Source organism: Bacillus sp. X1(2014), from assembly GCF_007678255.1.
Window position 1 is genome coordinate 57,672 of record NZ_VEED01000017.1, and the last position, 57,671, is coordinate 115,342.

The following is a 57,671-nucleotide window of genomic DNA, read 5'->3' on the forward strand; positions in this document are numbered from 1 at the left end:
AACAAATTAATGTGACAAAACAGAAAGGAATTAAGCTAAATACGTCCCTTTGTACGGATGTTTTTCTGATGAAGTTGCACCCGGGGATAAAACCAGAATTTTTTGACTCTTTAAAGAACTTATATCAAGGTATTGTGATTGAGAGTTATGGAAGCGGTGGCATTCCATTTCAAGGAAGAGACATTTTGGCTAAATTGAACAAAATGACAGAATGCGGAATCTCAGTCGTGATTACTACCCAATGCTTAGAGGAAGGGGAAGATATGAGTATATATGAAGTAGGGCGAAAAGTGGACCAAAGTATAATCATTCGCTCTAGAAATATGAATACAGAAGCTATCGTCCCTAAATTAATGTGGGTTTTAGGCCAGACAAAGAACCCTCAAGAAGTCAAAAAAATGATGGAAACACCGATTGCAGATGATATAACACTTCAGAACGATGAGGAAGCAGGTAAAATATGTTGAAAAATACAGTGGCATACCGACTTGAAAAGGACTTTCTCGGAGAAAAGGAACTCCCGGAAGATGTGTACTACGGCATCCAAACATTACGAGCTGTAGAGAATTTTCCTATTACCGGATACAGAGTGCACGTAGAGATGATTAGAGCGTTGGCGATGGTGAAAAAAGCGGCTGCACTTGCAAATATGGACGTTAAACGTCTGTATGAAGGGTTAGGAGAGGCGATTGTCCAAGCAGCGGATGAAATTATTGAAGGCAAATGGCATGATTATTTTATCGTTGATCCCATTCAAGGCGGGGCAGGTACCTCGATGAACATGAATGCGAATGAAGTCATCGCGAATCGTGCACTTGAGTTGCTTGGCCATAACAAAGGTGATTATGCTGAGTTAAGCCCAAATAGTCATGTGAACATGTCGCAATCAACCAATGATGTATTCCCGACAGCCATTCATATCTCAACGCTTAATCTGTTAGAGAAGTTGTTAAATACCATGCAAAGCATGCTTGATACCTTTAAAGAAAAATCCCGGCAGTTTGATCATGTTATTAAGATGGGACGCACACACCTTCAAGATGCCGTGCCCATTCGCCTTGGACAAGAATTTGAAGCCTACAGCCGTGTATTAGAACGTGATATTAAGCGTATTGGGCAAACGCGCCAACATTTATATGAAGTAAACATGGGTGCAACGGCAGTGGGAACAGGATTAAATGCAGACCCCCGCTATATCGAAAATGTTGTTGCACATCTTGCAGATATTAGTGGTTTGCCGCTTGTCGGAGCGGACCATCTTGTGGATGCGACACAAAATACGGATGCCTATACAGAAGTGTCAGCGGCATTAAAAGTATGTATGATAAACATGTCAAAAATTGCAAATGACTTGCGTTTAATGGCATCTGGTCCACGCACGGGACTTAGTGAAATTACATTACCCGCACGTCAGCCGGGTTCTTCCATTATGCCCGGAAAAGTCAACCCTGTAATGGCGGAGCTCATCAATCAGGTTGCATTTCAGGTAATCGGAAACGATCATACGATCTGCCTGGCATCGGAAGCAGGACAGCTTGAATTAAATGTTATGGAACCTGTACTTGTCTTTAATTTACTTCAGTCCCTCAGCATTATGAATAATGCTTTCCGAAGCTTTACAGATTATTGTTTAGCAGGTATTGAAGCAAATGAAGATAGGTTAAAAGAATATGTAGAAAAAAGTGTGGGTATTATCACGGCTGTTAACCCGCATCTTGGATATGAAGTAGTGTCGCGCATTGCACGCGAAGCTATTTTAAAAGGTAAATCGGTACGGGAGCTTTGTTTGCAATATGATGTGTTAACAGAAGAAGAGCTAGATTTAATTTTAAATCCTTATGAAATGACGAATCCTGGTATTTCCGGTAGTGCTCTTTTCAATAGGAGCTAAATTTATAGAGATAAGTCGAGTTTGGCTTAAAAGAGTAGTGATAGGCCTATCAAAACAGAAACCCTTGATAGGCTTATAGGTACATATTATTATTCCGCTCGATGAAAAAGAGTAGTTTGAGTGTTTACTATAATCTTAAATAAGGCAATTTTCTATAGGTTAATAAAGGGAGAAATACGGTCTGTTTTTGTATCAATGATTTGAAAACGTTTTTTTTTGTCTATTTCAAGGGGGAATTAGGGTGAAAAGTGTACGATTACCATCCATGTTAGAAATTATTTGTGTCCTCGGTTTGTTTCTAGCTGTTGTCTTTTCTTTTACGGCGATTTTTAACTTGCCAATACAGCTTGCGCTATTTATTTCATGGTTTTTTGTTATTTTGCTTGGAATACGATTAGGTTATCGTTATCAAGAGCTTCAAGAGATGATCACAAAGGGGATTTCAAAAGGCCTTGAGGCCATATTAATTCTAGTCGCGGTTGGTGCCCTTATTGGGACATGGATTGCCGGCGGGGTTGTGCCAACACTTATTTATTATGGTTTAGAGTTTATTCATCCAAGCATTTTCTTACTTGCAACTCTTGTTATCTGCTCTATTACGTCTGTGGCAACTGGTACGTCATGGGGAACGGTTGGAACGTCGGGAATAGCGATGATGGCAATCGGGGAAGGTCTTGGAATTCCGCTTCCGCTTGTAGCGGGAGCAGTTCTTTCCGGTGCTTATTTCGGAGATAAACTATCGCCATTATCTGACAGTACCGTGCTCGCAGCATCAATGTCGAAAGTGGATGTGATTGCGCATGTACGCGCTATGTTGTATTTATCTCTACCAGCCTTTATTATTACCGGAATTCTTTTCACCATCGCAGGATTTATGTACGGTGGAAAAAATGTCGATTTGGACAAGGTCGATTTTCTAAAGACTTCATTACTTGAAATGTTTGATATTCAAATTTGGATGTTGGTTCCGGCTGTTTTTGTCATCATTCTACTTGCGCTAAAAAAGCCTTCTTTGCCGACTATTACCGCTGGTGCTCTCCTTGGTGCCATTTGGGCTTCTGTGTTCCAGGGGATGAGTTTTGATGATGCAATTGGTACCGCCTACGTTGGCTTTTCTGCTGATACGGGCATCGATTTTATGGACAAGCTCTTGAATCGCGGTGGAATTGAAGGAATGCTCGGGTCTGTCGTTGTCATTATTTTCGGTCTGGGATTTGGTGGACTACTAGAGCAATTAGGTGTTTTAAAAGTGATCGTTTCCAAGTTCCAGCACAAGCTAACATCCGCGGGAAATGTGACCTTTTCAACACTAATTGTGGCTTTTTTAGCAAACGTATTTGGTTGTGCGATGTATGTATCATTAATTTTAACACCTAAAATCATGGAAGAGAGCTACGACACATTACGAATTGACCGAAGAGTGCTGTCTCGCAACTCAGAGGTCGGTGGTACGATGACATCGGGGATGGTTCCCTGGTCCGACAACGGTATTTTTATGGCCGGAATTCTAGGTGTATCTACATTATCTTATTTGCCATTCATGTGGTTAAGTTTTGTTTCACTTGCCATTGCTTTAATTTATGGATACACAGGAAAGTTTATTTGGTATACCGAAAAGATTAATATGGATGGACAAGCATTGCATAAGCGTGCTAATTAATCACCAACAATATCATCCACAAAAAACAACTAATTTTCTTAAACCTTTAATGCTAGATTTCAGATAATCAATATTTTGGGGCGAAGGACTTCTTCCTTCGCTCTAATCCTTTATCCCGTTTTAACGGGGAGTAAGACCATCAGCGAGGTTCAGGATGTGCTAGGGAAGACGTGGAGGTTAATCTTTCGACGTACAGGAGGTACTAGTAAAGGCGTTGTTGCAACAGGACGTTGCGGTTGTAGCCTTTATTCTTTACCCCCCCCTGATGGATGTTTCCTTTATTTGAATGTATTTGGAGGTATTCCGTTATGATTAATAAAAACATGATTCGCACTTTACTTGTACAAACCCCGTCCACTCCCGGAAATCTTGGGAAGGTAGCGACGGCAATCGGGCTTGCCGGGGGTGATATCGGAAACATTGAAACAGTACATGTAGGAGCGAACTATACGAAGCGCAATATTACGGTTCAAGTGGAGAATGACGCGAAGCTCGAATCATTATTGGAGGCAGTTCGCCAACTCGGAGAGGGCATCCGTCTTCATACCGTTTCAGATGATGTTCTTCGTGCGCATGAAGGCGGCAAAATTCAGATGAAAAGCAAGATGCCGATTCAATCGCTTGCTGACTTAAGACGTGTATACACGCCAGGTGTGGCAAACGTTTGCCGGGTGATCGAGAAGGAGCCGGAGAAAGCGAAGATTTATACGAATATCGGCAATACAGTAGCCATCGTCACTGACGGGACGGCGATTCTCGGCCTTGGGGACATTGGCCCGGTTGCGGGGATGCCTGTGATGGAGGGGAAAGCTGCCCTTTTCGATCAGTTGGCCGGCATCAATGGCATTCCAATCCTTTTAAATACGAAAGATCCAGATGAAATTGTACAGACGGTGAAACATATTTCACCTGGCTTTGGCGGGATCCTTTTGGAGGATATCGGCTCTCCGCATTGCTTTGAGGTAGAAGAACGCCTTAAGAGGGATCTGGACATTCCGGTTATGCATGATGACCAGCATGGTACGGCGGTTGTGACACTAGCCGCAGCTATTTCCGCTTGTAAAAGTGCCGGCGTCGACCTGGAAAAAGCACAAGTAGGGCAAATTGGTCTTGGGGCAGCAGGCCTGGCTATCTGTCGAATGTTTATGGCCTACGGAGTAAAAAATGTTTTCGGAGCGGATAAGTCTTCCGAAGCGAAGGAGAGACTGAAGGGCTACGGAGGGAATCCTGTTGAGAGCCTTGAAGAGTTGATGGAAAAATCTGATATTATCATCGCAACTACCGGCGTTCCTGGACTCATTAAAAAGGAGTGGGTGCATCAAGGGCAAATCATTCTCGCGTTGTCTAACCCGAAACCAGAAATTGAACCGGAAGAGGCTCTGCAAGCCGGGGCTGCCTATGCGGCGGACGGCCGCTCTGTTAATAATGTCCTTGGCTTTCCTGGTATCTTCCGCGGTGCGCTTAATGCCCGTTCCGCCGTAATCACCCATCAGATGTTAGTCGCTGCGGCGGAAGCAATTGCAGCAGGCACCAAACCAGGAGATTTGGTACCCCATCCGCTGGATTTAAAAGTCCATGAAATGGTAGCCGATGCGGTAGAGAGGGCCGCTTTTAAGTCTGATAAAGCCGAACAAAGGGTGCTGGTAACTTACTAAGGCGTAAAAACTGCAGGGGTTATTAAATTGCGAAACTACAAACATTAGTGGTGATTTCCCTTGTAACGAGCCTCCCAATTGGCAGAAACATCCTCCTGTAAGCCTGATATCACAATATGGGGTTAATGTGGCCATTGGAAATGATAATATTTTTGATTCGTTCAAACCGGAAGGCTGTCTTTTACCAAGGTAACTTGGTTTGTGGTTCTATTAATTAGATATACATTTTAAAGGGGATGAAAATATCATCCCCCTTTTGTCATATTTGCCAAATCCTTTTCAGTTCTATTGGAATGTAATCGTTTGCTCCAATAGATAAATAGTACATATAGGATGACTGAAACAATGATCCCTGTAAACCATGATATATTATAAATAGGTTCGAGGAAATCAATAAATCTACCAATTAAGCTAATACACCCAGCGAATAGAGTGGCAAATAGTGCAGGCCAGTTAACTCCGTTTGAGAAACGGCTCATACTTTTGGGGAAATACAAATCTTGTAAAATGATTTCTCTTTTTTTAATAAGAAAATAGTCAGCAAGAATCACACCTATTACAGGACTTAACATTCCACCGACCATATTTAAAAAAGTAAATATGGTAGTAGGACTCTCCATTAGCTTCCATGGCATAATTAGTAATCCACTAACGGTACCAATGAAGGCACCTGATTTAAAGTTTAATTTTTTCGGTAATAATGAGGCTAATTGATACCCTGTTGGAATAATGTTACCTAAAATGTTTACAGATAAGGTCGTTAAACAAATGGTTAGTAGAGAAAGAACAGTGGCAAATTTACTATCAAATCGATTAATTACTTCAAGTACATTCCAGATAGGAACTCCAAAAGCAATTTCAGACCCAATGACGATGGTAATGCTTGCAACAGCAAACAATAAATAAGTAATTACAAGCCCTGCAATTTGTCCGCATGATTGGCCTTTATTGGTGCGTGAATACCTTGTAACATCAGAAACGCTTAGTATTTGTGCCCCCCATGTTGCTAATATCGCTGAAATACAGCTTAAGATAACCAAAATACTATTTCCTTCTACACCTTTCTCGCTGTAGTGTAAGATGGGGTTGATTCCACCTGCTAAATTTATTGCCCAAATGGACATTCCACCAAAAACGACAAATACCATTGGAGATAGGAACTTAGTTAACTTTCCTAACGCATCTACCCCTGCAAAAATAAAACAGACATGAATCAACCAAAAGAGGAGAAGGGATATAAGATTGGCCAAATTTAATCCTAAAAAATTCCAATCTGCACCTAACGTTGGATAAGGCGCCCAAAATTCTGCAATTAAAATAGTTACTGCAAGGCTTCCAGCATATGTTTGTAGACCAAACCACATAATTGCGGCGATGATCCCCCTTAATACCCCTGGAATAATTGCTCCTTTGTTACCAAAAATGATCCGGAGCAAGATGGAGAAAGGGATTCCATATTTTCCCCCTGCATGGCCATTCAATGCCATCATTCCTGAGAGTATGATAGATGAAATCATAATGATAAAAAATACCTGCCATATTGACAACCCTAACGCAAAGAAACCACCAATGGTTATATAAGATGGAACATTATGAACCGAACCCATCCAAATGGAGAAGTAATGGCTAAACTTCCATGTTCTAGCTTCCGGTTTCGTTGGTAATAAATCTGTATTTTCCGAGAATGAATCATCATAAATGACTTGCTTTTCTCCCATAGTGGCTTCCCTCCAATCTTCCATTAATCCTTGATCCTAGCGATTACTGTTTGGAAAATATAAACTAATAGACAAATAACTCCAGAAATAATGAAGCTAATCCAGACGATAGTTAAATTATTATTAAGCGGAATAAAAATATAGCTTCCCAAGGCACCAATCAACGAGGAAAAGGGAATGATTAATGGAATTGATTTGTTACTAAGAATAATAAATAATATCGGGACAATGAGGGCAGCGTAAATATTCCCAGAGAAAAACAATAATTGCAGCGGTGCAGGGTTAAAAATACTCACGATAATTAGTAAACAAACACAAATACTTCCTGAAAAAATATAAGTGAATTTAAATCTTTCACGGTCAGTTAAAGGGCGAAATAGTTCAATAATATTCTTTACAACCAAGGTAGTCGTAGCATGTAGTTCCGCACTGATTGCTGACGAAATCGTACTAAAGCAAAAAAGCACGAATAAAACAATGAGCATGGTTGATTGTATTTTATCTACAAGTTCAAATAGCAACGAATAGATATCTTTATAGCTTCTGCCAAACATAATAATCATTAGCAGGGAGGTTAGGGCAAGCGGAATTGTGGCCCAAATTACTCCTGCAAGAGTAAAAGTGATTCGAACCTTTTCTTTTTTGATGATAAAAACTCGCTGCCATGTGGCTCGATCAATCAAAACCTGCCCAAAGCCAATCAAAATGGCCGTGAAAATAAACAAAATTGAATCTGTATTTTTATAGAATAAAATATAAGGATGAAATAGCTTGATTCCTTCATAAACAGGATGGACACCTTCCTGAATATAAAAATAGACAGGAATGATCAAAACAGCTCCGAAGATCAATGAGACATTAACACCTGATAACTGATGGAGCCGCTGCATTCCACCAACACCGCCTAGAAAAAAACAAAAGCCTAAAAACAATAACATTCCTATAAAAACCGGCATTGGGAATAGGATATGTATGAGGATTCCAGCACCCATTGCTTGGATAAACAGGGATTGCATGCTGGTAATGAGAAGTATAATAATGACATACCAATACCCACTTGGTGATAACTTTTTCCTCAGTACATCTCCAATCGTTTGCGCATCGGGGAATTTTTCTTTAATGATTTTTGCTAAAAATCCAAACAATATGAGGGCTAACGCTCCCATTAAAGAATAGCCTATTCCACCAGTTAATCCGTATTTAATTAAGGTTTCTGGAGAAGAAAGGATCGTATTTCCTGTTATCCACCTCGCTAATAGACTAACGACCCCAAAGCTTACCCCCAATTTAATCGTACCGCTTATATATAATTGATAAGAACTTCTATTCAACGGTAGGTCTCCTTTAAGCGATAGTCACTCGGTGATTGTCCAGTTATTTTCCGAAAGATTTGACTAAAGTAATGTTGGCTATTAAAACCACATCTTTCTGAGATCGTGCTTATACTTAAATCAGGATGATTAATTAACATTTTTTGAGCTTCCTTTAACCGATATTCATTTAAATATTCAGAGAAACCCATACCTACTTCTTCGTGGAATTTTCTGCTTAAATAGGCAGGGTTAATGTGTATCTTTGAAGCTAAATAATTTAATGTTAATTTTTCACTATATTCCTGATGTATAATTTGTAAAGCGTTTACGATTTGATCTGTATACCGTCCCAATCGCTCATACCTTCTTAATACGTTCAAAAGTTCTTCTTCAATGACAGGTTTGGTAATGTAATCAACCACACCAATTCTTATCGAAAGCTGAGCATATTCAAAATTTTGAAAAGCAGTAACCATGATAATATCCATTGAATATGAGCGTGTGAGTTCCATCGCTAATTCCAAACCAGATTTACCCGGAAGCTGGATATCAAGAAATGCAAGAAAGATGTCATGTTTTTTGACTATTTGTATGGCTTGTGAAGCATCTAGAGCCTTAAAAAATTTCCAGTTTGGAAACTCTTTTTGAATTAAATATTCAAGCAGTTCCAATTCCAGTGGTTCATCATCTACTAAAAGGATATTCATTTCGATGCCCCCTATCCTAGTACAAGTGGGAAAACGGCTAGCACACTGGTACCATCTTCTGATGTTATTAATTTTACTGAAGTATGTTTTCCTTGAAAGAGCAGATCAAGCCTTTTTGCAATATTATCTAAACCCAGCCCATCTTTATGTGAATGAACTTCCTGTCCATCTAAGGCATTGTTCCATACAGTAACATAAACTTCCGTCTGGTTCTTTTCAATAATAATCTTTAAAAAAGCCTCACCTATATGCTTGTCAAATGAATGCTTAAAAGCGTTTTCAACAAGAGTTTGAATTAAAAAAGGGATGATAACTGCCTTTTCGACCGTTGAATCCATTGATATTTCATAATGAAGTCTGTCTCGGAACCTTATTTTTTGTATTTCCAAATAATAATTAATATAGGATAATTCCTCATTAATTGTTATTAAAGGTGTATTTGTTTTATATTTAAACTTAAGCAATCTTGAAAGAGATTCAATCGAGTGAATTAATTCTGTTTTTCTGTCTAATCTTGCGAGGCTTAATATGGAATTTAATGTATTAAAGAGGAAATGTGGTTGGATTTCCTGATTTAATTGATTATATAGGGCAGTTTGCAGTTCTTTCTCAAGAGCAATTTCCCTTGTTTGTTTTTCTAAAAGATCAATTCGTTTTTCAAATATAAATAAGAACAGCAAAGTAAATGCACCAATTAAAGGGGCTAAGACACATAACATAATGTAGATGGAGAAAGCTTCAATATTAAGCATTATACGAGATTCTCCTTTAGATGTAGAAAAAGGGAGTTTAAAAATACTCCCTATTTTAATATTATAAAGTTTTTTATTTCTAATATAACAGTTATTGCGAAAGTTGTTCTGCGAAATGGCAGCTGACAAAATGATTCTCAGCTAACTCTCTTAAGGCAGATTCTTCGAATTTACACTTCTCCGTTGCAAACGGACAGCGAGTATGGAAACGACATCCGCTCGGAGGGTCAATGGGGGAAGGGACATCTCCTTTTAAGATGACACGTTCTCTTTTAAAGACTGGATTTGGTACAGGAATGGATGATAATAATGCCTTTGTATATGGATGAAGCGGTGAATCAAATAGATCCTTTTTGTCAGCAACTTCAACGACCTTACCTAAATACATAACCATTACTCGGTCAGAGATATGCCTAACTACACTTAAATCGTGTGAAATGAATAAAAAGGTAAGATGAAACTGATTTTGCAGTTTTTTTAATAGATTTAGGATTTGGGCTTGGATAGAAACATCCAAAGCAGAAACTGCTTCGTCACAAATAATTAATTTAGGATCGACTGCCAGTGCGCGGGCAATCCCAATTCGTTGACGCTGCCCACCACTAAATTCATGGGGATAGCGCTCAAGTGCTTCTTGTGGAAGACCGACATACCCCAATAACTCAATCATTCTTTCCAACCTTTTCGATTTTTCAACGACATTTTGAATGGCCATTGCTTCATTTAATATATGCTTTACCGTTTGACGGGGGTTAAGTGAGGCAAAAGGATCTTGAAAAATTACTTGCAAGTCTCCTCTAAGCTTTCTCATCTCTTTATTATTGAGCTTTAAAATGTCTATATCATCATAATATACAGTTCCATCTGTTGGTTCGTCGAGACGTAATATCGCGCGTCCTGTTGTCGATTTACCACAGCCAGATTCCCCAACTATGCTTAATGTTTCTCCTTCGTATAGGTGAAAAGAAATGTCATCAACTGCTTTTACATATGCCTTCGGTTTAAAAATGGAATCAGATTTAACAGGGAAATATTGTTTCAAATGGTCCACTTTTAATAATACTTTTTTCTTTGTAGCAGTCACCATTATTTAACAGCTCCCTCTTTTTCTTCATGTTTCGTCCATTCGTCCGTGTACATCCAACAGCGTATTTTAACTCCATCATCTAGTTCCATTAATTCAGGTTTCTTCAAGTGGCACAAAGGTTTCTGATGTGGGCACCTTGAAGCAAAACGGCAGCCTGCCGGCAAATTATATGGACTTGGGACACTCCCTTCGATCGTTTGTAATTCTTCTTGGTCCTCATGGATCTTCGGTAAAGAATTTAACAGTCCTTGTGTATAAGGATGCCTTGGATTTGTAAAAATCTTTTCAGTTGGCGCATGTTCAATGATATTTCCGGCATACATAACGGCAACTTTATCACATGTTTCAGAAACAACTCCTAAATCATGCGTAATCATAATAACGCCCATACCTATCTTTTTTTGTAAATTTTTAATGAGCTCTAATATTTGAGCTTGAATGGTTACATCTAAGGCTGTTGTTGGTTCATCGGCAATTAACACTTCTGGAGTACAGGCAAGTGCCATCGCGATCATTACACGCTGGCGCATACCGCCGCTTAATTGAAATGGTTCTTGTTTTGCCCTTTTTTCAGGAGAAGGTATTCCCACAAGCTTAAGCATTTCAACTGCCTTATTCCACGCTTCCTTTTTTCTCATCGATTGATGCAATCTTAATGCTTCAGCAATTTGTTCTCCAACAGGAATGACAGGATTTAATGATGTCATCGGCTCTTGGAAAATCATCGAGATTTCGTTTCCACGGATTTTCCTCATTTCGTCTTCTGAAAGTGTGACTAAATCTTTCCCTTTATAAAGAACCTGCCCACCGGCAATTTTCCCCGGAGGAGAGGGGATTAGTCGTAATATGGAAAGCGATGTCATACTTTTTCCACAGCCCGATTCTCCGACAATCCCTAATGTTTCTCCCTTTCGAAGGGTAAAGTCAATCCCGTCAACAGCTTTACTAACGCCATGTTTTGTAAAAAAATGTGTTTTTAATCCCTTAACCTCTAAAATTGGATTATTTTTCTCACTCATCATTATTCACCACCCGTTAATTTAGTTCAATTCGTTTATTAAAGAACCGATAGAATACGTCCACAAATAAGTTCACGATCACAAAGATTAGTGAGGCAGCTAAAACTCCCCCTTGAACCACGGGTAAATCCCTCATTCGGATTGCATCAACAATCATTCGGCCAAGCCCGTTAATCGCAAAGATGGATTCAACTAAAACAGTTCCGCCAAGCAGAGCACCAAACTGTAAACCAACAACCGTTATTACTGGAATTAAGGCATTTCGTAATGCGTGCTTATAAATAATGACATGTTCGCGCAGTCCTTTTGCTCGAGCTGTACGGATATAATCTTGCCTAATGACTTCAAGCATACTGGAACGAGTCATCCGTGCAACTATGGCTGCACCGCCTGCCCCTAATGTAAGAGCAGGGAGGATGACATGAAGGATACTATCCCATCCTGCTACCGGAAGAATTTGCAGTTTGACGGAGAAAAAATACATCATCATTAAACCAAACCAAAAGCTCGGTAAGGAAATTCCCAGTAGGGCAACTAACATCACACTTGTATCTGTCAGTGAATAAGGTTTAACCGCTGAAATAATTCCTGCAGCCATACCTAAAACGATGGTGATAAGGATACTAAAAAATGCTAACTCCATTGTGATCGGTAGTCTCACCATTATTTCATCGAGGACTGGTTGGCTATTCTTAAGTGAAGTGCCAAAGTCTCCTTGAAAAACATTCAAAAGGTAGTCAAAATATTGAACTAATAATGGCCGGTTTAACCCCAATTGCTCACGAATGGCATTAACTGTTTCTTTTGATGCTCCTTCACCTGCAAGCAAAACAGCAGGATCACCGGGGACTAGTTGCATGATAAAAAATACGACAAAAGTTACCCCAATTACGACGGGGATCGTTTGGATTAAACGGCGTAAAATAAACATCAACATTGTCTACTTACCTCCTTAAATTTTACTTTTTCATTCTAGGGTCAAAGGCATCGCGTAATCCATCACCAAAGATATTAAAACCCAAAACGAGGATAGAAATCGCTAAACCTGGGAAAATCGCAATGTACGGCGCGGAGAATAAGAAATCTCTTCCATTACTTAGCATCGTTCCCCATTCCGGAGAAGGAGGCTGTGCGCCCAGACCTAGGAACGATAAGCCAGCAGCTGATAAAATCGCCGTCGCAAGACGTAAGGTTCCTTGGACAATAATTGGAGAAAGAATATTCGGTAAAATATGTTTGAAAATAATGGTAAAATCATTTGCGCCAAGTGACCGAATGGCGTCAATATACTCGAGACGTCTCACTTCTAATGTAGAACCACGGACAATTCGAGCAAATAAAGGAACGGAAAAAGCTCCAACCGCAATCGTTACATTTATTAGACCAGGTCCTAGAGCACTAATGATGGCTAAAGCTAGTAAGATTCCAGGGAAAGCGAGCATGACGTCCATCATTCTCATAATGAACGAATCAATCCATTTTCCATAATAACCAGCAACTAGTCCAAAAAGGATTCCGAAGAATGCGCCAAAGGCTACAGCAGCAAAACCGACTCCCATCGAAAGTCTCGAGCCATACAGAATACGACTTAATATATCTCTCCCTTTATCATCGGTTCCCATCCAGTGATCACTCGATGGAGGCAGTAATTTATCTTCTAATATAATTTTATATGGATCATAGGGGGCTAAGAGCGGTGCAAATAATCCGATTAAAATGTAAAAGAGGATAATAATTGCACCGACCATTGCTGCTTTATTAACGATTAAAATAGAAAGGAAGTCTTTAAATTTAGATTGTTTCGGTAGATTCATTGTTTGTTTGATTACTATTGGTGTTTCTGTGTTTACTTCAACTGACATGTAAAACCCTCCTTATTTTAATTTTTGGAAAGACAAGGTGTAATTAACCGTTGCTCTGGACCCCCTTCTAAACCTTCAGACTTTTTATTGGGTTATGTACAAATTATCAAAATTGGGTGAAAAGTAAATATTTTTTAAATAATATGTCAAAATAGTTAAAATTTAAGTAAATATTCTGTAAATATTATTGTTGATTGTCTTTTATAATGCAGATAAGCACCAGCGGAAGGATGGTGGATAACCGATTGAAAGGTCAGAATTTACAAAATAACATAATAGGGGAGCATGTAAAAATGGAGAGAAAAGCACGCAGTATTAATAAGAGTCTACTATTTATTCTAATCGGCTTAATGATGATATTTGCTCAAGCTTGTTCAACAAAATCAACTTCTTCAAATGATTCAGCAAGCAAAAATGAAGCAACCAAACAAGGCGGCACATTAACCGTTGTAAGACTTTCTGATGCTACGAAACTTGATCCAGCTTTTATTACGGATATTCCTTCAGCGAATATCGTTTATCAAAAAGTTTATCAGACACTAATTGCGCCAGATAAGGACTTCAAAATTCAGCCACAGCTAGCGAAAGAATGGAATGTCTTAAATGACACAACATGGGAATTTAAATTACAAGAAGGCGTTAAATTTCATGATGGAGCACCATTCAATGCTGAAGCTGTTAAAACCACATTTGATCGTATATTAGATCCGAAAACGGAATCACCGCAACGTGAGAAGTTCTCAATGATTAAAGAAATAAAAGTTGTCGATGATTATACCGTTCAATTATTACTTGAGTATCCTTATGCTCCACTGCTTTCTATTTTGGCCAGCCAAGAAGGTAGTATTATTAGTCCAAAAGCACTTAAAGAAAACCCGGAATCTTTATCACAACATCCAGTTGGTACAGGTCCATTCGTGTTTGAATCATGGAAGACTGGACAAGAAATTTCATTGAAGAGAAATGAAAACTACTGGGGGAAGAAACCTAATATTGATAGAGTAGTATTCAAAGTCGTTCCTGAAGATGCAACCCGGCTAGCGATGATTGAAACAGGTGAGGCGCATATTAATGACCAAGTTCCTGTAACTGAGATTGAGCGTATTGAAGCTTCCGATAAAATGGGGCTCTATCGTACAGAAGGACTAGCTGTTGAATATCTTGGATTTAACACAAAGAAAAAACCGTTTGATGATGTAAGAGTCCGTAAGGCAATCAGCCACGGCATTGAAAGAGAAGCCATTATTAAAGGTGTTTATAATAACGTTGGAACTATTGCTAATGTAGCGATGAGTCCAAAGGTGCTTGGATACAGTGATAAGGTTAAAGCCTATGATTATGATTTAAATGAAGCAAAGAAATTGTTAAAAGAAGCTGGCTATGAAAAAGGATTAAATGTCACTTTATTAACCAGTGACCGAAAAGAACGTATTAACATGGCTGAAGTGATGCAATCACAATTAAAAGGGATTGGAATAAATGTGAAAATCCAGGTAATGGAATATGGTGCGTACATTGACATGATTGAAAAAGGTGAGCACGATATGGCTATTGGTGGATGGGGAAATGCAACAGGCGACGGAGATTACAACCAGTATAACTTATTCCATTCAGCATCACAGGGAGCTGCAGGGAACCATTTCTACTATAGTAATCCAGATGTAGACAAAATGATTGAATCAGCACGAAAAGAAACGGATGAGCAAAAACGATTAAAGCTATATGAAGAAGTAATGCAAAAAGAGATTGACGATGCCGTATATGTTCCCATTCGAAATTATGAACATTTGGCTGCCTATAGTAAAAATGTAAGTGGTTTTTGGTTAAATGCTGCCAACTATCTAATGATTGATGATGTGGTAATTAAATAAGGAACTTTATGAATACTGTTCAAGGGGGAAAAGTACTTTGTTAAAAAGTACTTTTCCTAGTTCTATAACTTAGGAGGGAATAGGAATGACAATTTTTTGGTTAACGAATGTCCGGTTAGAAAAAGGGTTCATTTATGAAAATGATCGAATTGTCGCAACCGAGACAGAAATTTGCCACTTGAAAATTGAAGGAGATAAAATTACTGAAATTACAAATGAAATTCCAAATACAATTGCTAATCAGCACGATGCTCATGGTCAGCTACTACTGCCATCTTTAAGAGATATGCATATTCATATCGATAAGACCTATTATGGTGGACCATGGAAAGCATGTACACCTATCATAAAAGGCATTTTTACTAGATTAGAAGAAGAAAAAGAATTGTTGCCCAAGCTCCTGCCGACAGCCCAGGAGCGCGCAGAGAAAATGATTGAATTATTGATTAAAAACGGCCACACCCATATTCGCACACATTGTAATGTTGACCCCGTGATTGGACTTAAAAATCTAGAGATAACTGTCAATGCCTTGAAAAAATATGAGGATGTTCTTACCTATGAGATTGTTGCTTTTCCACAGCATGGTTTATTGAAAAGTGACTCAGTTCAGCTCATTCGTGATGCGATGAAGAATGGCGCGACATTAGTTGGAGGTGTCGACCCTGCGACGGTGGATCGAAACATTGAGAAATCCTTAAACACTATTTTTGATATTGCGGTTGAAAACAATAAGGGTGTAGATATTCATTTACATGATCCGAATACATTAGGGGCATTTACATTTCAACGCATGGCTTATTATACGAAGGAATCTGGACTTAAAGGTAGAGCAACGATAAGCCATGGGATTGCATTAGGTGACCTGGATGGTGTGGAGCTTAATGAAATCACTGCAATTCTAAAAGAGCAAGAGATGGATGTTACAACTACTGTTCCTATAAATCGTGCGACAATTCCGATACCAACTCTTGATAAATTAGGAATTCGAGTATCTGTTGGACATGACAGTATTACAGACCATTGGTCTCCCTTTGGAACTGGAAACACGATCCAAAAGCTTGGGGTTCTTGCTGAAAGATTCCGCCTGAGTGACGAATATTCTTTAACCACTGCTCTTAAGTACGGAACGGGCGGTGTAACACCACTGAATGAAAAAGGTGAGCGTGTTTGGCCAAAGGTTGGTGATGACGCAACGATGATGCTGGTAAAGGCAACTTGTTCAGCAGAAGCAGTCGCAAGAAGAGCAACGGTAGAAGCATTGTTTTTCAAAGGGAAAAAGGTTGAGAGTAAACTAGAAGACACAGACATAGTGCGTGTTTAAACTTATAAAGGAGGAGAAAGAATGACTACCTCATATTGGTTGACGAATGTTCGGTTAGAGACAGGCTATATACAGGATGAAAAAGGAGTTTATGAAACAAAGACAGAACTTTTCCATTTGAAAATTCAGGATGGGGAAATTGTTGATAAACAACAGCAGAGTTTCATCATTCCATCTGATGAGAATACTGTTGACGGTAAATGTTATTTGGCAATACCTGCTTTTAAAGAAATGCACAACCATTTGGATAAAACCTATCTTTCACTTGATTGGAAGTCTCCGATCCCTGCAAAAAACTTGAAGGACCGATTACGTATGGAGGCTATGGAGCTGGAGGAATTAGCGCCAACAACCAAACAGCGTGCCAGTGCCATGATTGACTTACTACTTTCACATGGGTCTACACACATTCGGACACATGTAAATATTGACCCTTATATTGGTTTGAAAAATTTAGAAGGTATAAAAACAGCGTTGGAGGATTACTCGGATAAGCTAACCTACGAAATTGTTGCCTTCCCGCAGCATGGCTTATTAACAGAAAATGTTATTCCGCTCATGAAAGAGGCAATGAGATCAGGTGCCCAATTAGTTGGTGGGTTAGACCCAGCTGGAATTGATCGTAATATCGAAAAATCACTTTATGAGGTGATGAATCTAGCAACAGAATTTGATGCAGATATTGATATCCATTTACATGACAGAGGGAATGTTGGTTTTTATACAGTAGATAAATTGGCAGAAATGGTAGATGCAGCGAAATGGCACAATCGCGTGGCTGTAAGCCATGCATTTAGTCTAGGAGAAGTGGCAGTCCCACAACAGGAAGAAATCGCAGCAAAAATGAGCAAGTTAGGAATGTCGATTATGTCTACGATTCCAATTACAAGTACTTTGCCGCCAATTGAGTTATTCGATCAAAATGGAGTTAATGTTTATTTAGGATGTGATGGTTTTTATGACTCTTGGGGGCCATATGGTACAGGAGATGTTCTAGAAAAGGTAACTCGATATAGTGAATTGTACCGGAAAAGTGATGAACGTTCATTAGCTCAGACACTAAAGTATGCTACTGGGGGACCTACTCCATTAACGAAAGACGGAGAAGTAGCCTGGCCGCTGGTAGGTGATAAAGCAAATCTTGTTCTTGTAAATGCCTCATGTTCTGCTGAAGCCGTTGCAAGAACAACTGAGCGCGAAGCAGTTATTTTTAATGGAAAATTTGTATTTGGAAAATTGTAAACATTGCTTTTAAGAACTTAAAAGTTTTTGAAAAGAAAAAAAACAGTGCAATTCGCAAATGAATTAGCACTGTTTTTTATAAAATATAAAATTTTAATTAATATTGATGAACTAAATGGGGCTAATAAAATGGCCAACTGATTCACTTCTATTCTATCCTCTGCTGGGACATAATTCCCTTATTCTTCAATCTTTTACTCTCTAGATTGTGGGTTGCCTCTTGTAAGATGGGCATCAAACATATCAATTATTTCTAAGAATCTATCAGCTTCACGGTAAACATGATCTGCTAATAGCGGATGAATGATACTCTTAATTTTACATTGTTCAATTAAATCACGAGCGGTTTTCTTGAAGTCCCGTAGAGAGGAAACCGACACACGATTTTGATCCAAGAATTGATCTAAAAGAGGAACGGTCTGAGATTGTGGCTTCATAGAATCTAAGTCTCTTGCTTGATACAGCAATTGATCAAAATCATTACTGAAATTCCGTGCTACATCAACTAGTTTCCTTTCTGATGGATCAAGGAGATGACCAATAAATTTGGCATGGTCTGCCATAATTCTTAAGAAGAAGACATTTTCTTTAATAATCGCATCCGGAAGGGATTGCAATTTCCCTTCATTTAACTCAATTAGGCGTTTTCTAAAATAATTAGCTTCCCTACTTGTATGATCGACTAATAGAGGGAAATTATTTGCTCCTGGCAATTTACATGTGAGAATTAATCCTAATACTTTTCGTTTAAATACGAAAATATTGGCTGCTGCTTGCTGGACTTCTGTATTAAATCTTCTTATTTGTTCAGGATCTGTTTGATTGTTAAAGGAATGTGCTCTTTGTTCAATGTTTTCAAACAATCGGTAGAATTGATTGGCCTCCTGAATAAGTTGTGTGTCTTCTGCTCTAAAACCTAATCGAAGAAATAAAGAATGCTCTTTCATAATCCTGGCCCAAAAACGTATTTCATTTAATGATCGCTCAACAAATAATCTGGATGTAACACCTGTATCAGGATGTAAGCCTTCACCACTATGCATTACGACCCTCCTAATAAATATACTACTGTCGTACTATACTTATTAACTTATCCATTAAAAAATGCCATCAAAAAATAAAGCGATAAGAGTAATTTTAATTTACGTATATATACTGGGGTAGAGTAAATCAATAAATGAACATCAACTGCTTACCTTTGGAATCATGAGTATAAGCAGCATCAGCGGACCTCCTTGACATCATTTGCCAACTTTAGTACAGTCGTAATGATTTTAACTTTATTCACTTTTTCTAGCTTACCGAATAAATGAAACCTAATGGGAATTTTTTCGTATAAATATAACAAAGACAATAAGGAGAGGTATGTGTAATGTTCCTAGAAGAACTAGAGCAAAAGGAGAAAATTGCATTTCTTGAATTGGCTGCAATGATTGCCAGAATTGACGGCAAATTATCTATATATGAAAATTCCTTAATAAGAAAATATCAAAGGGAGACGGGGCTGGAGGATTATCAGTTAAAAGGACTCTCCATAGAGGACATTTTAAAAGAATTTAAAAGTGAACGCTCCAAATATATCGTCTTAACTGAGATCTTTCAACTTATTTATTCTGATGGAGTTTTCCACGATCATGAAAGCGAATTTGTCCACATCATAAAGACACACTTCGGGTTCGATTCAAGTGAATTTGGAACGTTCAAGGATTGGGTTGAGAAAATAAAAGAATTATCAGTAACAAAGAGAGAGCATTAGAACATCCTTATTTGAGTTCATGTTCACAATAGGTAAATATACAATGGCCCCTGTCCTTATTGGACTAGGGGCCATTTATTCTTTAATTGTTATTCTTCTTCTGTATAAGCTTCCGTGGTGGTATCCATGCACTCCCAGCATTCACTTCGATTCCTTTCATACTTGGATAATTCACTCCCGCAAGAGATGCAAAAATCCATAAGAATTGATTCCCCTTTCAAGTGAATTTTTTATATTTATATCTATATTCCAACATAGCTTGTTAGAGAACCATTTACCTGCTAGCGAAAACAAATTCCTACAGGAATGGTCTAAGGCTTTGATAAACATCTTTTTTATAAAACAAGTCTAATCAGGTTTTTTATTTTTTCATATTAATATAGTAATCAATTTCTAGGAGGTGGAGATATTGACACGTAGAAAAAAGAGCCTGCCTCTCTGTATTTTCCCAAATTATCGCTGGTGTGGGCCAGGGTGCAGCGGACCGGGAAGACCCATTAATGATGTAGATAACTGCTGCTACCACCATGATCGCTGTTTAGACCAAGGGAATTCCCCTTGTTATTGTGACAAACAATTCATGAAATGCCTCAGCACAAAAATGAATCCTCATACGCAAAAAGGTAGAAATGCACGATTAATGTATTGGTTCTTTAAACTGAAAACAGCCTTCACCTGTCCAAAATAGTGTTATATTGCTAAAGCATTTTCTTACATCCTAGTAATCTGAATCTGAAAATCGTCTGAAATCAATTTGTCCATCCCCTCTGAATTCGTTACACTATAGAGTGTAGGTAACTAATAACTGGGTGGGAGAGAGCATTATAATGAGTAAAAGAGTAGTGATTACAGGAATTGGAGCAGTCACTCCTTTGGGGAATGATGCTCAAACAACATGGGAAAACATTAAAAATGGTGTATCGGGGATTGGACCAGCCACCATCTTTGATGTAGAAAAGGTCGATATTAAAATCGCAGCGGAAGTAAAAGGCTTTGTACCAGAAGAGTTTATGGATAAAAGAGAAGCAAGAAGGATGGGGCGTTATAGCCAGTTTGCGGTGGCAGCAAGTCAAATGGCTGTAAAGGATTCGGGGATCCAAATCGGAGAAGACATTCCAGCAGAACGGGTCGGTGTCTGGATTGGTTCAGGAATTGGCGGTCTAGGTGAATTCGAGGAACAACATAGGAAGTTTATTGAAAAAGGACAAAGAAGGGTCAACCCGTTTACGATTCCAATGTTTATCCCAGACATGGCAGCTGGACAAGTTTCGATTGCGCTAGGTGCTAAAGGAATCAACAATTGTTCGGTCACTGCATGTGCATCTGGTGCCAATTCCATCGGTGATGCATTCCGCGTCATTCAAAAAGGGGATGTGGAGATGATGATTGCGGGAGGAACAGAAGCGACGATAACTGAGATGACCGTAGCTGGATTTTCGAATATGACAGCTCTTTCTAAAAATCCTGATCCGAACACTGCAAGCCGGCCTTTTGATAAGAATCGCGATGGTTTTGTGATTGGGGAAGGGGCTGGAATTGTGGTCCTCGAAGAACTAGAACACGCACTGGCCCGCGGCGCTAAAGTTTATGGAGAATTGATTGGATATGGCGCGACTGGTGATGCCCATCATATTACCACACCTGCACCAGACGGAGAAGGGGCTGGCAGGGCTATGAGATTAGCATTAGACGATGCGGATATTTCCCCTGAACAAGTCGACTATATCAATGCACATGGGACATCCACCAATTATAATGATTTGTATGAAACGTTAGCCATTAAAGAAGTTTTCAAAGAACATGCCTATCATTTATCGGTCAGTTCCACTAAATCAATGACTGGCCACTTATTGGGTGCAACCGGTGCAATTGAAGCAATCTTCTCTGTTTTAACAATCAAGGATGGAGTCATTCCGCCAACCATCAACTATGAAACGCCAGATGAACAACTTGATTTAGATTATGTTCCCAATGAGGCGAAGAAGAAGGATGTTCAAGTCGTTTTATCCAACTCATTAGGATTTGGCGGACATAATACCACATTAATTTTTAAAAAGTTTACCGAGTAACGATAGCATATAGTTAAAAAAGGTGTCTAAAGATTATTTAGATACCTTTTTTACGCAACTGGACTTATTTCGACAAAAATAAAACTAACCAAACGTTTGATTAGATAACCATGAGACCATGCCAATAAAGGGTTTCAGCCTTTTATTGTGAAACAAATTTTGTCGACACTATTATATTTTTCACTATTAAAGTTAAAAACTAGTCGATGTTAGGATTTCCTTCGGGAATTAATCACGCTTCGACAGATTTCCCCAGCATCCTTTATTAACCAAACGTTTGATTAGATACATAATCAACCCTTTGATTAAAAGGATTTTTTCCCGGGAAATGGAGAAAAGAATGTCGAACTCCGCTTCGACACAAAAAAGCCGGGTATCGCTACCCGGTCTTATGTCTACAAAAACTGTACTTAAGCATTTCTTATTTGTTTGCTTCGTAACTGTCCGCACGCCGCATCAATATCTGTTCCATGCTCTTGACGGATTTTGCAATTAACCCCGCCCTTTTTCAACGTATCATAAAATGACAATACTGATTCCTGTTCACTTCGTTGATATTGACTATGTTCATCGACTGGGTTATATGGAATTAAGTTTACATAGACTTTCTGCCCGAGTGGACGGAGCAGATCGACAAGCTGCTCGGCTTCTTGTTTATGATCATTTACATCTCGCAACAGAATATATTCAATCGTAATCCGTCGGTTAGTTTTATCTACATAATACTCCATCGCTTTCATTAGCTTTTCAATAGGAATCGCACGGTTTATTTTCATAATACGCGTCCGAAGTTCATTATTTGGCGCATGTAATGACACTGCCAGGTTTACCTGCAGCCCTTTATCCGTGAATTCAACCAGCTTGTCCGCAAGACCGCTGGTTGATACGGTGATACGTCTAGCCGCAATGGCAAGCCCTTTATCATCTTTTATTACTTTGATAAAGTCCAATAGGTTGTCAAAATTATCAAATGGTTCACCAATGCCCATCACGACCACATGACTGACGGTTTCTCCTTGGCCTTTTTTGTCCAGATGCAGCTGTACGTTCATAATCTGCTCAACAATTTCACCACTGGATAAATCGCGGCTTTTCGCTAATAACCCACTAGCACAAAAGCTGCATCCGATGTTACAGCCAACTTGTGTTGTCACACAAACGGAAAGGCCGTATTTCTGCCGCATTAAAACCGTTTCGATCAAATTGCCATCCTGCAGTTTAAACAAAAACTTAATCGTGCCATCAGCCGATTCTTGTTTAATGTGCTCCTGTAAGGTTTGGATTACAAAGTTGTCTGCTAATAGTTGAACACACTCTGGATTAACTTCCGTCATCTCCGAGAATGCTGTGACACGCTTTCGATAAAGGTATTCCCAAACTTTCTGTGCTCTCGACTTCTTCTCGCCGTGCGCTTCAAGCCAGGCTGCTAATTGATCAATCGTTAATCCGTATATACTCTGTTTATTCATATGTTCCTCCTCTTTTCGTAACGATAAAACTTCCTAAAATTTATCTTTACCAACTATATAAATAGTGAATTGACATTAAATCAGTTATTCACCATACATGTAATATTAAAAACACTATCTATTATACCAAGAAAAGACACATTATAAAAAAATACCTTTAATTGGTTGTTATTAAAGGTATTCTTTTACTGGAATGCTGCCTCGTTTCCAATTGAAAAAGCTGCTTTTTAAAAGCAGCTCGAAACCATAAATAGAAAATGTAAATATCTTTAAGTAATCTGCGAGCGTTTGTTAAATAAGAAAATTAAAAAATTGGTGGAGTCACCGAAAAAAGTATGGCAGCATGTTCATTAAAGTTATTTTCCCATCTATGCTTCATTTGTGCTGGTATTTTTACACTATCGCCAGATTCCAATATGTATTCTTCATCATCTAAAAACACTTTAATTTTCCCCTCTAATACATAAGCAACTTCTACTCCTTTATGCTCCAACTGTTTCTCAGATGAAGCAGTCTTCGGTGGGAAATTCATAATGGCTGTTGCCAGGTTTCCAGTAAAATCAGGTGAAACTAGCTCATAGGATAAGTTTTCAATGATCATTTTCTTTCGGTGACTAGACCTAACAACTAAATCAGCCGTGTTTGTTTCTTCCATGAAAAAACTAAATGTAGGAACGTCTAGGGATTTCGCTAAAACTTTAAGAGTCTGAATAGAAGGGTTTGCTAAGCCTCGTTCGATTTGACTCAACATTGAAGGCGTTATTTCAGCTAACTTTGCTAATTCTCTAATGCTTAAGTCTTTAGCTTTTCTATATTTTTCAACCTTCTTACCAATATCAATATTTTCCATTACTATGCACTCCTTGGTAAAAACCGTTAATTTAAATTTAACGTTTTTAAATAATACTTAACAACCAAAAATATCTATGTTAAACTGCATTTAACAATTATTAAATTATATTTTACATTGTTTTGAAGACTATTATCAAGTCAATGAGGAGGACTATTAAAGTGAAAGAGATTGAATTCGGAGATTTACAAACATGGAAAGAAAACTATCCTTTACTAAACAAACTCATTTCGATGAATGAAATATTGTGGTTAAATCCTAAAATTGAAAAGTTTAAAACAGGAATTAAAAAATCCCCTCTTACTCAAGACGATGTAAAGGATGCAGAGGAAAGATTGAAACGTTTTGCTCCATATATTGCCAAGGTTTTTCCAGAAACAAAAAAGATGAATGGAATAATAGAATCTCCATTGGTGAGAATTCCTTCCATGAAACAATCCTTAGAGCAGAATTATCGACAACCTATATTAGGTGATTTATTGCTTAAGTGTGATAGTCACCTTCCTATATCAGGGTCTATAAAAGCAAGGGGCGGGATTTATGAAGTTCTCAAACATGCAGAAGAATTAGCTCTTCAACATCAATTGTTGACGATTCAAGATGACTATTCCCTTTTAGATAGTGATAGGTTTCGAACATTCTTCTCCCAATACTCAATCGCAGTAGGTTCGACTGGAAATTTAGGACTTAGTATAGGCATCATAAGTGCAAAGTTAGGTTTTAATGTGACCGTTCATATGTCGGCTGATGCAAAACAATGGAAAAAAGACTTACTTCGAAGCAAAAATGTTAATGTAATTGAATATGAATCGGATTATAGTAAAGCGGTTGAGGAAGGTCGACTCCAAGCTGAAGGGGATCCTACATGTTATTTTGTAGATGATGAAAATTCTTATGATCTATTTTTAGGATACGCAGTAGCAGCATCTCGATTACAAAAACAATTAGAAGAGCTAGAAATAACAATTGATGAAAATCATCCTTTGTTTGTGTACCTTCCATGTGGAGTTGGCGGTGGTCCTGGTGGTATAGCGTTTGGATTGAAGTTAATGTATCAAGACCATGTTCACTGTTTCTTTGCAGAACCTACCCACTCTCCATGTATGTTACTTGGTTTAATGACTGGACTTCATGATAAAATTTCTGTGCAAGATTTTGGTATTGATAATGTAACAGACGCTGATGGACTTGCTGTAGGAAGACCATCAGGGTTTGTAGGTAAAACTATAGAACCGTTTCTAAGTGGTAATTATACGGTTAGCGATGAACAGTTGTATAAGCTATTAAAGGAACTAGTTGATACAGAGGGGATTCATTTAGAACCTTCAGCACTAGCAGGCATGATAGGACCGATTAAATTATCTAAAGAAGGAACCGATTATTTACTGAAGCATAATTTAACGAAAAAAATGAGTAAAGGTACACATATTATTTGGGGGACTGGTGGAAATATGGTTCCTGAAGAAATGATGAAGCAATATTATCAAAAAGGATTGAATTTATCGTTAGAGAATCAAAGGTAATTCAACACAGGGGGTAGTTGACCCCTGTGTTTTTATTGAAAAGATTTTTTTATTTGAACGGGAACTTGAATTTCGAATGTAATCTCATTTGGTTTATCTGTGATTGTAATATCGACGTGCATAATTTGCAGCGCATCGCCGGTTATGTGATATCCGGTTTCATCAAGATATTCCAATATCTTACTCAAACTTTCGCTTCGATTCCATAATAATTCCCCGTTATAACGAATACACGCAAATAACCCACCAGGAACCGTCATTTGACACTGTTTTGGTATTTTTTCTTTATTTTTTGCCACTACAAAAATAATGGATGGTTCTTCAAATCGTTTCGCTCTAAGATCCGCTTCCTGGATGATAATGCCTAGTCTATTACTAGCCAGAATTGGTGTCTTCTCGGTGAGCATATTCTCTAACCTTATAACACCATAACTGAGTTCCAAATTATTATTTATTTTTTCATTTAAGGTATTTAACTTCCTTCTTCCTATTTCGCGGAAGAACACCGATTGAAGTTCTTTTTCTTTCGCTACATGCTCTAAGTATCCAATTTTACCCCGAATATTTTCCTCCAAGTCATGTAGTTCGTTCAGTTTTGACACAAGTTCCGTATGCTTGGTTTTCAGAATGTCCAAGGACTTATTAAAATTACGTTCATTAAAATAATCCTTTATTTCGTCCGTACTCATCCCAAGTTGCCGCAACTCTTTAATGGTCCCTAAAACTTCATATTGAAAAATAGAATAGTAGCGATACCCCGAATCGGGATCGACATATTGAGGTTTGAATAGGTCAATCCGATCATAGTGGCGTAAAGTCTCCGTTGTTACCCCTCTTAATCTCGCCATTTCACCAATGGTTAATTTTTCCTTTATCTTCAATGAAATCACCCCTCTAAAAAATATAATACATCTATTGACCTTTGTGTAACAACAAGGTTTACAATAAAAATACGAAATCTTCTAAATCATCTAAGAATTAAATTTACTAATACGGAGGGAGTTGAGTTATGAAACAGAAAGCGCTTGCAAGAACACTTACTTTGTCACAGGTTGTATTTTTAGGGATTGCATGGAATAACCCCATGGTGTTTTTTAATACCTATGGAATTGCTGCCGTTACCTCAAGAGGTGTTATTACGACTGCATACATTATTGCTTTTCTAGCAATACTTTTTACAGCTCTCAGCTATGGCAAGATGGCGAAAGCCTACCCGATCTCAGGGTCAGCCTATTCCTTTACGCAAAAATCTATTAATTCTGAGGTTGGGTTCATTGTAGGTTGGACGATTATGCTTGATTATATATTAACGCCTATGGTTACCTGCTTGATGTCCACTGTCTTTTTAAGTGCTGTATTTCCTGGAATCCCGCATTATGTGTGGGTAATTGTGTTGACTGCAAGCATCGTATCTCCGAGCATACTAGGTGTGGAGATCTCAGCAATAACGAGTAAAATTTTTGTTATTGCTCAAGTCATTTTTGTTTGCCTTTTCTGGATATTATCCTTCAAAAGTTTATCAGAAGGAGTAGGGGCGGGGAGTCTTTTCTCCATGAAGCCATTGTTTGATGCAGATGTTTCCTTATCTGTTATCTTGGCAGGAGCTACCATTCTTTGCTTTAGTTTTCTTGGTTTTGACTCACTCACCACTTTATCAGAGGAAACAATCAATCCCGAAAAAACGATCCCAAGAGCCATTATCATCATGCTATTGTTTATCGGAGTTTTGTATATTGGCTCTTCTTACTTAGCACAATTGGTGCATCCGGGCATTGCATTCAAACATGCTGATTCTGCAGCCCTTGAAATTGCAGTGCTGATCGGAGGAAATTTATTTAAGTCCATTTTTATTACAGCAGTGATTATTGGTAATTTTTCTTCAGGAATCGCTTCAATCACAAGTGCATCGCGAGTGTTATATGCGATGGGACGAGATTCCGTATTACCCAAAAATATATTTGGATACATTCATCCTAAATTTAAAACACCGTCACTTGGCATCATTGTGATTGGCGTAGTTTCATTACTCGCAATTCCATTAACCCTAGAACAAGTTATTAAGTTTATCAATTTTGGAGCGTTAATTGCCTTTACATCTGTAAATCTGTCTGTTATCGCCCATTATTTTATCAGAAATCATAAGCGTTCTTTTATGGATTGCATTCGGTACCTATTATTACCACTCATTGGCGCAGCGTTTACGATATGGTTATGGTCGCATTTAGAAAGGGACGCGTTGATTCTCGGGGGCATCTGGATGGCATGCGGCTTGATTTATCTTGTCTATATGACGAAATGGTTCCGCCAACCACTTCCTGAGTTTCATTTTGATAAAGAATTGATTCCACAAAATGTCCAAGACATTGATCGAGAGGTTATCCCTCAACAGGTAAGGTAAAAATTATATACTGGAGGTTTGTAAAAATGCTGAAGTTGAAAATGTTTATTAATGGTGAATGGATGGATTCATTAAGAGGAGATAAGAGTCATGTTGTGAATCCTGCAAACGGTAATATCATGGCTGAGGCCCCGCAGGGAAGTAGAGAAGAAGCCCAAATGGCGATTAATGCTGCACGAACAGCTTTTGACTCTGGAATTTGGTCAGACTTACCGGCATCTGAACGTGCAACCTATTTATTTAAAATAGCGGATAAGATTGAAGAAAAGGCAGACGAGCTTAGCAAACTTGAAACAGAGAATACGGGAAAACCTCTTAAAGAATCAGAGTTTGATATTGCTGATACCGTGAATTGCTTTCGATACTATGCTGGGTTAGTGACAAAGCCAAATGGTCAAACGTATTCTGTTGCCGATCCTGTGCAAGCCATGGTTATTCGGGAACCTGTGGGTGTATGCGGACTTATCGCTCCGTGGAATTTTCCATTGTTGACGGGAGCTTGGAAAATAGCCCCTGCGCTTGCTGCGGGAAATACGCTTGTATTTAAACCAGCTGAAATCACTCCAGTCACCACTTACAAATTATTTGAGATCATGGAAGAAGTGGGGGTACCAGCTGGTGTTGCAAACTTAGTTTTGGGAGGTGGTTCAACAGTAGGAAATGAAATAGCGGAAAGCCAAAAGGTGGATCTGATTTCTTTTACCGGTAGTACAGCAACGGGTAGAAGAATCATGAATTCAGCAACAGGAAATATTAAAAACATTTCACTCGAACTAGGCGGCAAGTCGCCAAATATTGTTTTCGCTGACGCAGATTTTGAGACAGCCATCGATTATGCTTTGAATGGGATTTTTACCAATGCCGGTCAAGTATGTAATGCGGGATCCCGATTACTGTTAGAAGAGAGCATTCATGATAAGTTCATTGCTAGATTGGTAGAAAGAGCGAAAAAGATTCAGGTAGGCCCTGGTAATGATTCGTCTACCGAGATGGGTCCGCTTGTAAGTGAAGACCATATGACGAAGATCCTTGAATATATTCAAATTGGCTTAAACGAAGGGGCTACATTAGCTTGCGGTGGCAACCGTATCACAAGCAACGGGCTTGAAAATGGTTATTTCTTTGAGCCAACAATATTTGTTGACACCAAACCTGACATGAGAATTGTTCAGGAAGAAATCTTTGGTCCAGTTCTTGTCGTTCAAAAGTTTAAAGATGAGGCGGAAGCAATCCAGCTGGCAAATGATACTTCATACGGGCTTGCAGCAGGTGTTTTTTCACAAGATGGCGCCAAAGCTTTGAGGGTTATTAAAAAAGTAAGAGCCGGAATTACTTATGTTAATGCTTATAACCTCGCCTATAATGAAGCACCGTGGGGAGGTTACAAGCAGAGCGGGATTGGCCGCGGGTTAGGAACCTTTGGCTTGGATACGTTTACTGAGGTAAAACAAATCAATATTAATTTAGATGTTAAGCCAACTGAATGGTTTAGCAATTAATTAAAAATATAAATTTTAAATTCTAAATATTCAAAAAACAAAGGAGGAATTAATTATGTTATGGGATTTTCATTTTAATCTGCCTACTTCTATAGAGTTTGGGAATGGGAAAGTAAAAAATATTGGGAAAAGGGCTAAAGAATTAGGTGGAAATAAAGCCCTCATTATTACAGATAAAGGACTTGCACAAACAGGAATTTTGGAAAAAATCACACAGTCTTTAGATCAAGAAGGTGTCAATTATATTGTTTATGATGAAATATCACCTAATCCAAAAGATGTAGATTGCGAGAGTGCTTATCAACAGTTTAAAAACGAGAATATCGATCTCTTAATTGGTCTTGGCGGCGGAAGCTCAATGGATACAGCTAAAGCAATTGGTACACTTTTTACACATGGAGGAGAGCTAAGAGAACGTTACGGCGTAAATTTACTAGAACGGGAAATCCCACCACTAATTTGTATTCCGACAACTTCAGGTACCGGTAGTGAAGTTACAAGAGGTTCTGTCATTACGGATACTGTGACGAAACAGAAGGAGGCGATACTAGATTTGAAAATCGCTCCTAAACTGGCACTTGTTGATCCTGAATTGACGTTAACATTGCCTAAATCGATTACAGCAGCTACAGGAATGGATGCACTTACACATGCAATTGAAGCTTATACCTGCAAAGTTGCTCAACCACTTTCAGATGCTTTGGGACTATATGCTATTGAATTAATAGCCAAATACCTTCCGTTAGCAGTAGAAAATGGTCATGATTTAGAGGCTAGGAAAAATTTGCTTTTGGGCAGCTTAGTTGCAGGTATCGCCTTTGATAACACGGATCTTGGGGCTGTACATGCGATGGCCGAACCACTTGGAGGACTCTATGATACTCCACATGGAGTGGCGAATTCAATTTTTCTTCCACATGTATTTGAATTTAATATCCCTTCAAACCCAGAAAAGCACGCCAAGGTAGCAATCAAGCTTGGGGCAAATCCTGAAGGAAAAACAGTTGAGGAAACGGCGTACGAAGGTGTTGTGCTGTTAAAAGAGCTGGCAAATAAAATCGGGATTCCTAGCTTCCGAGATTTAGGAAATGTAAATCCCGAAGACTTCCCTTTTCTAGCGGAAGGAGCCTTTAAACATTTGTGTACTCAGGCGAATTCAAGAGATCTGACAAAAGAAGACTATCTGAACTTATTTCAAAAGACTTATGAGGTGAAAACCACAACTTTAATTGAAAATTAATTGCATAAAAAGTATAGAAGCAAAATTTAAAATCCTTGGTTAAGATCTGGCCCGCTGGCAGAAAACCTTGCATTAGCAAAAAGCGAGGATGCAAAACTAGAAGGAGGCAACATGAATGTCTAATCGTAATGAAAAACAGTTTTTAAATTTACCTTTTACAGGAATTTGTACTTTTGGAAAATACCCAATATGTGCGGACCTGAACCAGCTTGACGCAGATGTGGCGGTCATTGGGGTGCCTAATGACATGGGTACACAATGGAAATCAGGAGCAAGGATGGGCCCTAGAGGAATCCGCGAAGGCTCTACATTATATAGTTTCGGTCTGGATGGTGCTTATGATATTGAAAACGATATTATGTACCTCGGGCCTGAATGGAAAGTAGTCGACTGCGGTGATGTAGACATGGTACACGGAGATATTATGCAGTGCCATGAGAATACAGAAGAAGCAATCCGAAAAATTATTTCCAAAGGTGCTATGCCGGTTGTATTAGGCGGCGATCACTCCATCACAGCAGCAGTCGGAAAAGGACTAGAAGACATAGGTCCGTTTCATGTGATTCAAATTGATGCCCATTTAGACTGGGCGGATCATCGCTCGGGAATGCGGTATGGTCACGGAAATTGCATTCGCCGCTTATCTGAACTGGATTACGTTCAGAAGATATTTCAGTTTGGCATTCGCGGGATTAGCAGCAGCAAAAAAGAGGACGTCGAAGCAGCAAGAGCTTATGGCAGCGTGATCCTATCACCTCGTCAGATGAGAAAGAAGGGACTTAAGGAAGTGCTGGAGCTAATTCCTGCAGGAGAAAAATATTATGTAACGATTGATATCGACGGAATCGATCCGTCAATTGCGCCTGGAACAGGTACACCTTCTCCAGGCGGCTTCCTCTATGATGAGGTTAATGAATTGCTTGAAGGAATTTCCAAAAGAGGAGAAGTCATCGGTTTTGATTTAGTAGAAGTTGCCCCGCCATATGATCCAACGGGCATGACCGGACAAGTAGCAGCCCGTATTGTACTAGACTTACTCAGCTATGTATTAAAGGAAAAGGAAAAAAAGGGGAATAATAAATACGGAAAAGAAAAAGAAGAAATGCTTTCTTAACTAGGATTGGTTCCTACGGGAGGAATAAATGTTAATAAAAAGAGAGGAACGCAAAAAGCGTTCCTCTTCTTATTTATATAGACTCTAGGCATTCGCAGAGTTAGATTGGGCAAGGAGTTCCGCAAAATCATCTGCTATCTTTCTATGTATGCTTGTCCTTTGCACTGTTTCCTAACCTTTTTGAATATAATTGCTTTTACCTTGTTTTATACTAAAATGGATTTAATAAGTTTTCTATGTTCAAATCCATTTTTAAATAGTGTTTGCAACAGGAGGGTTATCACAGATGATTACAGAAGGGACATTTAATGGTGTCGGTGGAACAGAACTATTCTTTCAAGTAATCGAACCATTAACAGCTCCAAAAGCAGCAGTTATTTTAGTTCACGGACATGGTGACCATAGTGGAGGGTTGCAAAATCTCAGCACCAGCTTGGTTAATAATAAATATATGGTTTATGCCTTGGACTTGCGCGGTCATGGAAAAAGCGCCGGCAAAAGGGGATTCATACGGTCTTGGGATGATTTTCGAGGCGATTTACACGAATTTCGAAAGCTCGTTTCCCTTGATCAGCCTGATCTGCCTTTGTATATTGTGGGGCATAGCATTGGCGGCTTGATTACTCTTGATTATGCCTTGGATCATAGTGAAGGCATTTCAGGGATTATTGCTATATCGCCGGCAGTTTCTTACGAAGTGAAACCGTTTGAGCAGTTAGGCATAACCTTGATGGGGAAGGTTAAACCAGACTACAGGATCAATAAATCTCGAAATATCTTCTTATTGAAGAAAAATTCTGCCAAGCATGCTAAATACTATTCCGACCGCTTACGTCACAATATCGTTACACCTGGATTGGGAAGTGCATTGGTCCAAGCAATCTCACGTCTAGAAAATCAGGCACAATCGATTAAACTGCCGTTATTATTGCAATATGGACTTGACGATAAAATTACACCACCAACAAAGTTGAATCAGTTTTATCACATGGTTTCCTCAAAGGATAAACAGTTATATGAGTACCCTTTGACCAAGCATCGTCCCTTTGATGAAGCGGGAAAAGAAAAGTTTTTAGGAGACCTGGTCGGCTGGTTAGACGGTCAGATTGATAAAAAACAAAAGGTGCGTTACCGTGAGAGCGTTTAGAGTATGGTAAGAGGAATTTTGCCTGACTAGAGAGAAAAGAGTGTTTATATTTTCAATAGAATGCGAAGATTTTCAAGAAAAAAGCGGGGATATCTCCGCTTTTTTTTGCGCTTTGTCATCGATTTGTCCCATCGATGGGCGAATTTTTCAGTTTAATGGGCGAATCTAGTGTTTCAATGAGCGAATCTAATTTTATTTACGATTATATCATTTTATTGTTAACCTATTTATTATAATGGTTTACAATAAAAGAACATATAGTGTTTAAAATAAAATGGAGGGATAAAGATGAATAAATGGATGGAGCTTGCGGATCGAGTGTTAGATGGGTTGGGAATAACAAATCAGGAGGCGATTTCAATATTAGAATGTCCTGATGATGACGTACTTCTATTAATGCATGCAGCTTTCAAAATTAGAAAGCGCTATTATGGAAAAAAAGTAAAGCTGAATATGATCATGAATGCAAAATCTGGACTCTGTCCAGAAAATTGTGGCTATTGCTCCCAATCTTCTATTTCGACAGCACCGATTAATTCTTACAGAATGGTAGATAAGGATACGATACTTGAAGGCGCAAAACGTGCACATGATTTAAATATTGGGACGTACTGTATTGTTGCCAGCGGTAGAGGTCCATCTAATAAAGATGTAGATCACGTAGTGGAAGCAGTAAAGGAAATAAAGGAAACATATGGATTGAAAGTTTGTGCCTGTCTTGGACTGTTAAAACCAGAACAAGCGAAGCAGCTGAAAGATGCCGGAGTAGATCGTTACAATCATAATATCAATACATCAGCGAGCAACCATGCAAACATCACAACTTCCCATACATACGATGATCGAGTTAATACGGTGGAAACAGTAAAAGAATACGGAATGTCTCCATGTTCAGGTGTCATTGTAGGAATGAAGGAGACAAAGCAAGATGTAGTCGATATGGCAAACAGCTTAAAAGCTCTTGATGCGGATTCAATTCCAGTTAATTTCTTACATGCGATTGATGGTACTCCATTAGAGGGAGTAAAAGAACTAAACCCTCTTTATTGTTTAAAGGTTTTGGCGTTATTTCGTTTTATCAATTCAACGAAGGAAATTCGAATTTCAGGTGGTCGAGAAGTTAATCTCCGGTCACTTCAAGCATTGGGTTTATATGCAGCCAATTCCATCTTTGTCGGTGATTATTTAACAACTACTGGACAAGAAGAATCGGAAGATCACAAAATGTTACTTGATTTAGGATTTGAGGTAGAATCCGTAGAAGAGATGAAAGCGAGTTTAAAATAGAGGTTTATTCTAATAGCAAATCAAAGCAAAGAGGCACCCAGGCAGAAGTCACTGGGTGTCTCTCCTTTTTTATAACCATCCGCCAATTTCCAAAACCGTCAGGACAATCTCAATGACAATAAGTGTTACGATGATCCATTCCACAAATAATCCCCGAATCGAATGGCTGATGGTGGAAAAACCGTCCATGATATTATATAGAATCTCTGTTTTGCTTTTCAATATTTTATAACGATCATTCAATTCAAAAAACTCCACCATTCTATCGTAAAAATCGCTGGCAGTGCTGCTTGTCCAGGTAATATCAGGCTTATCCAAAATCATGATATACGCAAGGGTATTGTATTCATGACGGACGATTTTTGCTGTGGTCCGTGCCAGTTCCTTGTTGCCGATTCGCAGGTTGCCTTTCTCCAGTCTGTCGATCATGGTTTCAAGTTTGTCGTGGATTTTCCCAAGTTGCTCTTCTGTTTTTTCAAGCGCCACAGATTTTGCAATGACAGTAGAGATCAATTCAGGGTAAAATTCCTCATATTCAGGCACGACTACATATTCATCCGTCAATTCAAGGTTCTCTGTTTCAGTAATATGAATGCAGTAATCGTCGCTATATCTGTCCGCATGCTTAATATCAAAATCCGGTTCGAAGGAATGGACGTAATACAATAAACTCTCGATCTCATCAACACATAAATGATTAATGAAGACAATACTGCCAAAAGAAAAGACCAGCACCATTTGCGAATCGTCTACTTTGCTATGGAGAATCGATTCTAGAATAGCGCCTCTCAGAATCAAAGGTTGTTCCCAGGTGAATTTTTTTGGTATACCGCAATGGATGGCAATTTTATTCAAGTCAATTTCATGGGTCACTGCAAATGCTTTAAAGGTAATTTCTTTCACTTTGATCACCTTTCTAGGAAATTGTCCTTTTTTCGATTTTATTCTATTCATAGCAAAAACATGCTTCCAGAGACTAGAGAGTTTAAGGGCTAATTTGAGTAGTGAGCAATTTTTTTATAATTGTAAAATATTGCATCTTATCCTCAGTAAAAGTGCATATAAACCTCCTTCATTGGAAAAATAATACACAGCGAATTAAAGGGGGGCACAAGAATGGTTCGGTTCCGCAAACGAAAAAAGTTAGATGAATTGAAGAAAATCATTTCACTGTCTCCTGAAGCAGAAACTACCGAACCATTCAGTTCGAATCTCTCGGAAAACGAGCAAATTTTAAAAGAAATGTTTCAAAATTGTGCGGACTTTATCCTTCGTCCTATATATATAACTGGCAAACCTAAAATTCTTCTTATTTATTTAGATGGGTTAACTGACACAAAAACTCTGGAGAATATGCTGTTTAAACCAATGGTATTTGAGGGGCTTCCCAATGATAACGTTGAAATTCGATCAATTGTACAAATCATGGAGAAACAACTTTTATCTGCCACTCCTGTTAAAACTGTTTCACAGATTAACGAATTGGTTAATGGGGTCTTGAAGGCAAATGTCGGAATATTATTAGATGGTGAATCACAAGCTTTACTTGTCAGTTTAACAGAATTTGAAATGCGGAATGTGGAAGAACCGGCAACAGAAATTACTATTAGAGGCCCAAGAGAAGGCTTTACAGAATCTATCCGGACAAATACTACTCTTATACGCAGAAGAATTCGCAGTTCAAAATTGAAATTGGAGCCCTACTCCATTGGTGAACTTTCTCAAACCGATGTTGTTATTGCTTATATTGAGGGTATTGCTAAAGATTCACTATTGGAAGAGGTACGTAAAAGGTTGGGCCGTATTAAAATTGACGCGATCCTAGAATCTGAGTACATAGAGGAATTTATTGAGGACATGCCATTTTCTCCATTCCCGCAAATTCAAAATACGGAAAGGCCGGATATTGTTGTGGCTAACCTACTGGAAGGAAAGGTAGCAATCCTTGTTGATAATACTCCATTTTCCCTCATTGTCCCCATGACATTTTGGGATGGACTTCAGGCTGTTGAGGATTACTATGAACGGTTTTTATATACCAGTTTTATCCGGCTAATTCGGTATATTTTGTTTAATATGACACTCTTTTTACCATCTTTATATGTCGCGCTTACAACCTATCATCCAAAACTTTTACCCACTAAACTTCTTGTAAGTATAGCGTCTGCTCGGGAGGGTGTTCCGTTCCCGGCCATTATTGAGGCCTTGCTTATGGAATTTGTATTTGAAGGACTAAGGGAGGCTGGGATTCGACTGCCAAGAGCTGTGGGTTCTGCTGTCAGTATTGTTGGGGCACTTGTCGTGGGTCAGGCTGCTGTACAAGCAGGCATTGTTTCTGCCCCTATGGTTATTGTCGTAGCTACAACCGGAATTGCCTCGTTCTCCATTCCACGGTACAACCTGGGAACAGCGCTGCGGCTGGTCCGGTTTGCTATGCTGCTATTTGCTGGGATTCTTGGATTATACGGTATCACCTTAGGCTTTATTATTCTGACCATTCATCTTGTCAATCTCCGCTCTTTCGGGGTTCCGTATTTTAATCCTGTGGCCCCACAGATTCCCCGGGATTTAAAGGGAGTATTAATCAGACCACCTCGATGGGCTTCTCAGCTTGGTCCGATTTTTACCTTTGGCAGTAATAAACCAAGGGTACCTTCTGGACAAATGCCAAATCCGAAAAAAGGGGGAAGAGACGAATGAAGAAAAAGAGCATTCTTCATTTAGTATGTTGTTTTTCCTTTATTTTCATTTCGGGATGCTGGGACAGTAAAGAATTAAATGAACGGGCAATATGGCTGGCTTCAGGATATGATAGTGCAAAAAATAATAGAGTAGAAATAAGCGGTCAAATTGTCATTCCTTCTAATATGCAAACCCAGGGCGGTACAGGAGGAGAAAAGGGTTTTTTTACGATTTCTGCGAAGGGGAAAAATCCAAGCGACTGTTTGGATAACATACAGTTAAAACTTCCAAGGGAGTTGTTTGCTGGTCAGCGGCGTGTCATTATTCTTGGTGAGCAATTTGCCCGACGTGGACTAAAGAAAATGATGGATGCAAATCAAAGAAGTCCCGAGGTTAGTTTGCGAACGGATATATTTGTCATTAAGGGCGCGACCGCTAAAGAAGCACTTTCTCTAACCAATCCCTTAGAAAAGCCACCTGCTACTGCGGCTCTAAGTATTCATGAAAAATCGGGAGGAAGAGGGAACACGACTTACTTAAATTTCATGATGGCAGCTAACAGTGACGGTCTACGCCCCACAATGCCTGTTCTTGAGTTCAGCAGTTCTCAGAATGGAAATAAAGCAGGGAAAGTGGGATCAGCTAATCCACCGCTATTACGGGTCGCAGGTGTGGCAATATTTGATCAAAACCTAAAAATGCGGGGACTTTTGAATATGGAAGAAAACAAACATATGCTGTGGGTAATGGGAATTCTGAAAAAGTTTACGATCAGTATGGCAAAAAAGAATAGTAACGCTAGTCTCCAATTAAATCGAATTAGTAGTAAAATTAAACCGCAAATTAGTCAGCATAATCAAATTAAGATCATAGTCACTTTGAAGGGCGAGGGGTCCTTAACGGAAAGCAATTCAAACTTGGACGTTTCGTACAACCATAATCTTAAAGATCGTGAAAAGGAATTTGAAATTTATGCCCAAAAACAAGTTCAACAAACGATAAATAAGGTACAAAATGAGTACGGCTTGGATATCTTTGGATTTGGTGAAGTGATCCATCGAAAGAAACCAAAATTCTGGAAATCTTTGAAAAATGATTGGGATAAGAAATTTTCAGAGGCTAAGATTATAGTAAAAGCTGACGTTAAGATTACGGATATTGGAATGAATGGGCCATCATTGTTGTATAAAGAAAGTGAGGTCAAAAAATGAAACTCTCAGCACTGCAAATTTTTTGGCTGATGTTCACTTTCGAAACGGGAAATATGATTCTGATTACCATTTCCCCAACTTTTCAGATTGCTAAGCAAGATACCTGGATATGCTATTGCCTGGCCGGAATTTTAGGTATTTTGATTGTATATGTGTCATCAAAGGCCGCCCTTCTATATCCAGGCAAAACACTTGTTGAATATAGTCAGCTTATTTTTGGCAAGTGGTTTGGATTGCTTATTGTAATTGTTTATCTTATTCAATGGTATTCTGTTATCGGTGATATCTTAAGAGAATTTGCAGACTTTACCAATACCGTCCTTCTTCCCACAACACCAATGTGGATATTAGTGTTAACCATGCTTCTGACACTAATCTATGTAACTTACAGTGGGGGTATTGAAGGGATTGGACGGTGCAGTGAAGTGTTTGGTCCCATCGTTTTCCTATCCGTTCTCATTATGTTGTTTTTATCAGTCTCCATTTTTAATTACCGCAATTTTCTGCCAATATTTTCAGATACGGGGCTCCTGCCAATTATGAGAGGAACCTTAACTCCGCTCTCTTTTCTTGGTGAGTCTGTCATGATGTTAATGCTCCTTTCATTTATGGACCATCCAAAAAAGGGAGTAAAAAGCGCGGTTTGGGGAATTGCTGCAGCTTCAGGGCTTGTTAGTTCAGTGGTAATTGGAATATTGCTGATATTGGGACCAGAAATTGCATCAAAGCTGCGGCACCCTGCATTTGATACGGTCAGCTATGTTACAGTGATGGATTTTATACAGAACTTAGAAATCTTGGCTGTTCTTGTCTGGATCCTTAGTATTTTTATTAAATTATCCCTTTACTTCTTTTTAGCCAATTATGGAACGGCACAATTGTTCCATATCAAAAATTGGAGAAAAATGCTCTGGGTTACCGTTCCCGTCTTTTTTGGAATATCGGTTATCTTTCCCAATCCAACGTATAGCCTCATTTATTTGAATAAGTATTGGATCAATTTTGCTCTTCCAGTTAATATGGTAGGAATCCCTCTTTTACTATGGTTGGTAGGAAGTTTACGTAAAAAATTACAGGCACATTCATGACATGAAAATGCCCATTTTTAACTTAAACATACGAAAAAGATTTGAATAAAAAAATCAGGAAATCCATGATTTCCTGATTCTAAGGTGGTTATTTAATAAATGACCACCGGCTCGTATGTGCTGAGATTATTATATACGGTTTTCATTGCGCTAGGCGGTGTATTGACGCAGCCGTGCGATCCTGCATTTAAGTAGGCATTACTTGCCCAGTTTGACCGGAAGCCGGCATCGTGGAATCCTTGTCCATCATTTGTGAAAGGTGCCCAATAATCAACTTTTACTTGATAACTCGGCTTTCCTCCGAGCTCTCTGCCCGTAAGTATGGAAGGTGTTCGTTTATAGAGGATATACCACACACCTTTTGATGTATCATTACCAGTGCTGTGTTTACCGGTCACAACATGAGTGGTGATGACTAATTTCCCCTTTTTGTAAATCCAAATACGCTGCTCGGCAATCGACACTTCCGCATATGTATCGCCGATGCCATTGTTTGTTGTGGTATCGTAACCGTAGCCTTCACCACTCCAACCATGTCCGATTGTATTAGATACAGAAATGGAGGTCTTTCCTTTTTCAAAAGCGGACTTAACCTGTTTGGTTTCTTTGTCCACGTCTAAAGCCCAGCCATAGCCTTGCCCTTTAACTGTTACGACTGAACCTGAGTGGGTCTTAAATTTAAAATTTTTATCTAATGTAGATTGGGAATCATTAATTTTTGCAATTTTCTCTTTAATATTGGTTTTGTCAATCTTAACCTTTAAATCTTTTGAAATAGAAGCATTTTTAATTAATTCGCTGCCTTTTAAAGAATAAACTTTGTCCTGGACTTTATACTCAACGGTTTGTTGAAGAAGCTCTTGCAATTTTTTCTCTTCATTCTTTACAATCGTGCTGTCTTCCTTAATTGGCTGAATGTATACAGGGTTCAAATGGATTTCACTAGTATACCCATGCTTATCGAAGTCTTTTAATAGACTGGCAACATCATACTGCTCACCATTTATACTTTTTGAGATGGTAATTGTACCTTGCTCCAAAATTGCCTTCGCATCTTTAGGCGGAGTTAAGCTCTTATTCATTGATACGAGCTTCTCTTCGACTTGTTTTTTCATTTCTTGGCTTCGATACTGATCGATGTTACTCGGCAACAATGAATATTCTTTCGCCTTTGAAGAAGGAAAAAGTGACCACTGGCTTTTTAATAGCTTTTTAACGCCGGACAGATCTTTCTCCGTAAATTCCATCTTCGTATCTTTTCCATCTAAAATTTGTTGTTGTCCAACATAGACCTTATTTTTTAAGACAGATGATTTTAATTTATTGAGTGCTTCATCAGCCGTTAGTCCTCCGACATTTGTGCCATTAATCTCAATATGTGCATTAAAGTAATTTGCCTGATAATAGCTCATTGCCGCAAATGTGATCGCGATGATAACGATTATACCTGTTGTAATGAACTTCCAGTTCTTATACCATTTCGTTGATTTTGCCCGCCGTTGACCTATTTCTCCTACTGATTCTTTTGACACAGTTTCCACTAAGATTCCCCCCGCATACCTAACAACCTGCTATTGACGTCCCTCGACCTTTAGCTCTTGGTTTTCATCCAAACGACAATATATTATATTATACTTTAATTTTAATACTATTCTACTAGATTTTATAGTGTGAACTTTGTCACATTTTGTCTAAGGGTGAAATTTTATATGTAGTTTATATAAAGTCGGTAAATAAAACTAAAAAAAGGAAAGAAGCTGATTATGTTCAAAATAATCAGCTTCATTCATGTATGTGGAATTAAGCTGTAAAATTGCCGTCATAGCTTAACATTATGGCTGATTTTACTCCTTCAATGCCAGAGATATTATTGATGAAACTCAGATCATTCTCTTTAACGCGGATTTCATAGGTGACTTCAAAATCATTACCGGGCATAACGGATTTCGATTTTAGGGACTGTTTTTTGGCGTGGCCAGAAATAACATGATCCAATGAGTTTTCGATGGAATCTTCATTGTATCTAATTACTAGCAGATAAGGATTCTCAATCTTAACTTTATTAACAAAGACGAATAGGACTAAGCCGATTAGCAGCGAGCCTGCGATCGCAAGGGCGATGAAGCCGGCACCGCATAATATACCGATGACGATGGCCCAGAAGATATAAACAATATCCATCGGGTCTTTAATAGGGGTCCGAAAGCGGACAATCGATAAGGCACCAACCATACCGAGCGATAAGAGAACGTTGGACGAAATCCCAATAATAATTAGAGCGGTTGCCAGTGCCATAATGATGAGCGAGATATTAAAGGTGTGGGAGTAGATAACCCCAGTAAATGTTTTTTTATAAATCATGTAGATGAACAGTCCCAAAGTCAATGCCACAAGCATCCCAATTAGGGCATCGACAAGTGAAATGCTACTGGTTTTTTCCAAAATCTTTGATTTAAAAATATCTTTAAAATTTGTGATTTCCATATTCTTTTCCTCCAATTTTTTTCTACTATTATCCAAACATTCTACTAATCTGATATTTTGAGTAAGTGCCTCGCTGCCTGTCACCGAGCTGGAGCAGGTATTTAATCGTATCCGGCAGGAATTCGTCATATTTTACTTCAAGGATGACAATGCCTGGTGTCGTTTCAACCATCGGTAGATCGGGATTCAAGACTTCATTGTTACGGAAACTTGTCTTTATCGAACTGTCAAAGGTGACTCGGACGTTTCCGTATTCATAAATAAATACTTCCCTCTCGTAGTCTACGACTGCAACCGGTTTTAATTGAAACAAATTCATTTGTACAAATAAATCCTGGATGAGCTGTCTTGGGTCGGTTTCCATCCAGGCAATGTTGCTTAGACGAATCTGTTCATATTCCTCAGCTGTAATTTTGCACTTTTGCTTATACGTCATATTGTTGCGCTTACTCTTTTTTTCAAGATTAATGAAATTGGTATTCTTGTCGTACAGCCTGACCCGAAACTTATCCCTTTCAATAAAGCCTTCTTTCTTCTGGTTCAGAACTTTATTGTCGAAGTTGTCAAAATAAACACTTCGTATTAAATATTTGCCGTCATTTTTGGCATGGGGGTCGGACTGCATTACATGCTTTAATCTATTCCGCAGCAAGAAGCAATCCATTTTGGAAATTTCATGCTTCAATTCGTACCTGCCTCTCACACCGTTCAAGCTCATTGCTTTCATGTCCATCTTCTCCTCTATGTGTCGTTCCATGATTGATATTATTAAATACCAACCTTAAACAATCCTTAAGAAAAAATTTTTGAAGATTAGCGAATTCATGTTTCTTCTATTAAAAGCAAAGAATTTTTATTTTTAAATTTCTAAGATTTATTAAGGTAAGCTTAAGGTTCATCCCTAATAATGTGGCTCATAGGCAAAATACCAACTTTAAAAATACTATTTTTCATAAAGGAGCTAACTATGTTGAAAAGAAAATCAAGATATACAAAATTGGCAGCACCGCTTTTGTGTACAGCATTATTATTTGGCTGCAGCAACAGTAACAGCAACAGTAACAACACAGACACGGCAAGCAACAGCGTAACGGAGGTAAACGCAGAAAGTTTGAGTACGATTGGTGATAAAAATATTGCTGACGTCATCAGCAGGACAGTGACGTATGACAAAGAGGATCTGTACAGTGAATGGAAAAGCGAAGATTCAACATCGATTCAATTAAATGGTACAGGAGCTGTCATAGAAGGTTCCAGCGGGGCTGTTGCAGATGGCAATATCATTACGATCAAAACATCAGGAACCTACGTCATCAGTGGGAAATTAAATGACGGACAGATCATTGTCGATGCAGAAGATAAAGCAACTGTCCGGCTAGTGCTAAATGGAGTGGAAATCAATTCCGCCACGAATGTACCTATTTATGTGAAGAAAGCCGAAAAAACAGTCATTTCACTCGAAAAAGGGACAGAAAACTTTGTCACGGATGGTAAACAATACGAATTAGAAGGCTCGGATGATAAACCGAATGCAGCCATCTTCAGTAAAGATAATCTCACCATTAACGGCACAGGGAAATTGACGGTTAAAGGTAATTACAATAACGGCATTACAAGTAAGGATGAATTAAGAATTACCGGCGGGACAATTGAAATTGAAGCGGCTGATGATGGCTTAATGGGCCGCGATTTGTTGGCGGTTAAATCCGGAAAGTTCACAATTAAAGCAGGCGGGGATGCAGTCAAATCAACAAACGATAAAGATACTTCAAAAGGGATTGTTGCGATTGAAGGCGGAACATTCAACCTAACAGCTGAAAATGATGGGATCCAAGCAGTAACCTCCTTATGGATTGCCGATGGAGACTTTTCCATAACCACAGGCGGAGGAAGTCCTGAGACGATTGCCACAAAAGAAGCAGGCGGTCCAATGCCAGGTCAAACGAATAACACGACAACGGCCACGGAAGAGGAATCTGAGAGTGCAAAAGGCTTAAAAGCTGGAACAGAGGTGGCAATCGGCGGTGGAACGTTTGATATGGATACGTTTGACGATGCCATCCATAGTAATAACAGCGTGACGATTACAGGAGGTAAATTAGCGATTGCTGCTGGTGATGACGGGATTCATGGGGATTCAGCCATCCTCACGAAAGGCGGAGATATCACAATTCGGAAGAGTTATGAAGGAATGGAAAGTAAGATCATCACTATTGCTGATGGCAATGTCGAGGTGAATGCTAGTGATGATGGTATTAATATTGGCGGAGGTAATGACAGCTCCAATCCGGACATGCAGTCCTCCTCTTCTGAAAATCTTTTACTTTCCATTAAGGGCGGCAATGTATTTGTAAATGCAGAGGGGGATGGGCTGGATTCAAACGGTTCTATTTCAATGACGAACGGAACAGTAATGGTCAGCGGCCCGACCAATGCTGGCAACGGGGCGCTTGATTATAACGGAACCTTTGACATAAGCGGCGGCACCCTGATTGCTGCAGGAAGTGCCGGAATGGCGCAGGCTCCAACTGATAGTTCAAAACAGTACTCTATGCATATGACCTATCCTGAAACACAGAAGGCAGGAACCCTTCTCCATTTGGAAGACAGTAAAGGAAATACCATCGTAACGTTTGCACCGGAAAAGGACTACCAAACCGTAGTGATCAGTTCTCAAAAACTTGAACAAGGCGGTACTTACACCCTTTATTCAGGCGGATCAACGACTGGAAGTAATGCAAATGGATTCTATAAGGATGGAGATTATTCTGGAGGTACAAAGGTAGTTAATTTTAAAATTGAGGATTCGATCACATGGCTGAACGAATCCGGAATTACCACTCCTGCAAGCACTGGCCCTGGCGGAGGCGGGGGCAACCGTGCTGATATGTTCTCCAATCTTGATGAAGATACGAAAGCACAAGCCGAGGATATTATGGAAAAAGAACGAGCAGGTACGATTACCAGAGAAGAGGCCCAAGCTCAACTGAAAGAATTGGGAATCGATTTTTCTGCAGGTAAAGGTCCACAACAATAGCAAAGACTGGAACAAATAAATATTGATTTAGCCTGAAGGGCAAAAGCAATGAATGGCTTTTGTCCTTTAGTTTTACTATTTGACTCTGTTATTCGGAAATATGGGTAGTTCCGCATTTAAACGGAATTTTACCATTATTTTTTTACTCTTTACTAGTAAAGCTTTTAAGTAAGGAATTCTAGGGGATAAGAAGGTAAAATGATTATTTAGAAAATTTCAAATACAACCCTTGCCTAGTGAAAATCTCCATGATATAGTATGTGTATAGAAAATATAAAACTTGGTTTATAATAATAAACCAAGTATATTTTTAGATTAATTTATAAACTTGGTTTACTATAATAAACCAGTTCAGCTGAAGGGTTTTGATGACATGGAGAAAAAGTATTGGGTTCCAGCTATTGAACGTGTTGATAATATACTAAATATTATTGCCTATCATCCAGCGAAATATCGCTTGATTGATATCTCTAATGAACTAAACATTAATAAAAGTTCGATCTTTTCACTTTTAAATACGTTAGAGATTTTAAATTGGGTTAAGAAAGAAAAGGATGGTACATATTCACTTGGAACCAGACTAGGAATGCTTTCTCCTTTCTATTTTAAACAGTTTGATTTTATTGACACATTTAATTTGACAGCGCTTCCGACAATTGAGAGGTTGGATGAAACTCTTCAACTTTCCATATTAGATGGAAAGGAAATTGTTTATCTTGCCAAAAAAGAAGGGTCATCACCTGTAAGCGTTTCTACCAATCCAGGGATGAGATATCCAGCACATGCTACAGCAATGGGGAAGGTTCAACTCTCCCAATATACTTATCAGGAATTGAAAGGATTATATCCCGAAGATTCTCTGATGCCAAAAACTGCCTTTACGGTTACTAACATAGAAGAGCTATGGGAGCAATTAGTCAGCATTAAGGAAATGGGCTATTTTATCGAATACCAAGAGGCTGTAGAGAATTTCTATTGTGTTGCGGCTCCAATTTTCAATCATGAGAACAGGATGATTGGTTCAGTTAGTGCCACGATGCCGATTTCGAAATGGGACGAGAAAAAAGAATTAGCACAAGCAGAAATCATAAATTTAGCGAAAGAAATATCTTTAAGAGCTGGATTTGTGTCTTCAATAAAATTTTGATGAAAGAGGGAGCGAAGTGAGATTAAAAAATAAAGTAATTTTGATTACAGGCGCTGGTTCTGGAATCGGAAAAGCGACCGCTAGGCTTTTTGCGAAAGAAGGAGCCTCTGTCATCGTGAATGATTTATCTAATAAGGCAGGAAACGAGGCAGTGGAGGAAATTATCGAATCAGGTGGTGAAGCCTCATTTATTCAAGCAGATGTAACAAAGGCCACTGATGTAGAACGAATGATAAGTCAAGTCGTAGAAGATAAAGGAAGAATCGATGTCCTGTTTAATAATGCTGGGATTTCCGGTGTTGGCGCTGTCCATGAAACTAGTGAGGAATTATGGGATCAGGTGGTAAATGTCAATATTAAAGGCGTCTTCCTTCCATGTAAGTATGTACTGCCGCACATGATGGAGCAGCAAGGGGGCACTATTATCAACATGTCCTCTTGTATTGCGGAAATTGGACTTGCCCGCAGAGCCTCTTACTCGGCAACAAAAGGAGCGATTCTCTCATTATCTAAATCCATGCAAGTTGATTATGCCCCTTATAATATTCGAGTGAACGCTCTGTTACCAGGGACAATTCTTACTCCTTTTGTTGAAGACTATTTGAAAAAGTCCTATGAAAATTATGAAGAAGGATTAAATGGCATTCGAAGAAGACAGCTAAGTGGTGATTTGGGTCGTCCGGAGGATGTAGCAAAAGCAGCTCTTTTCCTTGCATCGGATGAATCGAATTTTATGATGGGATCTCCGCTGTATATTGATGGCGGCGTAACATTTGGAAAAAATGCGTAAAACTAATATGGAAAGGAAATGAAATTAATATGAAACTAGTAAATTATCAAGTTATTTCAAATGGTGAAACGAAATTTGGTGTGAAAACAGATGCAGGTATTTTAGACATTGCTAAGGCTTGGGAAGTTGCTAATAAATCCAATACAATTCCTCTTTCTTTAGAAGAATGGTTGCAAGCGGATGAGGACTCGAAAGAATTTTTTCAAGATTTCGTCAATTTGAACAAGAATAATAGCGCTTTCACACTGCCGGAGGATCAGATTCAATATGGACCATGTGTACCGAAAAGTGCAAAAATCATTTGTGTGGGCCTCAATTATCGGAAGCACGCAGAAGAATCAAATATGGAACCGCCTAAAACGCCTGTACTTTTTAACAAGTATGGCAATTCCCTAACAGGCCACGGAGATAAAGTTGAGATTCCGGCAGATGCGAAGCAAGTTGATTTTGAAGCAGAGCTTGGAATCGTAATTGGTAAAAAGGCCAAAAATGTTTCGAAGGAAAGTGCACTTGAGTATGTGGCCGGGTATTGCAATGCCAATGATTTATCCGCAAGGGATCTTCAATTCCGCACGAATCAATGGCTTTTAGGAAAAGCACTTGATGGCTTTTGTCCGGTTGGACCGTATCTTGTGTCTGCAGATGAAGTCGGCGACCCAAATCAGTTGAAAATTGAAACAATCGTAAACGGTAAGGTTAGACAATCTTCCAATACAGCTGACATGATTTTTTATTGCGATGAGATTATTAGTTATATTTCCAACTATATAACACTAGAGCCAGGTGACTTGATTATCACTGGAACACCTGAAGGAGTTATTCTTGGTCTACCGGAGAATGAACAGGATTGGTTGACAGCTGGTGATGAGATAACCATTAGGATTGAGAAACTTGGTGAGCTAACCAATCAAATGACATTACCTATGGTAAAAAACGAAGAGCAAAAGCAATCAGTTACTAGTCAGGATTAAGTGATTCATTAGCAAATGTATATAAGGGGTTACAGAAAAAATCAATCGAACATTAGGGGGAGAATAATGAGAAAAAGGGGTTCAGCAATTCTACTAGTTCTATGTTTGTGTATTTCAATGGTGTTAGTGGGCTGTGGAAAATCAACTTCGTCAAAGGAAAAGGGAGTTTATACCGTTAAAATCGGCTATGAAAATCAGCCAGGTGAGCCGTTGGATTTAGCTGCACAAGAATGGAAAAAGCTTGCTGAGGAAAAGAGTAAGGGGAAAATTAAGATTGAGCTTTATCCTAGTTCCCAGCTTGGTTCAAAGGCAGATGTTATTGAACAGATGAAAACGGGCGCCAATATTATTCATATTGCAGATGCAAGCTTTTTAATGGATTACGTTCCAGATATCGGTATTCTTTCTGCTCCTTATTTAACGGAAAGCTATGATGATTTGTTTAAAGTAACGGACAGTGATTGGTTCAAAGGCTTAGAAAAGGATTTACAAGCTGAAGGTCTCCATATCGTATCAACAAAATGGATTTATGGTGACCGTCACTTAATCACGACGAAACCTGTGAAGGAACCGAAAGATTTGAAAGGGCTTAAAGTCCGTGTCCCAAGCAATCCGTTATCGATTAAGATCATGGAGAAAATGGGAGCAACGGCTACTCCGCTGCCACTTGGAGAGGTTTATCCATCTATCGCGCAAGGTGTCATTGATGGAATGGAAAACCCGCTTCCTGTTATCCAAGGATCCAAAGTATACGAGAAAGCGAAGTACCTTTCTTTATCAGCACATACGAATATGATTACACAGTGGATCTCCGGTCAGTCTTATATGGATACATTGCCTGATGATGTTGCGAAAGTGTTAAAGGAAACTGGGGACGAAGCAGGTAAATTCATGGGTGAAAAAGTAAAGGAATCTGAAGAATCTGTATTAAAAGACTTAAAAGATGCTGGGGTTGAAGTTATTGAACCGGACCAAGCAGCCTTTAAAGAAGCTACAAAGTCAGTCTATGAAGAAATGGACGACTGGAGCCCAGGATTATATGACAAGGTTCAAAAGATTATTAAAGAATAATAGATTACAGGACTAAGGTGTTAATGATGTGGGATTGGAATCAATGATTCCATCCCACAAATATAACCTGTTCTGATCACATCGCAGGTTGCAGCTTACATACCAAAAAAAGAGGTGACAAGACAAATGGTGAAACGATTAGGTGGTTGGATAGTAAAACTAGATAGCATATTCGCATCCATTTCCCTTGTTTTAATTGTTATTGTTTCAGTAATGGGAGTATTTATGAGGTTTGTATTAGGGGAACCATTACAATGGACGGAAGAGATGACCTTGGCTTTATTTGTTTGGTTTACCTTCCTAGGAGCGAGTGTGGTTGAAAAAGAAAATGGGCATGTAGGTATCGAGTATTTTGTAGAAAAACTAAATCCTTCATTAAAAAAGATGGCTGATTTGTTTAGGGAAATTCTTCTTACCTTTATTAGTTTATTCGTCTTTGTTTACTTAGGCAGTCAGTTGACAGCACAGGCATCATCGCGATTAACTCCTGTACTGAGAGTTAGTTATATCTACATTGATGTGGCTGTTGTTCTATGTGGAATCTTCTCGGCCATACATATTATTTCTCGTATCAGTAAGATGAAGGCGAAATTAAAAAGCAGTGAAAAGCAAATAAAAGATTATCAAACTACTCTTCAGAAGGAGGCGAAACTATGACAATCGCGATTACATCCATCTCCTTATTCACCCTGTTTTTAATTGGAATTCCTGTCGCCTACGCGATCATTGGAAGCTGCTTAATCTACTTCCTACTTTCGGTAGATATCGAGCCAATGCTGCTCGCCCAACGAATGATTGCCGGTATTGAATCTGTCCCACTTCTTGCTATCCCCTTTTTCGTGGTTGCCGGCGTTTTAATGAACTATACAGGAATTACACGCCGTATCGCAGATTTTGCTGAAGTGATGACCGGCCATCTTCCTGGAGGAATGGCTCAGGTAAGTATCGTGTTAAGTACGATCATGGGAGGTCTTTCAGGCTCCGGATTAGCAGATGCAGCGATGCAAGCGAAAATTATGCATCCGGAAATGATTAAAAAAGGATACGCTCCTGGATTTTCTGCCTCTGTTATTGGTGCATCGTCCCTTATCACTCCATTAATTCCCCCAGGGATTGGTATGATCTTATATGGTTATATCGGAAATGTTTCGATTGGTAAGTTATTCATGGCCGGAGTTGTTCCAGGATTGATGACATGTGTACTCATGATGATTGCCGTTCACATCGTTTCTAAAAAAAGAGGGTATCTTCCTGCAAGAGACAAAATGGCTAAGCCTAAAGAAGTGGCCGTTGCTACGAAGAATGCCATTCTTGCCTTATTACTGCCATTCATCATCATTGGCGGGATTCGTATCGGTATTTTTACACCAACTGAAGCAGGAGCCGTGGCAATTGTCTACGCCTTATTGATTGGTTTTATATTTTATCGGGAAATGAAAATCCCGCATTTAAAAGAAGCTCTTAAAGAGTCTGTATCTACATCTGCCTCTATATTAATTATTATTGCTGCAGGTTCTGCATTTGGCTGGATACTTACTTGGGAAAGAATCCCGCATATTGCCACTCAATATGTAACAGATATGGTAAGTACACCTATTGCTTTTCTAATAATCTTGAATGTCTTTTTATTAATCTTAGGGATGTTTATCGAAGGAAATGTCGCCATTGTTATTTTAACGCCGCTGATTATACCAATGGGTCAGGCATATGGAATTGATCCGGTCCATTTAGGAATGGTCTTCTTATTTAATATTGGAATCGGGACGATTACTCCGCCACTAGGAACAGCTATTTTTACAGTTTGTTCAACAGCTAATGTGAAGATAGAAGCATTCTTAAAAGAAGTCATCCCCTTTTATATCGTTTTAATCATCGCGTTATTGTTGATTACCTTTATCCCGCAGATTTCCCTGTGGCTACCAGGTTTAATGATGTAAATTAACGGAACATTCAGTCAAAAATCGTCATGAAATTAAGCAGAAAAAAGGAGAATGAGTATGCGGGTCATCCGGTATCAAAATGAAAAGGGAACATCGGTCTTAGCAGCTTTAACGAATCAATCGGAGGTTTATCCTCTTCCATATCAGGACTTTATGGAGTTAGTGGAGTACGCGCAGAATACCAAGCAGTCACCATTGGCCCTTATTCAAGAAGTGATCAAAACAGAACAGCCAGAAAAGTTGGAGTTAGCGTCTCTTACCTTACTGCCGCCAATCGAAGCCCCGGAAGTATGGGCAGCTGGTGTAACGTATGAGAAAAGTAAGGAAGCGAGAAATTATGAAGCAACAGCAGGAAAACTAGACGCCACAACGTTTTACGATAAAGTCTATGACGCAGACCGCCCAGAACTTTTCATGAAATCGACTGCAGCTAGATTAGTAGGTCCTAATACAGACGTATATATCCGCAGTGATTCCAATTGGCAAATCCCAGAACCAGAATTGGGGCTTGTTATCAATAAGAAAGGTGAAATCCTCGCCTACACAATTGGAAATGATATGAGCTCTCGGGATATTGAGGGAGAAAATCCGCTTTATCTTCCCCAGGCAAAAATTTGGAAGAATTCATGCTCTATTGGTCCCGCCCTGTTGCTTGCAGACGCAGTGGCAGACCCGTACCAGCTTGATATTATTTGCAGGATTTATCGCCATGACCAAAAGGTAGTGGAGGGATTCGCCAACACCAGCCAATTAAAAAGAAAATACGACGAACTAGTATCTTATCTTTTAAGAGATAATGAAATTTTCGATGGAACAGTCCTATTAACCGGTACCTGCATTGTTCCTCCCAATGAATTTACGTTACAGGATGGCGATTTAATCGAAATCGAAATTCCTGAAATTGGAGTGTTAAGCAATCCGGTTAAAGCACCGATAAACAATCATCCTGCCCTTAATTAATTAATGGAAGAAGGAGCCTTTAGTCAAATGGAAAATACCTATAAAGCGGTAATCATTAAACCAGCAGATAATGTGGCAACAGCCATGGAGAATATTCCTGCTGATGCAACTGTAACGCTCACTTGCCAAGAAAGAAACGTATCAGTAAAAGTAAAAAAAGATATTGAGTTTGGTCATAAGTTCGCTATCAGGCTGATTTCAAAAGAGGCGAATATCATAAAATACGGTGAAGTAATAGGCAGAGCCGTTCAGGATATTGAACCAGGAGAACATGTTCATATTCATAATATTGAAGGAATACGTGGAAGAGGTGATCAAATTGGAATTAACTAACAATAAATTTTGGGGATATAGAAGAGCAGATGGAAGAGTTGGCGTTCGGAATCATGTGTTAATATTACCGACCATTACCTGTGCGACCCAGGCAGCCAAACAGATTACAGAATTGGTGTCAGGCACCGTATCTTTCATTCATCAGCATGGGTGTGCCCAGGTCGGTGTAGATTATGAACAAACGTTTCGAACGTATGTAGGGATGGGAGCTAATCCCAACGTATATGGTGTCGTTGTGCTTGGTCTCGGTTGTGAAACGCACCAAGCTCGAAGCGTGGCAGGAGAGTTAGCTAAAACTGGTAAACCTGTTCAAGTGGTTTCCATTCAAGACCATGGCGGTACATTATCTGCCATTGCAGAAGGAGCAAAGATTGCTGCCAAAATGGTGCAGGATGCATCAGCGCAAATGAGAGAGTTATGTGATATTAGTGAACTAATTATTGGAACAGAATGCGGCGGGTCTGATGCTTGTTCAGGTTTATCTGCCAATCCAGCGGTTGGAACGGTCAGTGACATGATTATTGAGCGTGGGGGAACAGCTATTTTAGCTGAAACAACAGAGTTAATCGGTGCAGAGCATTTATTAGCAGAACGGGCAGTTGATGATAAAATTGCGAAAAAAGCGTATCAAATCATTCAGGCGATGGAAAATCGATCACTGCAAATGGGTGTCGATATCCGTACAGGTAATCCGAGCCCTGGAAATAAAAGAGGTGGTCTTAGCACACTAGAGGAAAAATCTTTAGGTGCAGCCACGAAAGCAGGAAGCAAACCACTGCAAGAAATTATTGATTATGCCGAACAGCCTACAAAAAAAGGTTTGGTTTGGATGGATACCCCAGGACACGATATCGAACAGATGACAGGAATGGTGGCCGGCGGGGCTCAAGTCGTTCTTTTTACCACTGGAAGAGGAACGCCGACAGGATCTCCGATTGCCCCAGTTATTAAAATATCAACGAATACCGGTATTTTTGATAGAATGTCAGAAAACATTGATTTGAATGCAGGCACGATCATCGAAGGAAAAGAATCAATTGAGACAGTCGGTCAGCGGATTTTTGATGAAATTACGAAGGTCTCTTCAGGTAAATTAACAAAGGCTGAAATTTTGAAACAACATGATTTTGGTATTTGGAGAATCGGCCCAACTTTCTAATAAGTTTTTTGGAGTTGGCGAGGAAGCGGTAAATCAGCCAACCTACATAAATCAGCTAAGAAAACAACATTTTATTTGTAAATAATGCCGATAGAAAAGGAGAAGTAAATGATGCAAACAATATACGAAACAGAAACATATAAGAATTTTATCAATAACGAATGGGTAGAATCTGCCTCTCAAGAAGTAATCAAAAGTATTAATCCTGCCAATAAGGAGGAAATTGTTGGATATGTCCAGAGTTCTACAAAAGAGGATTTGGATAAAGCTGTAGAATCTGCACATCGGGCAAAAAAAGCATGGCGCAAGCTTGGTCAAGCGGCAAGAGGACAATTACTATTTAAAGCAGCTAATATCATGGAAGAAAATCTAAACGATATTGCTGAGACGATGACAAGAGAAATGGGGAAAACACTTCCTGAAGCAAAAGGGGAAACGGCCAGAGGTGTTGCCATTCTTCGCTATTATGCAAGCGAGGGTATGCGTAAAGAAGGAGATGTTATTCCATCTTCCGATAAAGATGCTTTGATGTTTACAAAACGGTCACCGCTTGGTGTAGTTGGGGTCATTACTCCATGGAACTTTCCAGTTGCGATTCCTATTTGGAAAATCGCACCGGCCCTTGTTTATGGTAACACGATTGTACTTAAACCAGCGACAGAAGGTGCAGTAACGGTAGCGAAGGTAGTAGATTGCTTCGTAAAAGCTGGTCTGCCTGAAGGGGTGTTGAACTTTATCACGGGTTCAGGGTCTGTTATCGGCCAGGCGCTAATTGAACATCCTCTATTAAATGCAATTACCTTTACCGGCTCGGAAGGTGTTGGTAAAAATGTAGCCAGAGCAGCATCGGAGCGTGGCATTAAATTCCAAATGGAAATGGGCGGGAAAAATCCAGTGATTGTCACCAAGGATGCTAATATTGACTTGGCGGTTGAAGGTGTAATCAGTGGAGGCTTCCGGTCAACTGGGCAAAAATGTACAGCTTCAAGCAGAGTGATTGTGGACAAAGCGGTTTATGATGAGTTTAAAGAAAAATTGATTGAAGAAACGAAAAAAATAACAGTGGGTAATGGCTTACAAGAAGGTATTTGGATGGGGCCATGTGCAAGTGAAGCCCAGTTTAACACTGTACAAAAATATATTGGAATTGGTAGAGAAGAAGGAGCAACCCTAGTCTTGGGCGGTGAAGTTTTACCGGGAGAAGAATTCAAGAACGGATTTTTTATTTCTCCAGCAATTTTTGAAAATGTAACACCCCAAATGAGGATTGCCCAAGAGGAGATCTTTGGACCAGTAATCGCGTTAATCAAAGCAGAATCATTAGAAGAAGCAATTGAATTTGCAAATGATACAAAATATGGCCTTAGTGCCTCTATCTTTACCTCCAACATCAATTCATTATTAAGCTTTGTCGATGAAATTGAAGCAGGACTCGTAAGAATCAATGCGGAAAGTGCTGGTGTAGAACTTCAGGCTCCATTTGGTGGAATGAAAGCATCAAGTACAGGCTCACGCGAACAGGGGGAAGCTGCCAAAGAATTCTTTACAGCTATTAAGACAGTGTTTGTCAAAGGGGATTTTTAAAGAAAAGGTGATGTTTGCTTGGGTAACGTCGAGCACAGAAGTATTTCAAAGATTGATAGGATTTTAGATTAGGGAATAGTGTAAAAGGGAGAAGTGCATTACTTGCACTTCTCCCTTTTTTTCTACTATTCTATTAAGCTAGTCTCATTTTAAAATCTTGATAGCCAAATTGCTGCACAACTTGACAATCTCCATCTTTATCTTGAACAGCGATGGCAGGTAATGGCATCCCGTTAAACGTAGTGTTTTTGACCATCGTATAGATTGCCATATCACCGAAAACTAAACGATCACCGCTCTTTAATGGCTGATCAAAAGAATAATCGCCAATAACATCACCAGTCAGACAGGTTTGCCCGCCAAGGCGATAGGTAAATGGTTTCTCGCCAGCTTGCCCTGATCCAAATAGAGGAGGACGGTACGGCATTTCCAAGACATCAGGCATATGGCAGGTAGCAGATGTGTCAAGAATTGCAATCTCCAGTCCGTTTTGATGTAAATCAAGTACGGAGGTAATTAAGTAGCCTGCATTAAGAGCAATTGCTTCTCCTGGCTCAAGGTAAACTTCTAAGCCGTATTTTTCCTGCATTCTTTTAATGCACGCTTCTAGCCGCGGAATATCATAATCTTCTCTTGTGATATGATGGCCGCCGCCAAAGTTGATCCATTCCATTTGCGGAAGAAACTCACCAAACTTTTCTTCGACTGCATTTAAAGTCGTTTCTAAGTCATCAGAGTTTTGTTGACAAAGGGTGTGGAAATGCAGCCCTGAAACGCCATCAAGCAAATCGGGACGAAAGTGTTCTTTAGTGACACCGAACCTTGAACCTGGTGAACAAGGGTCATAGATTTCATGTCCCACTTGAGTAGAACATTGCGGATTGATGCGCAAGCCAACTTTCCTGCCAGCTTGAAGTGCTTTATCTTTAAATTTCTCCAACTGGGAGAAAGAATTGAAAATAATATGATCGCAAATTGAGATAATTTCATCGATTTCATCTGCGCGATAGGCAGGGGCAAAGACATGATTCTCTTTGCCCATTTCCTCGTAACCTAGTCGTGCTTCGTACAAACCGCTTGCAGTTGTTCCACTTAGATACTCTCCAATAAGAGGGTAGAATTTTGTCATCGAAAATGCCTTTTGCGCTAAAACAATCTTAGCACCTGTGCGTTTCATGACACCGTTTAGGATTTTGAGATTTTTTTCCACAAGACTTTCATCAACGACATAACACGGTGTTGGTAATTCTTCAAACCGCATCTTAACGAACAAGCTCCAGCTCTTTTGCTTCTTCAGGCAATTCATCAACTAGCACAGGATTAAAGTCTTCTACCCATGGAAGTCCCCATTTGTTTAACTCTTCCATGAATGGATCTGGATCAAATTCTTCAATATTGAATACGCCTGGTTTATTCCATTTGCCAGTCATGATCATCGCTGCACCGATCATTGCAGGAACGCCTGTTGTATAAGAGATGGCTTGAGAACCGACTTCTCTATAGCACTCTTGGTGGTCACAAACATTGTAGACGTAATAGGTTTTATCTTTTCCGTCTTTTTTCCCTTTAAAGATACAGCCGATGTTTGTTTTACCAACTGTACGTGGACCAAGGGAAGCAGGATCAGGTAATACAGCCTTCAAGAATTGAAGTGGAATAATTTGTTTTCCTTCGAATTCAATTGGTTCGATAGAAGTCATTCCCACATTTTCAAGGGCCTTTAAGTGTGTAATATAGCTTTGGCCAAATGTCATGAAGAAACGGATACGCTTAATTCCTGGGATATTTTGCGCAAGAGATTCAAGCTCTTCATGGTAAAGCAAATACATATCCTTTTGACCAACTTCAGCGAAGTTATATTCGCGTTTGATTTCCATTGGCTCCGTTTCAACCCATTCACCGTTTTCCCAGTATCTTCCGTTAGCAGAAACTTCACGGATATTGATTTCAGGATTAAAGTTTGTTGCAAACGGATAGCCGTGGTCGCCGCCATTACAGTCAAGAATATCGATATATTCGATTTCATCAAAATAATGCTTTAGAGCATAAGCAGAGAATACACCTGTTACACCAGGGTCAAAGCCGCTGCCTAAAAGAGCGGTAATTCCAGCTTTTTCAAAACGCTCGCGGTATTCCCACTGCCATTTATATTCAAATTTAGCGGTATCTTCTGGCTCATAGTTTGCTGTGTCCATATAGTGTGTTTTTGTTGCAAGACAAGCATCCATAATTGTTAAGTCCTGGTATGGTAAAGCTAGGTTCATTACGATATCTGGTTTTACTTCATTAATTAAGGCAATTAATTCCTCAACATTGTCAGCATCCACTTGTGCAGTCGTGATTTTGGTTTTACCGCCATCTAGTTTCGCTTTTAATTCATCACATTTTGATTTTGTACGACTTGCGATGCAAATCTCTTCAAATACTTCACTGTTTTGTACACATTTATGAATTGCTACTGATGCCACGCCGCCGGCGCCAATAATAAGTGCTTTTCCCATTCTCTTAATCTCCTAACTGGTTAATTTTTTTTAAGCTGAGAGAAATTTAATTCCTCTAAAAGTTCACAACAAAAAAAGCAAGTGAATCATAACGCATAACCGCGCACAACACTTGCTTTAGATATAATCATCAATATTAAAAAAGCATACGTATACCGTAATAGAAATCAAACCACTACGATAAAGGTCCTTAAAAAATCAGTAAGGAAGCTCTATAATATTCAAAATATATCTTAATAGGATCAGAGTCTATATAGCAA

49 protein-coding genes (1 of these 49 only partly in view) are annotated in these 57,671 nt (G+C 39.1%); 31 read left to right on the plus strand and 18 right to left on the minus strand.

The features are described 5' to 3' along the window. The 4 genes from FS608_RS23505 to FS608_RS23520 all read left to right on the plus strand — a co-directional run. Nucleotides 1-467, plus strand: the 3' end of a protein-coding gene (locus tag FS608_RS23505) for an asparaginase (RefSeq protein ID WP_144554984.1). Its footprint begins 553 nt before the window's first position; 467 of the gene's 1,020 nt are visible here — the last part of the coding sequence; its start codon lies off the left edge, out of view; the stop codon is at nucleotides 465-467. Next, the gene (aspA, locus tag FS608_RS23510; protein WP_144554985.1) at nucleotides 461-1,891 is read left to right on the plus strand and encodes an aspartate ammonia-lyase; all 1,431 of its coding nucleotides are present in this window, start codon (nucleotides 461-463) and stop codon (nucleotides 1,889-1,891) included. Before FS608_RS23505 ends, aspA begins: the two co-directional genes overlap by 7 nt. Before the next feature lie 241 nt (nucleotides 1,892-2,132). Next, nucleotides 2,133-3,551, plus strand: a complete 1,419-nt coding sequence (nhaC, locus tag FS608_RS23515; protein WP_144554986.1) for a Na+/H+ antiporter NhaC — start codon at nucleotides 2,133-2,135, stop codon at nucleotides 3,549-3,551. 308 nt (nucleotides 3,552-3,859) lie between these two features. Next, complete coding sequence (locus FS608_RS23520) at nucleotides 3,860-5,206, plus strand: NAD-dependent malic enzyme (protein ID WP_144554987.1); 1,347 nt, start codon at nucleotides 3,860-3,862, stop codon at nucleotides 5,204-5,206. A 245-nt stretch (nucleotides 5,207-5,451) separates the two neighbouring features. Here the strand turns inward: FS608_RS23520 and FS608_RS23525 are convergent, their stop codons facing one another. Genes FS608_RS23525 through FS608_RS23560 form a run of 8 tightly spaced genes read right to left on the minus strand, consistent with a single transcriptional unit; the run spans nucleotide 5,452 to nucleotide 13,616 of the window. Beyond that, nucleotides 5,452-6,924: an NCS1 family nucleobase:cation symporter-1 gene (locus tag FS608_RS23525; RefSeq protein ID WP_144554988.1), complete on the minus strand. Its 1,473-nt coding sequence runs from the start codon at nucleotides 6,922-6,924 to the stop codon at nucleotides 5,452-5,454. A 23-nt stretch (nucleotides 6,925-6,947) separates the two neighbouring features. Then, nucleotides 6,948-8,255: an SLC5/6 family protein gene (locus FS608_RS23530; protein ID WP_144554989.1), complete on the minus strand. Its 1,308-nt coding sequence runs from the start codon at nucleotides 8,253-8,255 to the stop codon at nucleotides 6,948-6,950. Then, nucleotides 8,252-8,944 (minus strand): response regulator transcription factor, encoded by a 693-nt coding sequence (locus tag FS608_RS23535; RefSeq protein ID WP_144554990.1) that lies wholly within the window; start codon nucleotides 8,942-8,944, stop codon nucleotides 8,252-8,254. The genes FS608_RS23530 and FS608_RS23535 overlap by 4 nt, the downstream gene beginning before the upstream one ends. An 11-nt stretch (nucleotides 8,945-8,955) precedes the next feature. Continuing rightward, nucleotides 8,956-9,825 carry a sensor histidine kinase gene (locus tag FS608_RS23540; protein ID WP_260871792.1) on the minus strand — a complete coding sequence of 290 codons (870 nt, stop codon included), beginning with the start codon at nucleotides 9,823-9,825 and terminating at the stop codon, nucleotides 8,956-8,958. Continuing rightward, nucleotides 9,788-10,783, minus strand: a complete 996-nt coding sequence (locus tag FS608_RS23545; protein WP_144554991.1) for an ABC transporter ATP-binding protein — start codon at nucleotides 10,781-10,783, stop codon at nucleotides 9,788-9,790. Before FS608_RS23545 ends, FS608_RS23540 begins: the two co-directional genes overlap by 38 nt. After that, nucleotides 10,783-11,802: an ABC transporter ATP-binding protein gene (locus FS608_RS23550; RefSeq protein ID WP_144554992.1), complete on the minus strand. Its 1,020-nt coding sequence runs from the start codon at nucleotides 11,800-11,802 to the stop codon at nucleotides 10,783-10,785. The genes FS608_RS23545 and FS608_RS23550 overlap by 1 nt, the downstream gene beginning before the upstream one ends. A gap of 16 nt (nucleotides 11,803-11,818) precedes the next feature. Then, nucleotides 11,819-12,739, minus strand: a complete 921-nt coding sequence (gene nikB / locus FS608_RS23555; RefSeq protein WP_144554993.1) for a nickel ABC transporter permease — start codon at nucleotides 12,737-12,739, stop codon at nucleotides 11,819-11,821. A gap of 22 nt (nucleotides 12,740-12,761) precedes the next feature. After that, complete coding sequence (locus tag FS608_RS23560) at nucleotides 12,762-13,616, minus strand: ABC transporter permease (RefSeq protein WP_260871798.1); 855 nt, start codon at nucleotides 13,614-13,616, stop codon at nucleotides 12,762-12,764. Nucleotides 13,617-13,957: 341 nt separating this feature from the next. Between FS608_RS23560 and FS608_RS23565 the strand changes: the two genes are divergently transcribed. From FS608_RS23565 to FS608_RS23575, 3 genes are all read left to right on the plus strand, one after another. Next, nucleotides 13,958-15,535, plus strand: a complete 1,578-nt coding sequence (locus FS608_RS23565; RefSeq protein WP_144554995.1) for a glutathione ABC transporter substrate-binding protein — start codon at nucleotides 13,958-13,960, stop codon at nucleotides 15,533-15,535. Between the two features lie 85 nt (nucleotides 15,536-15,620). After that, on the plus strand, nucleotides 15,621-16,859 hold the full coding sequence (locus tag FS608_RS23570; protein WP_144554996.1) for an amidohydrolase family protein: 1,239 nt from the start codon (nucleotides 15,621-15,623) through the stop codon (nucleotides 16,857-16,859). Nucleotides 16,860-16,880: 21 nt separating this feature from the next. After that, on the plus strand, nucleotides 16,881-18,101 hold the full coding sequence (locus FS608_RS23575; protein ID WP_144554997.1) for an amidohydrolase: 1,221 nt from the start codon (nucleotides 16,881-16,883) through the stop codon (nucleotides 18,099-18,101). Nucleotides 18,102-18,295: 194 nt separating this feature from the next. Here FS608_RS23575 and FS608_RS23580 read toward each other — a convergent pair whose 3' ends face one another. Next, nucleotides 18,296-19,144, minus strand: a complete 849-nt coding sequence (locus tag FS608_RS23580; protein ID WP_144554998.1) for a DUF2935 domain-containing protein — start codon at nucleotides 19,142-19,144, stop codon at nucleotides 18,296-18,298. 329 nt (nucleotides 19,145-19,473) lie between these two features. Between FS608_RS23580 and FS608_RS23585 the strand changes: the two genes are divergently transcribed. From FS608_RS23585 to fabF, 3 genes are all read left to right on the plus strand, one after another. Next, entirely contained in the window at nucleotides 19,474-19,857 is a 384-nt protein-coding gene (locus tag FS608_RS23585; RefSeq protein WP_144554999.1) for a hypothetical protein, read from the plus strand. Between the two features lie 400 nt (nucleotides 19,858-20,257). Continuing rightward, on the plus strand, nucleotides 20,258-20,545 hold the full coding sequence (locus FS608_RS23590; RefSeq protein ID WP_313958733.1) for a phospholipase A2 family protein: 288 nt from the start codon (nucleotides 20,258-20,260) through the stop codon (nucleotides 20,543-20,545). 139 nt (nucleotides 20,546-20,684) lie between these two features. Further along, on the plus strand, nucleotides 20,685-21,926 hold the full coding sequence (gene fabF / locus FS608_RS23595; protein WP_144555001.1) for a beta-ketoacyl-ACP synthase II: 1,242 nt from the start codon (nucleotides 20,685-20,687) through the stop codon (nucleotides 21,924-21,926). A gap of 410 nt (nucleotides 21,927-22,336) precedes the next feature. Here fabF and rlmN read toward each other — a convergent pair whose 3' ends face one another. After that, nucleotides 22,337-23,395: a dual-specificity RNA methyltransferase RlmN gene (rlmN, locus tag FS608_RS23600; protein WP_144555002.1), complete on the minus strand. Its 1,059-nt coding sequence runs from the start codon at nucleotides 23,393-23,395 to the stop codon at nucleotides 22,337-22,339. Nucleotides 23,396-23,699: 304 nt separating this feature from the next. Continuing rightward, entirely contained in the window at nucleotides 23,700-24,245 is a 546-nt protein-coding gene (locus tag FS608_RS23605; RefSeq protein ID WP_144555003.1) for a helix-turn-helix domain-containing protein, read from the minus strand. Nucleotides 24,246-24,406: 161 nt separating this feature from the next. On the opposite strand from FS608_RS23605, the gene FS608_RS23610 reads away from it, so the two are divergent. Further along, entirely contained in the window at nucleotides 24,407-25,768 is a 1,362-nt protein-coding gene (locus FS608_RS23610; protein ID WP_260871793.1) for a D-serine ammonia-lyase, read from the plus strand. A 32-nt stretch (nucleotides 25,769-25,800) separates the two neighbouring features. Here FS608_RS23610 and FS608_RS23615 read toward each other — a convergent pair whose 3' ends face one another. Then, entirely contained in the window at nucleotides 25,801-26,649 is an 849-nt protein-coding gene (locus FS608_RS23615) for a MerR family transcriptional regulator (protein ID WP_222127400.1), read from the minus strand. Between the two features lie 128 nt (nucleotides 26,650-26,777). Here FS608_RS23615 and FS608_RS23620 point away from each other — a divergent pair, with 128 nt between their 5' ends. From FS608_RS23620 to bioB, 6 genes are all read left to right on the plus strand, one after another. Next, a complete protein-coding gene (locus FS608_RS23620; RefSeq protein ID WP_144555005.1) occupies nucleotides 26,778-28,166 on the plus strand; it encodes an APC family permease in 1,389 nt (462 codons plus the stop codon). A 26-nt stretch (nucleotides 28,167-28,192) separates the two neighbouring features. Then, nucleotides 28,193-29,665, plus strand: coding sequence for an aldehyde dehydrogenase family protein (locus FS608_RS23625; protein WP_144555006.1), 1,473 nt, complete (start codon nucleotides 28,193-28,195; stop codon nucleotides 29,663-29,665). Between the two features lie 55 nt (nucleotides 29,666-29,720). Continuing rightward, nucleotides 29,721-30,905, plus strand: a complete 1,185-nt coding sequence (locus FS608_RS23630) for an iron-containing alcohol dehydrogenase (protein WP_144555007.1) — start codon at nucleotides 29,721-29,723, stop codon at nucleotides 30,903-30,905. Between the two features lie 115 nt (nucleotides 30,906-31,020). Next, nucleotides 31,021-32,019, plus strand: a complete 999-nt coding sequence (gene speB / locus FS608_RS23635) for an agmatinase (RefSeq protein ID WP_144555008.1) — start codon at nucleotides 31,021-31,023, stop codon at nucleotides 32,017-32,019. A gap of 286 nt (nucleotides 32,020-32,305) precedes the next feature. Beyond that, the gene (locus FS608_RS23640; RefSeq protein WP_144555009.1) at nucleotides 32,306-33,166 is read left to right on the plus strand and encodes an alpha/beta hydrolase; all 861 of its coding nucleotides are present in this window, start codon (nucleotides 32,306-32,308) and stop codon (nucleotides 33,164-33,166) included. 288 nt (nucleotides 33,167-33,454) lie between these two features. Then, nucleotides 33,455-34,453 carry a biotin synthase BioB gene (gene bioB / locus FS608_RS23645; protein ID WP_144555010.1) on the plus strand — a complete coding sequence of 333 codons (999 nt, stop codon included), beginning with the start codon at nucleotides 33,455-33,457 and terminating at the stop codon, nucleotides 34,451-34,453. A 69-nt stretch (nucleotides 34,454-34,522) separates the two neighbouring features. Here the strand turns inward: bioB and FS608_RS23650 are convergent, their stop codons facing one another. After that, nucleotides 34,523-35,407 (minus strand): RMD1 family protein, encoded by an 885-nt coding sequence (locus FS608_RS23650; protein WP_260871794.1) that lies wholly within the window; start codon nucleotides 35,405-35,407, stop codon nucleotides 34,523-34,525. 162 nt (nucleotides 35,408-35,569) lie between these two features. Between FS608_RS23650 and FS608_RS23655 the strand changes: the two genes are divergently transcribed. The 3 genes from FS608_RS23655 to FS608_RS23665 are packed head-to-tail and all read left to right on the plus strand — an operon-like array spanning nucleotide 35,570 to nucleotide 39,434. Beyond that, a complete protein-coding gene (locus FS608_RS23655; RefSeq protein ID WP_144555011.1) occupies nucleotides 35,570-37,153 on the plus strand; it encodes a spore germination protein in 1,584 nt (527 codons plus the stop codon). Further along, entirely contained in the window at nucleotides 37,150-38,346 is a 1,197-nt protein-coding gene (locus tag FS608_RS23660; protein WP_144555012.1) for a Ger(x)C family spore germination protein, read from the plus strand. Before FS608_RS23655 ends, FS608_RS23660 begins: the two co-directional genes overlap by 4 nt. Then, nucleotides 38,343-39,434, plus strand: coding sequence for a GerAB/ArcD/ProY family transporter (locus FS608_RS23665; RefSeq protein WP_144555013.1), 1,092 nt, complete (start codon nucleotides 38,343-38,345; stop codon nucleotides 39,432-39,434). Before FS608_RS23660 ends, FS608_RS23665 begins: the two co-directional genes overlap by 4 nt. Before the next feature lie 92 nt (nucleotides 39,435-39,526). Here the strand turns inward: FS608_RS23665 and FS608_RS23670 are convergent, their stop codons facing one another. From FS608_RS23670 to FS608_RS23680, 3 genes are all read right to left on the minus strand, one after another. After that, entirely contained in the window at nucleotides 39,527-40,981 is a 1,455-nt protein-coding gene (locus FS608_RS23670; RefSeq protein ID WP_395947820.1) for a L,D-transpeptidase family protein, read from the minus strand. Between the two features lie 253 nt (nucleotides 40,982-41,234). Beyond that, nucleotides 41,235-41,918, minus strand: a complete 684-nt coding sequence (locus tag FS608_RS23675; RefSeq protein ID WP_144555014.1) for a DUF4956 domain-containing protein — start codon at nucleotides 41,916-41,918, stop codon at nucleotides 41,235-41,237. A 28-nt stretch (nucleotides 41,919-41,946) separates the two neighbouring features. Further along, nucleotides 41,947-42,645 carry a polyphosphate polymerase domain-containing protein gene (locus tag FS608_RS23680; protein ID WP_144555015.1) on the minus strand — a complete coding sequence of 233 codons (699 nt, stop codon included), beginning with the start codon at nucleotides 42,643-42,645 and terminating at the stop codon, nucleotides 41,947-41,949. Nucleotides 42,646-42,885: 240 nt separating this feature from the next. On the opposite strand from FS608_RS23680, the gene FS608_RS23685 reads away from it, so the two are divergent. The 11 genes from FS608_RS23685 (at nucleotide 42,886) to gucD (ending at nucleotide 54,910) form a co-directional block, all read left to right on the plus strand. Next, entirely contained in the window at nucleotides 42,886-44,955 is a 2,070-nt protein-coding gene (locus FS608_RS23685) for a carbohydrate-binding domain-containing protein (RefSeq protein ID WP_260871796.1), read from the plus strand. Between the two features lie 373 nt (nucleotides 44,956-45,328). Then, entirely contained in the window at nucleotides 45,329-46,102 is a 774-nt protein-coding gene (locus FS608_RS23690) for an IclR family transcriptional regulator (protein WP_144555017.1), read from the plus strand. Nucleotides 46,103-46,118: 16 nt separating this feature from the next. Next, nucleotides 46,119-46,892, plus strand: coding sequence for an SDR family NAD(P)-dependent oxidoreductase (locus FS608_RS23695; RefSeq protein ID WP_144555018.1), 774 nt, complete (start codon nucleotides 46,119-46,121; stop codon nucleotides 46,890-46,892). A 29-nt stretch (nucleotides 46,893-46,921) separates the two neighbouring features. Beyond that, on the plus strand, nucleotides 46,922-47,863 hold the full coding sequence (locus FS608_RS23700; RefSeq protein ID WP_144555019.1) for a fumarylacetoacetate hydrolase family protein: 942 nt from the start codon (nucleotides 46,922-46,924) through the stop codon (nucleotides 47,861-47,863). A gap of 66 nt (nucleotides 47,864-47,929) precedes the next feature. Then, nucleotides 47,930-48,934: a C4-dicarboxylate TRAP transporter substrate-binding protein gene (locus FS608_RS23705; protein ID WP_260871797.1), complete on the plus strand. Its 1,005-nt coding sequence runs from the start codon at nucleotides 47,930-47,932 to the stop codon at nucleotides 48,932-48,934. Between the two features lie 126 nt (nucleotides 48,935-49,060). After that, the gene (locus FS608_RS23710; protein WP_144555020.1) at nucleotides 49,061-49,591 is read left to right on the plus strand and encodes a TRAP transporter small permease; all 531 of its coding nucleotides are present in this window, start codon (nucleotides 49,061-49,063) and stop codon (nucleotides 49,589-49,591) included. Next, nucleotides 49,588-50,871 (plus strand): TRAP transporter large permease, encoded by a 1,284-nt coding sequence (locus FS608_RS23715; protein WP_144555021.1) that lies wholly within the window; start codon nucleotides 49,588-49,590, stop codon nucleotides 50,869-50,871. Before FS608_RS23710 ends, FS608_RS23715 begins: the two co-directional genes overlap by 4 nt. A 60-nt stretch (nucleotides 50,872-50,931) precedes the next feature. Next, nucleotides 50,932-51,834 carry a fumarylacetoacetate hydrolase family protein gene (locus tag FS608_RS23720; RefSeq protein ID WP_144555022.1) on the plus strand — a complete coding sequence of 301 codons (903 nt, stop codon included), beginning with the start codon at nucleotides 50,932-50,934 and terminating at the stop codon, nucleotides 51,832-51,834. A 27-nt stretch (nucleotides 51,835-51,861) separates the two neighbouring features. Continuing rightward, complete coding sequence (locus FS608_RS23725) at nucleotides 51,862-52,167, plus strand: UxaA family hydrolase (protein ID WP_144555023.1); 306 nt, start codon at nucleotides 51,862-51,864, stop codon at nucleotides 52,165-52,167. Then, the gene (locus tag FS608_RS23730) at nucleotides 52,154-53,326 is read left to right on the plus strand and encodes a UxaA family hydrolase (protein WP_395947819.1); all 1,173 of its coding nucleotides are present in this window, start codon (nucleotides 52,154-52,156) and stop codon (nucleotides 53,324-53,326) included. Before FS608_RS23725 ends, FS608_RS23730 begins: the two co-directional genes overlap by 14 nt. 111 nt (nucleotides 53,327-53,437) lie before the next feature. After that, a complete protein-coding gene (gene gucD, locus FS608_RS23735) occupies nucleotides 53,438-54,910 on the plus strand; it encodes an alpha-ketoglutaric semialdehyde dehydrogenase GucD (RefSeq protein ID WP_144555025.1) in 1,473 nt (490 codons plus the stop codon). A gap of 133 nt (nucleotides 54,911-55,043) precedes the next feature. Here gucD and nspC read toward each other — a convergent pair whose 3' ends face one another. Both nspC and FS608_RS23745 read right to left on the minus strand, forming a co-directional pair. Next, nucleotides 55,044-56,171 carry a carboxynorspermidine decarboxylase gene (nspC, locus tag FS608_RS23740; RefSeq protein ID WP_144555026.1) on the minus strand — a complete coding sequence of 376 codons (1,128 nt, stop codon included), beginning with the start codon at nucleotides 56,169-56,171 and terminating at the stop codon, nucleotides 55,044-55,046. Nucleotide 56,172: 1 nt separating this feature from the next. Then, on the minus strand, nucleotides 56,173-57,411 hold the full coding sequence (locus tag FS608_RS23745) for a saccharopine dehydrogenase family protein (RefSeq protein WP_144555027.1): 1,239 nt from the start codon (nucleotides 57,409-57,411) through the stop codon (nucleotides 56,173-56,175). Nucleotides 57,412-57,671 lie beyond the last annotated feature (260 nt).

Bases quoted from the DNA above. Each gene is read 5' to 3' on its own strand.
- aspA (WP_144554985.1), top strand. From the start codon at position 461: ATGTTGAAAAATACAGTGGCATACCGACTTGAAAAGGACTTTCTCGGA.
- FS608_RS23520 (WP_144554987.1), top strand. From the start codon at position 3,860: ATGATTAATAAAAACATGATTCGCACTTTACTTGTACAAACCCCGTCC.
- FS608_RS23525 (WP_144554988.1), bottom strand. From the start codon at position 6,924: ATGGGAGAAAAGCAAGTCATTTATGATGATTCATTCTCGGAAAATACA.
- FS608_RS23535 (WP_144554990.1), bottom strand. From the start codon at position 8,944: ATGAATATCCTTTTAGTAGATGATGAACCACTGGAATTGGAACTGCTT.
- FS608_RS23545 (WP_144554991.1), bottom strand. From the start codon at position 10,783: ATGGTGACTGCTACAAAGAAAAAAGTATTATTAAAAGTGGACCATTTG.
- FS608_RS23550 (WP_144554992.1), bottom strand. From the start codon at position 11,802: ATGAGTGAGAAAAATAATCCAATTTTAGAGGTTAAGGGATTAAAAACA.
- nikB (WP_144554993.1), bottom strand. From the start codon at position 12,739: ATGTTGATGTTTATTTTACGCCGTTTAATCCAAACGATCCCCGTCGTA.
- FS608_RS23560 (WP_260871798.1), bottom strand. From the start codon at position 13,616: ATGAATCTACCGAAACAATCTAAATTTAAAGACTTCCTTTCTATTTTA.
- FS608_RS23565 (WP_144554995.1), top strand. From the start codon at position 13,958: ATGGAGAGAAAAGCACGCAGTATTAATAAGAGTCTACTATTTATTCTA.
- FS608_RS23570 (WP_144554996.1), top strand. From the start codon at position 15,621: ATGACAATTTTTTGGTTAACGAATGTCCGGTTAGAAAAAGGGTTCATT.
- FS608_RS23575 (WP_144554997.1), top strand. From the start codon at position 16,881: ATGACTACCTCATATTGGTTGACGAATGTTCGGTTAGAGACAGGCTAT.
- FS608_RS23580 (WP_144554998.1), bottom strand. From the start codon at position 19,144: ATGCATAGTGGTGAAGGCTTACATCCTGATACAGGTGTTACATCCAGA.
- FS608_RS23585 (WP_144554999.1), top strand. From the start codon at position 19,474: ATGTTCCTAGAAGAACTAGAGCAAAAGGAGAAAATTGCATTTCTTGAA.
- fabF (WP_144555001.1), top strand. From the start codon at position 20,685: ATGAGTAAAAGAGTAGTGATTACAGGAATTGGAGCAGTCACTCCTTTG.
- rlmN (WP_144555002.1), bottom strand. From the start codon at position 23,395: ATGAATAAACAGAGTATATACGGATTAACGATTGATCAATTAGCAGCC.
- FS608_RS23605 (WP_144555003.1), bottom strand. From the start codon at position 24,245: ATGGAAAATATTGATATTGGTAAGAAGGTTGAAAAATATAGAAAAGCT.
- FS608_RS23620 (WP_144555005.1), top strand. From the start codon at position 26,778: ATGAAACAGAAAGCGCTTGCAAGAACACTTACTTTGTCACAGGTTGTA.
- FS608_RS23625 (WP_144555006.1), top strand. From the start codon at position 28,193: ATGCTGAAGTTGAAAATGTTTATTAATGGTGAATGGATGGATTCATTA.
- FS608_RS23630 (WP_144555007.1), top strand. From the start codon at position 29,721: ATGTTATGGGATTTTCATTTTAATCTGCCTACTTCTATAGAGTTTGGG.
- speB (WP_144555008.1), top strand. From the start codon at position 31,021: ATGTCTAATCGTAATGAAAAACAGTTTTTAAATTTACCTTTTACAGGA.
- FS608_RS23640 (WP_144555009.1), top strand. From the start codon at position 32,306: ATGATTACAGAAGGGACATTTAATGGTGTCGGTGGAACAGAACTATTC.
- bioB (WP_144555010.1), top strand. From the start codon at position 33,455: ATGAATAAATGGATGGAGCTTGCGGATCGAGTGTTAGATGGGTTGGGA.
- FS608_RS23650 (WP_260871794.1), bottom strand. From the start codon at position 35,407: ATGAATAGAATAAAATCGAAAAAAGGACAATTTCCTAGAAAGGTGATC.
- FS608_RS23655 (WP_144555011.1), top strand. From the start codon at position 35,570: ATGGTTCGGTTCCGCAAACGAAAAAAGTTAGATGAATTGAAGAAAATC.
- FS608_RS23660 (WP_144555012.1), top strand. From the start codon at position 37,150: ATGAAGAAAAAGAGCATTCTTCATTTAGTATGTTGTTTTTCCTTTATT.
- FS608_RS23665 (WP_144555013.1), top strand. From the start codon at position 38,343: ATGAAACTCTCAGCACTGCAAATTTTTTGGCTGATGTTCACTTTCGAA.
- FS608_RS23675 (WP_144555014.1), bottom strand. From the start codon at position 41,918: ATGGAAATCACAAATTTTAAAGATATTTTTAAATCAAAGATTTTGGAA.
- FS608_RS23680 (WP_144555015.1), bottom strand. From the start codon at position 42,645: ATGAAAGCAATGAGCTTGAACGGTGTGAGAGGCAGGTACGAATTGAAG.
- FS608_RS23685 (WP_260871796.1), top strand. From the start codon at position 42,886: ATGTTGAAAAGAAAATCAAGATATACAAAATTGGCAGCACCGCTTTTG.
- FS608_RS23690 (WP_144555017.1), top strand. From the start codon at position 45,329: ATGGAGAAAAAGTATTGGGTTCCAGCTATTGAACGTGTTGATAATATA.
- FS608_RS23700 (WP_144555019.1), top strand. From the start codon at position 46,922: ATGAAACTAGTAAATTATCAAGTTATTTCAAATGGTGAAACGAAATTT.
- FS608_RS23705 (WP_260871797.1), top strand. From the start codon at position 47,930: ATGAGAAAAAGGGGTTCAGCAATTCTACTAGTTCTATGTTTGTGTATT.
- FS608_RS23710 (WP_144555020.1), top strand. From the start codon at position 49,061: ATGGTGAAACGATTAGGTGGTTGGATAGTAAAACTAGATAGCATATTC.
- FS608_RS23715 (WP_144555021.1), top strand. From the start codon at position 49,588: ATGACAATCGCGATTACATCCATCTCCTTATTCACCCTGTTTTTAATT.
- FS608_RS23720 (WP_144555022.1), top strand. From the start codon at position 50,932: ATGCGGGTCATCCGGTATCAAAATGAAAAGGGAACATCGGTCTTAGCA.
- FS608_RS23725 (WP_144555023.1), top strand. From the start codon at position 51,862: ATGGAAAATACCTATAAAGCGGTAATCATTAAACCAGCAGATAATGTG.
- gucD (WP_144555025.1), top strand. From the start codon at position 53,438: ATGCAAACAATATACGAAACAGAAACATATAAGAATTTTATCAATAAC.
- nspC (WP_144555026.1), bottom strand. From the start codon at position 56,171: ATGCGGTTTGAAGAATTACCAACACCGTGTTATGTCGTTGATGAAAGT.
- FS608_RS23745 (WP_144555027.1), bottom strand. From the start codon at position 57,411: ATGGGAAAAGCACTTATTATTGGCGCCGGCGGCGTGGCATCAGTAGCA.